The 56,818-nt window shown below is 51.5% G+C and carries 57 protein-coding genes, 10 tRNA genes, 1 rRNA gene, 1 riboswitch and 1 other annotated feature (1 of these 70 cut by a window edge); of the genes, 21 read left to right on the forward strand and 47 right to left on the reverse strand.

All coding sequences use genetic code 11. From position 1 onward, the window contains the following. The 19 genes from KNP80_RS11620 to acpS all read right to left on the reverse strand — a co-directional run. Positions 1-80: ribosomal RNA gene (locus KNP80_RS11620) — 16S ribosomal RNA — on the reverse strand; the annotation flags it as partial. Between the two features lie 101 nt (positions 81-181). Then, positions 182-258: transfer RNA gene (locus KNP80_RS11625), tRNA-Ile, on the reverse strand. A gap of 10 nt (positions 259-268) precedes the next feature. Continuing rightward, positions 269-345, reverse strand: a tRNA-Arg gene (locus tag KNP80_RS11630). A gap of 4 nt (positions 346-349) precedes the next feature. Then, positions 350-437 (reverse strand) — tRNA-Leu (locus tag KNP80_RS11635). A gap of 31 nt (positions 438-468) precedes the next feature. Then, a tRNA-Lys gene (locus tag KNP80_RS11640) sits at positions 469-544 on the reverse strand. 10 nt (positions 545-554) lie between these two features. Then, a tRNA-Gln gene (locus KNP80_RS11645) sits at positions 555-626 on the reverse strand. Positions 627-633: 7 nt separating this feature from the next. Next, positions 634-709: transfer RNA gene (locus KNP80_RS11650), tRNA-Asp, on the reverse strand. A gap of 23 nt (positions 710-732) precedes the next feature. Then, positions 733-808, reverse strand: a tRNA-Val gene (locus KNP80_RS11655). A gap of 6 nt (positions 809-814) precedes the next feature. Beyond that, positions 815-889: transfer RNA gene (locus KNP80_RS11660), tRNA-Glu, on the reverse strand. A 27-nt stretch (positions 890-916) separates the two neighbouring features. After that, positions 917-1,008: transfer RNA gene (locus KNP80_RS11665), tRNA-Ser, on the reverse strand. A 9-nt stretch (positions 1,009-1,017) separates the two neighbouring features. Further along, positions 1,018-1,092: transfer RNA gene (locus tag KNP80_RS11670), tRNA-Asn, on the reverse strand. A 208-nt stretch (positions 1,093-1,300) separates the two neighbouring features. Beyond that, positions 1,301-3,427 (reverse strand): Tex family protein, encoded by a 2,127-nt coding sequence (locus tag KNP80_RS11675; RefSeq protein WP_214718827.1) that lies wholly within the window; start codon positions 3,425-3,427, stop codon positions 1,301-1,303. Between the two features lie 75 nt (positions 3,428-3,502). After that, on the reverse strand, positions 3,503-4,303 hold the full coding sequence (gene sigB / locus KNP80_RS11680; protein WP_021068185.1) for an RNA polymerase sigma factor SigB: 801 nt from the start codon (positions 4,301-4,303) through the stop codon (positions 3,503-3,505). Further along, positions 4,269-4,745, reverse strand: a complete 477-nt coding sequence (gene rsbW, locus KNP80_RS11685) for an anti-sigma B factor RsbW (protein WP_021068184.1) — start codon at positions 4,743-4,745, stop codon at positions 4,269-4,271. Before rsbW ends, sigB begins: the two co-directional genes overlap by 35 nt. Continuing rightward, a complete protein-coding gene (locus tag KNP80_RS11690; RefSeq protein WP_214834786.1) occupies positions 4,742-5,068 on the reverse strand; it encodes an STAS domain-containing protein in 327 nt (108 codons plus the stop codon). Before KNP80_RS11690 ends, rsbW begins: the two co-directional genes overlap by 4 nt. A 140-nt stretch (positions 5,069-5,208) precedes the next feature. Next, the gene (locus KNP80_RS11695; RefSeq protein WP_029596222.1) at positions 5,209-5,559 is read right to left on the reverse strand and encodes a type II toxin-antitoxin system PemK/MazF family toxin; all 351 of its coding nucleotides are present in this window, start codon (positions 5,557-5,559) and stop codon (positions 5,209-5,211) included. A gap of 5 nt (positions 5,560-5,564) precedes the next feature. After that, the gene (locus tag KNP80_RS11700) at positions 5,565-5,843 is read right to left on the reverse strand and encodes a hypothetical protein (RefSeq protein ID WP_021068181.1); all 279 of its coding nucleotides are present in this window, start codon (positions 5,841-5,843) and stop codon (positions 5,565-5,567) included. Between the two features lie 129 nt (positions 5,844-5,972). Beyond that, the gene (gene alr / locus KNP80_RS11705; RefSeq protein WP_214834246.1) at positions 5,973-7,049 is read right to left on the reverse strand and encodes an alanine racemase; all 1,077 of its coding nucleotides are present in this window, start codon (positions 7,047-7,049) and stop codon (positions 5,973-5,975) included. Continuing rightward, the gene (gene acpS / locus KNP80_RS11710; protein WP_214718376.1) at positions 7,027-7,404 is read right to left on the reverse strand and encodes a holo-ACP synthase; all 378 of its coding nucleotides are present in this window, start codon (positions 7,402-7,404) and stop codon (positions 7,027-7,029) included. The genes alr and acpS overlap by 23 nt, the downstream gene beginning before the upstream one ends. A gap of 63 nt (positions 7,405-7,467) precedes the next feature. Here acpS and KNP80_RS11715 point away from each other — a divergent pair, with 63 nt between their 5' ends. Beyond that, entirely contained in the window at positions 7,468-8,193 is a 726-nt protein-coding gene (locus KNP80_RS11715) for a rhomboid family intramembrane serine protease (protein ID WP_034780868.1), read from the forward strand. A gap of 47 nt (positions 8,194-8,240) precedes the next feature. Here the strand turns inward: KNP80_RS11715 and argF are convergent, their stop codons facing one another. From argF to KNP80_RS11765, 10 genes are all read right to left on the reverse strand, one after another. Further along, the gene (gene argF, locus KNP80_RS11720) at positions 8,241-9,167 is read right to left on the reverse strand and encodes an ornithine carbamoyltransferase (protein ID WP_214834243.1); all 927 of its coding nucleotides are present in this window, start codon (positions 9,165-9,167) and stop codon (positions 8,241-8,243) included. Beyond that, the gene (gene carB / locus KNP80_RS11725) at positions 9,164-12,184 is read right to left on the reverse strand and encodes a carbamoyl-phosphate synthase (glutamine-hydrolyzing) large subunit (protein ID WP_214834787.1); all 3,021 of its coding nucleotides are present in this window, start codon (positions 12,182-12,184) and stop codon (positions 9,164-9,166) included. The genes argF and carB overlap by 4 nt, the downstream gene beginning before the upstream one ends. Next, positions 12,177-13,226: a carbamoyl phosphate synthase small subunit gene (locus KNP80_RS11730; protein ID WP_214834788.1), complete on the reverse strand. Its 1,050-nt coding sequence runs from the start codon at positions 13,224-13,226 to the stop codon at positions 12,177-12,179. The genes carB and KNP80_RS11730 overlap by 8 nt, the downstream gene beginning before the upstream one ends. Next, positions 13,223-14,368 (reverse strand): aspartate aminotransferase family protein, encoded by a 1,146-nt coding sequence (locus tag KNP80_RS11735; protein ID WP_214834789.1) that lies wholly within the window; start codon positions 14,366-14,368, stop codon positions 13,223-13,225. The genes KNP80_RS11730 and KNP80_RS11735 overlap by 4 nt, the downstream gene beginning before the upstream one ends. Then, the gene (gene argB / locus KNP80_RS11740) at positions 14,328-15,107 is read right to left on the reverse strand and encodes an acetylglutamate kinase (RefSeq protein ID WP_214834232.1); all 780 of its coding nucleotides are present in this window, start codon (positions 15,105-15,107) and stop codon (positions 14,328-14,330) included. The genes KNP80_RS11735 and argB overlap by 41 nt, the downstream gene beginning before the upstream one ends. After that, positions 15,104-16,321 (reverse strand): bifunctional glutamate N-acetyltransferase/amino-acid acetyltransferase ArgJ, encoded by a 1,218-nt coding sequence (gene argJ / locus KNP80_RS11745; protein ID WP_214834790.1) that lies wholly within the window; start codon positions 16,319-16,321, stop codon positions 15,104-15,106. The genes argB and argJ overlap by 4 nt, the downstream gene beginning before the upstream one ends. A gap of 13 nt (positions 16,322-16,334) precedes the next feature. Then, the gene (gene argC, locus KNP80_RS11750; protein ID WP_214834791.1) at positions 16,335-17,360 is read right to left on the reverse strand and encodes an N-acetyl-gamma-glutamyl-phosphate reductase; all 1,026 of its coding nucleotides are present in this window, start codon (positions 17,358-17,360) and stop codon (positions 16,335-16,337) included. Between the two features lie 147 nt (positions 17,361-17,507). Beyond that, positions 17,508-17,825: a hypothetical protein gene (locus tag KNP80_RS11755; protein WP_021068170.1), complete on the reverse strand. Its 318-nt coding sequence runs from the start codon at positions 17,823-17,825 to the stop codon at positions 17,508-17,510. 33 nt (positions 17,826-17,858) lie between these two features. After that, a complete protein-coding gene (locus KNP80_RS11760; protein ID WP_214718833.1) occupies positions 17,859-18,326 on the reverse strand; it encodes a hypothetical protein in 468 nt (155 codons plus the stop codon). 7 nt (positions 18,327-18,333) lie between these two features. Beyond that, positions 18,334-18,609 (reverse strand): 4a-hydroxytetrahydrobiopterin dehydratase, encoded by a 276-nt coding sequence (locus tag KNP80_RS11765; protein ID WP_021068168.1) that lies wholly within the window; start codon positions 18,607-18,609, stop codon positions 18,334-18,336. Positions 18,610-18,751: 142 nt separating this feature from the next. On the opposite strand from KNP80_RS11765, the gene KNP80_RS11770 reads away from it, so the two are divergent. Continuing rightward, a complete protein-coding gene (locus KNP80_RS11770) occupies positions 18,752-19,285 on the forward strand; it encodes a cysteine hydrolase family protein (RefSeq protein ID WP_021068167.1) in 534 nt (177 codons plus the stop codon). A 22-nt stretch (positions 19,286-19,307) separates the two neighbouring features. Next, on the forward strand, positions 19,308-20,753 hold the full coding sequence (locus KNP80_RS11775; protein WP_214834792.1) for a nicotinate phosphoribosyltransferase: 1,446 nt from the start codon (positions 19,308-19,310) through the stop codon (positions 20,751-20,753). 39 nt (positions 20,754-20,792) lie between these two features. Here KNP80_RS11775 and KNP80_RS11780 read toward each other — a convergent pair whose 3' ends face one another. Next, positions 20,793-21,095: a hypothetical protein gene (locus KNP80_RS11780; protein ID WP_131471580.1), complete on the reverse strand. Its 303-nt coding sequence runs from the start codon at positions 21,093-21,095 to the stop codon at positions 20,793-20,795. Between the two features lie 72 nt (positions 21,096-21,167). On the opposite strand from KNP80_RS11780, the gene KNP80_RS11785 reads away from it, so the two are divergent. Continuing rightward, positions 21,168-21,683 carry a YwpF-like family protein gene (locus KNP80_RS11785; protein WP_251132388.1) on the forward strand — a complete coding sequence of 172 codons (516 nt, stop codon included), beginning with the start codon at positions 21,168-21,170 and terminating at the stop codon, positions 21,681-21,683. Positions 21,684-21,757: 74 nt separating this feature from the next. On the opposite strand, the gene KNP80_RS11790 is transcribed toward KNP80_RS11785, so the two are convergent. The 3 genes from KNP80_RS11790 to KNP80_RS11800 all read right to left on the reverse strand — a co-directional run bounded on the left by KNP80_RS11790 (position 21,758) and on the right by KNP80_RS11800 (position 23,846). Beyond that, complete coding sequence (locus KNP80_RS11790; RefSeq protein ID WP_214709337.1) at positions 21,758-22,234, reverse strand: DUF456 domain-containing protein; 477 nt, start codon at positions 22,232-22,234, stop codon at positions 21,758-21,760. Positions 22,235-22,244: 10 nt separating this feature from the next. Then, a complete protein-coding gene (locus KNP80_RS11795) occupies positions 22,245-22,844 on the reverse strand; it encodes a histidine phosphatase family protein (protein ID WP_214718406.1) in 600 nt (199 codons plus the stop codon). Positions 22,845-22,910: 66 nt separating this feature from the next. Next, positions 22,911-23,846 (reverse strand): alpha/beta hydrolase, encoded by a 936-nt coding sequence (locus tag KNP80_RS11800; protein ID WP_214718410.1) that lies wholly within the window; start codon positions 23,844-23,846, stop codon positions 22,911-22,913. A 172-nt stretch (positions 23,847-24,018) separates the two neighbouring features. On the opposite strand from KNP80_RS11800, the gene KNP80_RS11805 reads away from it, so the two are divergent. Next, on the forward strand, positions 24,019-25,011 hold the full coding sequence (locus tag KNP80_RS11805) for a metal ABC transporter solute-binding protein, Zn/Mn family (protein WP_214834793.1): 993 nt from the start codon (positions 24,019-24,021) through the stop codon (positions 25,009-25,011). Positions 25,012-25,433: 422 nt separating this feature from the next. On the opposite strand, the gene KNP80_RS11810 is transcribed toward KNP80_RS11805, so the two are convergent. The 5 genes from KNP80_RS11810 to KNP80_RS11830 form a co-directional block, all read right to left on the reverse strand. Then, positions 25,434-25,787, reverse strand: coding sequence for a hypothetical protein (locus tag KNP80_RS11810; RefSeq protein WP_214718414.1), 354 nt, complete (start codon positions 25,785-25,787; stop codon positions 25,434-25,436). Between the two features lie 140 nt (positions 25,788-25,927). Beyond that, positions 25,928-26,386 carry a DUF1877 family protein gene (locus KNP80_RS11815; RefSeq protein WP_251130261.1) on the reverse strand — a complete coding sequence of 153 codons (459 nt, stop codon included), beginning with the start codon at positions 26,384-26,386 and terminating at the stop codon, positions 25,928-25,930. 81 nt (positions 26,387-26,467) lie between these two features. Next, positions 26,468-27,910 carry an alanine/glycine:cation symporter family protein gene (locus tag KNP80_RS11820; RefSeq protein ID WP_214718416.1) on the reverse strand — a complete coding sequence of 481 codons (1,443 nt, stop codon included), beginning with the start codon at positions 27,908-27,910 and terminating at the stop codon, positions 26,468-26,470. A gap of 181 nt (positions 27,911-28,091) precedes the next feature. Then, positions 28,092-30,560 (reverse strand): CoA-disulfide reductase, encoded by a 2,469-nt coding sequence (locus KNP80_RS11825; RefSeq protein ID WP_214834794.1) that lies wholly within the window; start codon positions 30,558-30,560, stop codon positions 28,092-28,094. Then, complete coding sequence (locus KNP80_RS11830) at positions 30,557-30,862, reverse strand: rhodanese-like domain-containing protein (RefSeq protein ID WP_214718419.1); 306 nt, start codon at positions 30,860-30,862, stop codon at positions 30,557-30,559. Before KNP80_RS11830 ends, KNP80_RS11825 begins: the two co-directional genes overlap by 4 nt. A gap of 286 nt (positions 30,863-31,148) precedes the next feature. Between KNP80_RS11830 and KNP80_RS11835 the strand changes: the two genes are divergently transcribed. The 5 genes from KNP80_RS11835 (at position 31,149) to KNP80_RS16015 (ending at position 33,324) form a co-directional block, all read left to right on the forward strand. Continuing rightward, positions 31,149-31,415: a metal-sensitive transcriptional regulator gene (locus KNP80_RS11835; RefSeq protein ID WP_016509666.1), complete on the forward strand. Its 267-nt coding sequence runs from the start codon at positions 31,149-31,151 to the stop codon at positions 31,413-31,415. A 66-nt stretch (positions 31,416-31,481) separates the two neighbouring features. After that, entirely contained in the window at positions 31,482-31,913 is a 432-nt protein-coding gene (locus KNP80_RS11840; protein ID WP_016509669.1) for a type III secretion system chaperone family protein, read from the forward strand. 91 nt (positions 31,914-32,004) lie between these two features. Next, on the forward strand, positions 32,005-32,682 hold the full coding sequence (locus KNP80_RS11845) for a helix-turn-helix domain-containing protein (RefSeq protein WP_214718420.1): 678 nt from the start codon (positions 32,005-32,007) through the stop codon (positions 32,680-32,682). Positions 32,683-32,801: 119 nt separating this feature from the next. Continuing rightward, entirely contained in the window at positions 32,802-33,092 is a 291-nt protein-coding gene (locus KNP80_RS11850) for an IS3 family transposase (protein ID WP_214718422.1), read from the forward strand. A 58-nt stretch (positions 33,093-33,150) separates the two neighbouring features. After that, positions 33,151-33,324 (forward strand): IS3 family transposase, encoded by a 174-nt coding sequence (locus KNP80_RS16015; protein WP_418508257.1) that lies wholly within the window; start codon positions 33,151-33,153, stop codon positions 33,322-33,324. Positions 33,325-33,397: 73 nt separating this feature from the next. On the opposite strand, the gene KNP80_RS11860 is transcribed toward KNP80_RS16015, so the two are convergent. Further along, on the reverse strand, positions 33,398-34,720 hold the full coding sequence (locus KNP80_RS11860) for a hemolysin family protein (RefSeq protein WP_214718426.1): 1,323 nt from the start codon (positions 34,718-34,720) through the stop codon (positions 33,398-33,400). A 225-nt stretch (positions 34,721-34,945) separates the two neighbouring features. Here KNP80_RS11860 and KNP80_RS11865 point away from each other — a divergent pair, with 225 nt between their 5' ends. Next, positions 34,946-35,863, forward strand: a complete 918-nt coding sequence (locus tag KNP80_RS11865) for a TerC family protein (RefSeq protein ID WP_214832870.1) — start codon at positions 34,946-34,948, stop codon at positions 35,861-35,863. A gap of 90 nt (positions 35,864-35,953) precedes the next feature. After that, positions 35,954-36,127 (forward strand): hypothetical protein, encoded by a 174-nt coding sequence (locus KNP80_RS11870; RefSeq protein ID WP_214718428.1) that lies wholly within the window; start codon positions 35,954-35,956, stop codon positions 36,125-36,127. A 515-nt stretch (positions 36,128-36,642) separates the two neighbouring features. Here the strand turns inward: KNP80_RS11870 and KNP80_RS11875 are convergent. Beyond that, on the reverse strand, positions 36,643-36,828 hold the full coding sequence (locus tag KNP80_RS11875; RefSeq protein WP_214834796.1) for a hypothetical protein: 186 nt from the start codon (positions 36,826-36,828) through the stop codon (positions 36,643-36,645). 269 nt (positions 36,829-37,097) lie between these two features. Here KNP80_RS11875 and KNP80_RS11880 point away from each other — a divergent pair, with 269 nt between their 5' ends. Continuing rightward, positions 37,098-39,818, forward strand: a complete 2,721-nt coding sequence (locus KNP80_RS11880; protein ID WP_214834797.1) for an ATP-dependent Clp protease ATP-binding subunit — start codon at positions 37,098-37,100, stop codon at positions 39,816-39,818. Between the two features lie 421 nt (positions 39,819-40,239). Further along, positions 40,240-41,184, forward strand: coding sequence for a DUF4003 family protein (locus KNP80_RS11885; RefSeq protein ID WP_251128945.1), 945 nt, complete (start codon positions 40,240-40,242; stop codon positions 41,182-41,184). Positions 41,185-41,204: 20 nt separating this feature from the next. Here the strand turns inward: KNP80_RS11885 and KNP80_RS11890 are convergent, their stop codons facing one another. The 4 genes from KNP80_RS11890 to KNP80_RS11905 all read right to left on the reverse strand — a co-directional run bounded on the left by KNP80_RS11890 (position 41,205) and on the right by KNP80_RS11905 (position 45,914). Beyond that, a complete protein-coding gene (locus KNP80_RS11890) occupies positions 41,205-41,927 on the reverse strand; it encodes a YwiC-like family protein (RefSeq protein WP_214834798.1) in 723 nt (240 codons plus the stop codon). An 80-nt stretch (positions 41,928-42,007) separates the two neighbouring features. Next, positions 42,008-42,643: a YitT family protein gene (locus tag KNP80_RS11895; RefSeq protein ID WP_214832877.1), complete on the reverse strand. Its 636-nt coding sequence runs from the start codon at positions 42,641-42,643 to the stop codon at positions 42,008-42,010. Between the two features lie 253 nt (positions 42,644-42,896). Further along, positions 42,897-45,020, reverse strand: a complete 2,124-nt coding sequence (locus tag KNP80_RS11900) for an MMPL family transporter (RefSeq protein WP_214834799.1) — start codon at positions 45,018-45,020, stop codon at positions 42,897-42,899. A 102-nt stretch (positions 45,021-45,122) separates the two neighbouring features. After that, positions 45,123-45,914 (reverse strand): hypothetical protein, encoded by a 792-nt coding sequence (locus KNP80_RS11905; protein ID WP_214834800.1) that lies wholly within the window; start codon positions 45,912-45,914, stop codon positions 45,123-45,125. A 139-nt stretch (positions 45,915-46,053) separates the two neighbouring features. Between KNP80_RS11905 and KNP80_RS11910 the strand changes: the two genes are divergently transcribed. Further along, the gene (locus tag KNP80_RS11910; RefSeq protein ID WP_021068148.1) at positions 46,054-46,218 is read left to right on the forward strand and encodes a YycC family protein; all 165 of its coding nucleotides are present in this window, start codon (positions 46,054-46,056) and stop codon (positions 46,216-46,218) included. Positions 46,219-46,236: 18 nt separating this feature from the next. Here KNP80_RS11910 and pulA read toward each other — a convergent pair whose 3' ends face one another. Further along, the gene (gene pulA, locus KNP80_RS11915) at positions 46,237-48,231 is read right to left on the reverse strand and encodes a type I pullulanase (RefSeq protein WP_214834801.1); all 1,995 of its coding nucleotides are present in this window, start codon (positions 48,229-48,231) and stop codon (positions 46,237-46,239) included. Positions 48,232-48,301: 70 nt separating this feature from the next. Here pulA and KNP80_RS11920 point away from each other — a divergent pair, with 70 nt between their 5' ends. Further along, positions 48,302-48,793 carry a YajQ family cyclic di-GMP-binding protein gene (locus KNP80_RS11920; RefSeq protein WP_021068146.1) on the forward strand — a complete coding sequence of 164 codons (492 nt, stop codon included), beginning with the start codon at positions 48,302-48,304 and terminating at the stop codon, positions 48,791-48,793. Then, positions 48,790-49,368 carry a metallophosphoesterase family protein gene (locus KNP80_RS11925; protein WP_214718437.1) on the forward strand — a complete coding sequence of 193 codons (579 nt, stop codon included), beginning with the start codon at positions 48,790-48,792 and terminating at the stop codon, positions 49,366-49,368. Before KNP80_RS11920 ends, KNP80_RS11925 begins: the two co-directional genes overlap by 4 nt. A gap of 37 nt (positions 49,369-49,405) precedes the next feature. On the opposite strand, the gene argS is transcribed toward KNP80_RS11925, so the two are convergent. Beyond that, complete coding sequence (gene argS, locus KNP80_RS11930; RefSeq protein WP_214718439.1) at positions 49,406-51,088, reverse strand: arginine--tRNA ligase; 1,683 nt, start codon at positions 51,086-51,088, stop codon at positions 49,406-49,408. Positions 51,089-51,140: 52 nt separating this feature from the next. Then, positions 51,141-51,353 (reverse strand) — a binding site (T-box leader). Between the two features lie 154 nt (positions 51,354-51,507). Here argS and KNP80_RS11935 point away from each other — a divergent pair. Beyond that, entirely contained in the window at positions 51,508-53,187 is a 1,680-nt protein-coding gene (locus KNP80_RS11935; RefSeq protein ID WP_251132389.1) for a GGDEF domain-containing protein, read from the forward strand. A 96-nt stretch (positions 53,188-53,283) separates the two neighbouring features. Next, positions 53,284-53,379: riboswitch (SAM riboswitch) on the forward strand. 52 nt (positions 53,380-53,431) lie between these two features. Then, positions 53,432-54,733 carry a Na+/H+ antiporter NhaC family protein gene (locus KNP80_RS11940; RefSeq protein WP_034804307.1) on the forward strand — a complete coding sequence of 434 codons (1,302 nt, stop codon included), beginning with the start codon at positions 53,432-53,434 and terminating at the stop codon, positions 54,731-54,733. A 27-nt stretch (positions 54,734-54,760) separates the two neighbouring features. On the opposite strand, the gene KNP80_RS11945 is transcribed toward KNP80_RS11940, so the two are convergent. Beyond that, the gene (locus KNP80_RS11945; protein WP_214834802.1) at positions 54,761-55,405 is read right to left on the reverse strand and encodes a TVP38/TMEM64 family protein; all 645 of its coding nucleotides are present in this window, start codon (positions 55,403-55,405) and stop codon (positions 54,761-54,763) included. Positions 55,406-55,629: 224 nt separating this feature from the next. Here KNP80_RS11945 and trhO point away from each other — a divergent pair, with 224 nt between their 5' ends. Both trhO and KNP80_RS11955 read left to right on the forward strand, forming a co-directional pair. Continuing rightward, complete coding sequence (gene trhO, locus KNP80_RS11950; protein WP_034804313.1) at positions 55,630-56,571, forward strand: oxygen-dependent tRNA uridine(34) hydroxylase TrhO; 942 nt, start codon at positions 55,630-55,632, stop codon at positions 56,569-56,571. Between the two features lie 116 nt (positions 56,572-56,687). Beyond that, positions 56,688-56,818 carry the 5' end (the start) of a divergent PAP2 family protein gene (locus KNP80_RS11955; protein WP_029596250.1) on the forward strand. 295 nt of this gene lie beyond the right edge of the window, so 131 of the gene's 426 nt are visible here — the first part of the coding sequence; the start codon lies at positions 56,688-56,690; the stop codon falls past the right edge of the window.

Raw genomic sequence — 56,818 nt, forward strand, 5'->3', positions numbered from 1 at the left:
GTCGATTTCCTGCGCTCGACTTGCATGTATTAGGCACGCCGCCAGCGTTCGTCCTGAGCCAGGATCAAACTCTCCAAAGAATTTGATATAGCTCTTTAAAAATGACGAAGCTTGCGCTTCATTCAAAAATTGTAAAACATTTTTGCCTCATCGTTCAGTTTTCAAAGTTCGTCAGTTTAAATGGTGGGCCTAAGTGGACTCGAACCACCGACCTCACGCTTATCAGGCGTGCGCTCTAACCGGCTGAGCTATAGGCCCATAATAAAAATGGTGCACCCTGAGAGATTCGAACTCCCGGCCTTTAGATTCGTAGTCTAACGCTCTATCCAGCTGAGCTAAGGGTGCATATTGGTGCGGTCGAGAGGACTTGAACCTCCACGGTGTTAACCACCACTAGGCCCTCAACCTAGCGCGTCTACCGATTCCGCCACGACCGCAGCGTATTAAGGTGTTACGAGGGATAAAAAATGGTGAGTCATGCAGGGCTCGAACCTGCGACCCTCTGATTAAAAGTCAGATGCTCTACCAACTGAGCTAATGACTCAAATTATAAGCTGGGCCGGAAGGGATCGAACCTTCGCATGTCGGAATCAAAATCCGATGCCTTACCACTTGGCTACGGCCCAACGTAAATGGCGGTCTTGACGGGATTTGAACCCGCGATCTCCTGCGTGACAGGCAGGCATGTTAACCCCTACACCACAAGACCGTTATACGTGCTTAAATTTGAAATGGTGGAGGATGACGGGATCGAACCGCCGACCCCCTGCTTGTAAGGCAGGTGCTCTCCCAGCTGAGCTAATCCTCCGTATGATGGTGACCCGTACGGGATTCGAACCCGTGTTACCGCCGTGAAAGGGCGGTGTCTTAACCGCTTGACCAACGGGCCAGATGTATGTGTTTTCTAAAAAATAAGTGGCGGAGACGGAGGGATTCGAACCCTCGCACCGGTTTCCCAGCCTACTCCCTTAGCAGGGGAGCCCCTTATAGCCTCTTGGGTACGTCTCCAAAATAAAATGGCTCCGCAAGTAGGATTTGAACCTACGACCTACCGGTTAACAGCCGGTTGCTCTACCACTGAGCTATTGCGGAACGTTGCTTGAATTTATCGAAGTAACGATTTAAATTGTAACCGCAAACCAGAAACCTGTCAATCACTTTTTTAGAAAAGCTTTAATATTCCATGTCGTCTCTCGGCGACTTCTATAAGATAGCACGGGCAGAAAAGACCGTCAACACTTTTTCATAAAAAAACCGAGCAAAATGAAAAACATTTTACTCGGTGCTAGTTCCTTCTTATTTAACGTTTCGGCTCCAACATCGTGAGACTGATCCGTCCCCGATTGGCGTCCACTTGTTCGATCCATACGGTGACGATATCACCGACCGCAACGACATCAAGTGGATGCTTGACGTAGCGATTCGACAATTTCGAAATATGGACGAGTCCATCTTGCTTCACCCCGATGTCCACGAACGCCCCAAAGTCGATGACGTTGCGTACCGTCCCTTGGAACTCCATCCCCACTTGGAGGTCCTCTAAGTTCATTACGTCGGTCCGAAGCAATGGTTTCTGAATATCTTCGCGCGGGTCACGCCCAGGCTTCGCGAGCGACTTCAAGATATCCTCGACTGTCGGTAATCCGGCATCTAGCTTCTCACTTAGCACTTTGGCATCGACCGTCTTTAATCGTTCCCGCAGTTCGGCCGTGCCTACCGCTTGCTTCGAAACACCGAGTTCCTTCAATAGAGAGAGTGTCAGTTTATAGCTCTCTGGATGAATCTCTGTCTGGTCGAGCACATCGCTCCCGTTCGTGATTCGTAAAAAGCCGGCTGCTTGTTCATACGCCTTCGCTCCAAGACGTGGTACTTTCTTGATTTCTTTCCGTGTATCAAAGCGGCCGAACTCATCCCGATACGCGACAATATTTTTAGCCGTCGTCTTATTCAATCCGGATACATACGTGAGCAATGACTCCGAAGCCCGGTTCACATCGACGCCGACCATGTTGACGACACTCTCGACAACGAACTCGAGCGATCCTTTCAACTTGTTCTGACTGACGTCATGCTGATATTGCCCGACCCCGACAGACTGCGGATCGACTTTGACGAGTTCCGCCATCGCGTCTTGAATACGCCGAGCAATCGAGACGGCCGAACGTTCTTCCACTTTCAATTCTGGGAATTCTGATCGGGCAATTTCTGAAGCCGAATAGACACTCGCTCCCGCTTCGTTGACGATGGCATAGGCTATCTCGCGTTCCGCCTTCTTCAGCCAGGTCGATACGAACTGCTCCGTCTCACGGGAGGCGGTCCCATTCCCAATGACGATGACCGAGATTGGATAACGCTTCACGAGCGACGTCAACACTTTCTCTGAACCGGCGACATCATGTTTCGGTGCCGTCGGATAGAAGACACCGACCTCTTCGACTTTTCCAATTTCATTGACGACAGCCCATTTACAACCCGTTCGATAGGCTGGGTCAATCCCTAGGACGACGACCTCACGAAGCGGTGGTTGCATGTAGAGCTGTTTCAAGTTTTTTGAGAACACATCGATTGCCTGTTCTTCAGCCGTCTCGGTCAACTCACTCCGGACTTCGCGTTCGATGGCCGGGAACACCGACTTCTTGAAGGCATCCTTCACGGCGAGCGTAACGAGTTCGCGTTTCTCCGTCGGCAAGCGGTCAAACTTACCGAGCGCTTGTCGTATGAAACCCGTCTCATCGAAGACGACCTTCACTTGCAACACATCAGTGCGCTCTCCACGGTTCAAGGCGAGGATTCGGTGTGGGACGATTCCTGCGATTTTCTCTTCATATTCATAATACTGGGCGAACACTTCTTTCTCATCTTCCGCCTGTTTTTTCTTCTGTGAACGAAGAAGCGCCTCTTTCCGGACTCGTGTACGGAGTGATTGTCGAAGCGTCGCCACTTCGCCCCACTCCTCCCCGATAATCGATTGGACGAACGGAAGTGCTTCTTCAAGCGAGAGGTCCCCCGCTAACGACTGTGCTTCGGTCACCGAATATGGCGTTGGTTGACGATACCAGTCAGCGAGCGGTTGGAGCCCTTTCTCCCGTCCTTGCTCGGCTTTCGTCCGTCGCTTCGGACGATAAGGAAGGTAGATGTCATCGACTTGTTGCAGGCTCGTCGCAGCTTCAAGCGCACGGATCAACTCTGGTGTCGCCTTCTCGAGTTCCTCGAGTTTGGCGAGGACGTCCGTCTTACGTTTGTGCAAACTCTCTTCATATTGTAAGGCATCGAGAATGGCTTTGATTTCCACTTCATCGAGATTACCGGTCATTTCTTTACGGTACCGGGCCATGAACGGAATCGTCGCTCCGTCCGCGGCGAGTTGTTGCACCGTCTCGACTTGACTCGTCTTCAACTTCAAATCTTTTGCGATTTTCGTAATCAATCGAATCACTTCCTTTTCTCTTCTCTCTTGAAGTGTAGCAAACTCACGCGTGGACGACAAAAAAACGATGACCGTTTAGTCATCGTTTGAGAATACTTCATTGAGCGGGACTTTGATGGCCTCGCGTAATTTTTCGAGCGCACGACGCTGTAAGCGCGATACGTGCATCTGTGAAATCCCAAGGAGCTCACCCGTCTCTTTTTGGCTCATGTTTTTATAATAAGCACATTCCAGAATCGCCTGTTCCCGTTCATTCAACACGCTGAACGCTTTTTCAAGGATGAGGCGCTGGTCAACCGATTCGTAACCACGTTCTTGACTCCCGACGAGGTCGAGGAGCGTGACGGTCGAACCTTCGTTGTCCGCTTCGATTGAGCTGTCGACGGAAAGGGCTTGGTAGCTCTTACCCATCTCGAGCGTTTCGAGAATCTCTTCATCTGAAACACCGAGGTGATCAGCAATCTCATCGATGCGCGGTGAACGTTGCAGTTCGGTAGTCAATTCTTCGACCGTCTTCTTAATTTTCGGCCCAAGCTCTTTAATCCGACGCGGAACGTGGACGCTCCACGTCTTGTCACGGATGAAACGCTTGATTTCACCGATAATCGTCGGAACGGCAAACGACTCGAAACTGCGTCCAAACTCAGGGTCGAAACGACGAAGGGCAGCGAGAAGTCCGATCATGCCGACTTGAACGAGGTCGTCATGAATGGCCCGGCCTCGCGAAAACTTTCGTGCAAGCGCCTCAACGAGGTCCGAGTATCGGTTGATGAGGAGCATTTGGACTTCTTCGTTTTGATCGTCCTGTTGATAACGCTCGATCCACTCTAATACTTCATCATCACTGTGATGGCGTTGTTGAGATTTTGCTGGCACTCTGATCCACCTCGTCCCTGTTAAGGAGTTTCGTCATCGTCACCTTGACACCATTGTCCTTGTTGATCGAGACGTCATCCATTAAGGCTTCAATGAGGAAAAGACCGAGTCCTCCTTCGTGAAGCGATTCGATTTCAGCCGTCTCTTCGACTGGCGCCGCTTGGCGTTTCACGTCGTCGGCAAATGTTTTGCCCGAGTCCTCGATCGTCATTTCGAGACGATCTTGATGAACGCCACACGTAAGCTTCACTTCACCTTCTTGATCTTCATAGGCATGTTGAACAGCATTGCCACAGGCTTCCGAGACCGCGATTTTAATATCCTCGATCTCGTCGTACGTATATCCCATACGGTTAGCGATTCCTGAGACGACTAAACGGACCACACCGACATACTCCGGTTTGGCCGGGAACGTCATCACCGTCTGTTCGATGTTACTCATTGCGTGCCACCTCTTACGTTTGTATTGATCGAGAGCAACTTGTGCAGTCCTGTCAATTCAAAGAGACGGTTGACGCGGTCGGTGACGCCGACGAGCGACAACTCTTTCTCGTTACGTTTGGCTATTTTAAGGGCACCGACAAATACGCCAAGACCAGTTGAATCCATATAATCCACTTCATCCAAATGAACGGTAACATCCTGCTCCGTAATAGCCGAGTGCAAGACTTCCTTCAATTTTGGTGCGGTATATGTATCCACTTCTCCGGATACGTAAAGGTGTAATTGTTCTCCAATGACTTGCTCGCGAATCGCTAAATCCATCGTATATTCCCTCCTAATGTGCGTACAGAAAAATTGAGTACGATTAAACTAAATTCCCGTTTTACAGAATTCTAAACTATTTTTTGAAGATTTTTTTGAAAAAAAACCGATACCCATGTATCGGTTTCTTTATATGTAAGCTAGAGAGGGATTAATCCCAGACTAATCTCTAGCGCTCGGTCAACTTTGTGCATCGTCTCATCATCGAGATGAGTGACTTTATCTGTCAGACGACGCTTATCAATCGTTCGAATCTGTTCAAGCAAAATCACGGAATCTCGTTCGAGACCATGTTTGACTTGATACACCTCTACATGAGTCGGCAGTTTTGCTTTCTGGATCTGAGCCGTAATCGCAGCGACAATGACGGTCGGGCTAAAGCGATTGCCGATATCGTTTTGAATGACGAGAACCGGACGAACTCCACCTTGCTCTGAACCGACTACGGGCGACAGATTCGCATAAAACACGTCACCACGCTTTACGATCACTCCGCTCACACCCCGCTTACTTGACGTAAGAGAGCATGTTCGGCTTCCGTCTCAATCATCAGCATCTCTTCTGCCATATTCAAATTAAACGCGGCCATCTCTTGATAGCCTCTCGCCAATTCTTCGCGCAGTGTTTGTTGTCGATCAGCAATTTCTTTGGACAAGTACGTCACTACATCGTTCAATGACAATGATTCACGATCTTTCATCGAAATCGGACCCACATGTTGCGAGAACCGATCTGGAACGGACGCTAAAGCACCCGCAGTTCGCTGTTTCAACATCTTACACCTCCAGAATCGTTTCAATGACTGGCGGAAATCTTCCCGCGTTCTTTACCAATATAACACGCGAGTTTGGGAAAATATAGAGGATTCCCGAAAGAATTCAGATAATTTCACACGTTTTCCGCTTTACACATAACGTCGTGGGAGGCGGCTCGTCAATTGACAGACGACCTCGTAATTGATTGTCTCGAGATGCGTGGCCAGTTCATCAATCGCGACCGGTCCGCCGATGAGCGTGACGACCGTCCCGACCGGAACTGACTCGGGAAGCCTTACCATGAAGCGGTCCATACAGACACGACCGACAATCGGACAACGGTGTCCGTTTACACCGACTTCGAATCCGCTCGCTTTACGAATCCAGCCGTCGGCATATCCGACCGGCACGGTACCGATCCACTCATCTGCAGTCGTCGTATACGTCGCTCCGTAGCTGATCGTCTGTCCAGCTTCGAGTTGCTTCACTTGCATGAGCTTGCTCTTCAACGTGAAGGCCGGACGTAAAAATGAATAGAAGGAAGCCATCTCAGCCGACGGATACAATCCATAGAGCGCGATGCCGACCCGGACCAAGTTATACGGCACATCTTGTCCGGCCATGCGGATCGCCCCGGCCGAGTTCGATGTATGGATGTAACGGAATCGCGAGTGGAGTCCATCCATCAATTGAGCGAACCGCTCCTGCTGCTCATAGTAAAGCTCACTGTCCGGCTCATCCGCCGTCGCGAAATGCGTATAGATCCCTTCAATGACGAAACGGTCATCTGCCGCTTCTAAAAGGGCATCAAGTTCGGCGCGGGTCCGCAAACCGAGACGACCCATCCCCGTGTCGACTTTCACATGAACGGTCAGCGGACGGTCAGATAGATGTGTGCACGCCTCACGCAACCAGTCGGCCGAAAAGACGGACAACGTCACATCGTGTTCGGCTGCGACGCCCGCAGTTTCTGGGAACTGGGCCTCCATGACGAGAATCGGCGCTTTAATCCCGGCCTCTCGGAGCTCGATTGCCTCCTCGAGTAAGGCCACACCGAGCATCGTCGCCCCGTTCTCGAGTGCAATTTTCGCGACTTCGACGGCTCCATGTCCGTAAGCGTTCGCTTTGACGACGGCCATGAGCGCTTGCGGGATCCGTTTTTTGATTTCGATTACGTTATGCTTGATCGCCGCCCGATCAATTTCAATCCAACTTGGACGAAACATCGTGATCCCCCTCTTCAATGATGACTTGTGCCACGGCGTATTGCTCGCTGTGGCTGATACTCATATGAATCCGGCCTGAGTACGGCGCCGTCATATGTGGTCGCCCGGCCTCGTCCGGTAAAATTTCGATTTGTTGCCACGACAGGCCCCGGGCAATCCCGGTCCCGACCGCTTTGGCATACGCTTCTTTCGCCGCGAACCGTCCAGCGACGAATTCGATGCGGCGTTGTTCTGGATAGGCGTCGGCGAGCGCCCGCTCAGCTTCGGTCAACAGACGCGCGACGAAACGGTCATTCTTGATCGAGCGAGCAATCCGCTCGAGCTCGACGATATCGATTCCGATTCCCACAATCACAGGACACTCGCTCCTTTCCTTTTTCACTCGTTTCCTTATACAATTAAGGAAAGAGGTGATGCTATGTTTAGTCGTACTGAGAATGTCCAAACGTTCGTCCGAGCGTATCCGCTCGTAACGCTGTTCATTGTAATCCAACTGCTCGTGTTTGTCATCGATTCTTTGGTACCCGATCTCCGAATCGTCGCACTCGGTGGGTCGTTCCATCTCGCGCTCGCCCAAGGGGAATGGTACCGTCTCTTGACGGCCAACTTCATCCACTTAGGGCTCGGTCATTTGCTGTTCAACTCGTTCGCTTTGATTATCTTTGGACCTGCCATGGAACGTATGGTCGGCCATATCAAATTCGCCGTGTTCTATATCGTCGCTGGTGTGCTTGCCAACCTGCTCACGTTTTTCACGGTGAGTGAACTGTTCTACCTGCAAGCCGGTGCGTCAGGTGCGATTTTAGCGATTCTCGGTTTCTACGTGTACATCGGTCGGTTCCGTCGGACGCTCATCTATAGCCAGGACGCGCGACTTGTCTATATCTTCGTCGCCATCAGCGCCGTGTTCACGCTCATCGGTGCGAACGTATCACTCTGGGGGCATGTGTATGGCTTCCTGGCTGGGTTCTTGCTCGCAATCCCGCTCTCCCGGTTCGCGGTCCCATACTCGCGCCCGCTCCGCTACGGAAAGTACAAGCCGCGCAAATATTCACCTCCAATCATTCATACGGGTGAAGGCAAATGGATTTTCTACGTCATCGTCGGACTGGCCGTGTTCGGTTTGTTCGCCCGCTTCTTATGACAGTAATAAAGAGAGGATTCGCCCGAGCGGCGAATCCTCTCTTTTGTTTAGGCGAGCAAAGTGAGCATGAGCGCCTTTTGCGCGTGTAAGCGATTCTCGGCTTGATCGAACACGACCGACTGCGGACCATCGATGACGTCGGCCGTCACTTCTTCGCCACGATGGGCCGGGAGGCAGTGCAGGAAAATCGCCTCTGACTTCGCTTGCTGCATGAGCGAAGCATCGACTTGGAACGTCGCAAACTGCGTCAACCGTTCCGCCGCTTCCGCTTCTTGCCCCATGCTCGCGAACACATCCGTGTAAATGACATCCGTACCCGTGGCGGCAGCAACCGGGTCTTGCCAAAGCGTGATGCTACCCCCTGTCGTTGCCGCGAGTTCATTCGCTCGTTCGAAAATGTCGGTCTCGACCGTATATGCTTCTGGCGAGGCGATGCGGACGTGCATCCCACTGAGCGCGCCCCCGATCATGAGCGAGTGGGCCATATTGTTCCCGTCGCCGATGTACGTCAACGTCTTCCCTGTTCTCGTGCCGAACACTTCCTCGACCGTCAACAAGTCGGCGAGTACTTGGCACGGGTGATGGGAATCGGTCAATCCGTTGATGATTGGAATCGAACCTGCCGAAGCGAGCGTCTCGACCGTCGCGTGGGCGTACGTCCGAATCATGAGCGCATCGACATAACGACTCATGACTTGTATCGTATCCGTCAGCGGTTCCCCACGCCCGATTTGTAAATCACTGCTGCTCAAGAACAGCGGATAACCGCCGAGTTCGACGACACCGACCTCGAACGACATCCGGGTCCGGGTCGAGGCCTTCTCGAACAAGAGCGCCACTTTCTTGCCGGCGAGCGCCGACTGGAACGCTTCCGGCTGTCGTTTCACTTCGGCCGCGAGTCCAAGCAAGTCGTCGAGGGCGGACGGAGTCAGTTCCTCGAGTGTCAGTAGATGATTGATGGTTTTCGTCGTCATAATGGTAGTCCCTCTCCTGTCTGCATCGTTTGAAGTGAACGGACCGGCATCGGTTCCGCTTGCATCGCTTGTTGATAGTATTCGGCAAGATGTGTCTCCGAGATGACGTGGACGCCATTTCGGACCGCCGTCTCACGTGCCGCTTGCTCTTCTGGTGCGTTCGAGAATAGGACCGACACGTTTTGGAACTCGGTCGTCTCATCAAGCGTTTGATCACTATATGACGACCAGCCTTGGCCGGCTACGGTCTCAGTCCGATTCATGACGCGCGTCGTCGTCGCATCGTAACAGAACCGTTCGGACACGTAAGGGGTCATGCTGAATTGGAGCGTCTCTCCAGTCGAGCGCATGACGGGTCCGGTGAGCGGGTCGACGCCCGGCAATTTCAAACTCGAGAACACCGGTGTCTTGATGGCATAGCCGCTCCATACCGGACGTGCCTCTGGGACGACGGTTGCCAACTCATGGCCGAACGCCGCGAGCGTCGCCCATTCGATGAGTGGTTCCCCGGTCACTTTACTGACGATTGGGACCGTCCGAGATGCACGCGGATTGATTTCGAGCACGTAAATGACGTCGTCCTTCAACACGAATTGGATATTGAGCGCGCCACGGTACGTGAGTGCTCGCCCGATTGTTTGAACGATGGCTTCAATCTCGGCTTGTTGCGCGAGTGACGTCTTGACCGGCGGCAGAATCATCGTCGAATCGCCCGAATGGACACCGGCTGCCTCAATCTGTTCGAGCAAAGCCGGGACGTAGACGCTTTTCCCATCAGTGACACAGTCGACTTCGAGTTCACGTCCATCGACATACGCATCGACGAGGAGCGGATAGGTCAAGTGTGGTTCGACTTGGTGCAAATCCGCCGCGGTCCGGATAATATACATCCCTTTCCCACCGATGACATAAGACGGACGGACGACACATGGATAGCCGAGACGATCGATTGCGGACGTCAACTCGTTTACTGATCCGACCTCTTCTCCAGGGATGTGGGCCACCCCGATCTCGTCGAGGAATTGATAGAACCGATCCCGGTCCTCCATTTGATCGATGACGTCTGCCGGCGCCCCGAGCAAGTGGTAGCCTTTGGTTTCCAGCGCATGGGCGAGTGAGATGCCGGTCTGGCCGCCGAACTGGATGAGGACGTCCTGACAGCCTTCTGCCTCCAATACGTGGACGACATCTTCAATCGTCAACGGTTCGACGTACAGTTTGTCGGCGACTGTGAAGTCGGTCGACACCGTCTCCGGGTTGTTGTTGATCATAATCGTCTCGACCCCGAGCTTTTGAAGCGCCCAGACCGCATGCACCGAACTGTAATCGAACTCGATGCCTTGCCCGATTCGAATCGGACCAGACCCGATGATGGCGACTTTCTGGCGCTCGCTCGGCACGACTTCAGACGTCCCGTGCCACGACCCGTAAAAGTACGGCGTGCGGCTCTCGAATTCGGCGGCACACGTGTCAATCATCTGGTAGACCGGATGGATGTCGTGTTCGAGCCGTATTGCTGCGATTGTGTCGGCCGTGACATTCATCTGTTGCGCAATCTGAGCGTCGGTGAAACCGAACCGTTTCGCCTGTAACAGGTTCGCTGGCGTGGACAGATTCAGACGGATTATCGTCACGAGTCGCTCGAACGTCATCATGAAGTGCGGGACGATGCCCGTCAGCGCTTCAAGTTGTGACGTCGTGGCGATTCCTCGGTCGAGTAGCGCGAGGCACGCCAGGAGACGACGATCGGTCGGCGCCGAAATTTCATCGTATAGCACGTCGGCATCAGCTGTCGCCATCCAACTCGGATAGAGCGGATTCTGCTCGACACCGGCACCGCGCCACGCTTTCTGTAGCGCTTCTTCGAGTGTTTTGCCCATCGCCATGCTCTCCCCGGTCGCTTTCATCTGCGGTCCGAGCGTCCGGTCCGTCCCATTGAACAAATCGAACGGGAACGTCGGCACTTTCGCCGTCACATAATCGAGGGCCGGCTCGAAGCTCGCCATCGTCCCGTTCGTGACGGGATTGATGCAATCGTCGAGTCGTTCCCCGAGGGCAAGACGGGTCGCAATCTTCGCAATCGGATAACCGGTCGCCTTCGAGGCGAGCGCCGAGCTACGTGAGACACGCGGGTTCACTTCAATCACGTAATAGGCGTCTTCCGTCGGATGAACGGCGAACTGGATGTTACACCCGCCGACGACACCAAGTGCCGAGACGATTCGGAACGCGGCGCTCCGTAACGTCTGATGCATGACATCCGATAGCGTCTGGGCCGGGGCGAACACGACCGAATCGCCCGTATGGACGCCGACCGGGTCGATGTTTTCCATGTTGCAGACGATGATGCACGTCCCGTTGGCGTCGCGCATGACCTCATATTCGAACTCTTTATAACCGGCGATACTCTGCTCGATTAAACACTGTGAAATCGGACTCGCCTCGAGACCACGTTGCGCGAGCGTGTAGGCGGCATCGATCGTCTCTGCAATCCCACCGCCGGTACCGCCGAGCGTGAACGCCGGACGGACGATGAGCGGGACGCCCGTCTCGGCGATAAAGCCGTTAAGGGCTTCGATCGATTCGATGGTCGTGCTGACGGGGAGCGGTTCCCCAAGTTCGTTCATCTTCTGTTTGAACCGTTCGCGGTCCTCCCCGTCGCGAATCGTCTCGAGCGACGTCCCAAGGAGGGCGATCCCGTATTGTTCGAGCACACCGGCCTCGTCCAAGGCGAGCGCCAAATTGAGGGCGGTCTGCCCGCCGACCGTGGCAAGCAAGTGGGTCGGACGTTCTGTCTCGATAATCAACTCGGCCTTCTCTAACGTCATCGCCTCGATGTATGTATGATCGGCCAAACCGGGATCGGTCATGATCGTGGCCGGGTTCGAGTTGAAGAGCACGACCTCACAGCCTGCTTCCCGAAGCGCTTGGCACGCCTGTGTGCCCGAGTAATCAAACTCGGCCGCCTGTCCAATGATAATCGGACCTGAACCGATGACGAGTACTTTTTTATGCATAGACGTTCACCCCTTGCTGAATCATTTCGTCGAAGCGGTCAAAGATGGCTTGTGCTTCCTTTGGTCCCGGACTAGCCTCCGGATGGAACTGGGCCGTTAGAATCGGGGCCGTTCGGTGCAACGTCCCTTCGACCGAAAAATCGTTCACGTTCTCAAATAACAGCTCGAGCGGCGTCGCTTCCAAACTGTCCTGTTTGACGACGTACCCGTGATTTTGCGACGTCATCCACACTTCACCCGTCTGGACATTTCGGACCGGATGATTGGATCCGCGGTGTCCGTACGTCTGTTTTTCAATCTCACACCCGAAGGCGAGCGCGAGCAGTTGATGGCCCATACAAATGCCGAGTGTCGGATACGCCAGTGACACTTCACGCACATCATCGAGGTAGTCGATTAAATCACGTGGGTCTCCCGGACCGTTCGACACGAGAATCCCGGTCGGCGCGAGCGCATGGACTTGGGCGGCCGTCGTATCGAACGGAACGACTGTCACCGCGTACCCTCGCTCCACCATCGCTTGAACCATCGATGCCTTCACGCCGAAATCAAGACAGACGATATGTCCGTTCACCCCGTCACCGTGACGCACATGACTTGGCGTCGAAACGGTCTCCGTAATCTGATGTAAGTCCCCATCGAACGACACATCTGATTCAGACGTCATCACACCCCACTGATCGCCGTGTTCACGAAGGGCATGGACGAGCGAGCGCGTGTCGACGTCAGACAGTACCGGCACCCCGGACTGCTCCAGCCAATCCTTCAAGTCGGTCGCCGCCCCGTTCCCGGCTAACGTCTGGACGAGTACGCCCGCCACTTGAATGTCCGCACTTTCAGATGCTGTGTCGGTCAACCCATATTGTCCGATGAGCGGATAAGTGAACGCGACGATTTGACCGGCGTACGATGGATCGGTCAACACTTCTTGATAACCGGTCATCCCTGTGAAGAAGACGAACTCCCCTTTCGCCGAGCGTGCACTCGTTTCCCACGTCCCGTTGAACTGTTGACCGCTTTGTAACGTCACTGTCCCCGTCATGACACCATCTCCTTTGTAATCACATGTTCAATGATTGCGAGCGCCTCATCCACTTCAGCTTCTGTAAGCAGCAAAGACGGCAAGAAGCGAATCACGTCCGGACCTGCCGCGACGACCAAGAGGCCAGCGTCTCGCAACTGTTCAATCCATGTCGCGACCGGTTGCGTCGCGACGAGCCCGAGCATCAAGCCGAGTCCACGCACCTCGGTGAACGTCTCTCCGTCGACAAATTGTTCCAAGCCCGCTCGTAATCGCGCGCCCACCGCATGGACGTGAGCAAGTGCGTCCGCCTCGAACAAGATGTCGAGCGTCGCTTCCGCCGCGGCCATCGCGAGCGGATTGCCGCCGAACGTCGAACCGTGACTGCCAGCCGTGAAGACGTGTTCCGCACCTGCTGCTGTCAAAATCGCTCCGACGGGGAACCCACTGCCGAGCCCTTTCGCGAGCGTGACGACGTCCGGTTTGAGCGGGGTCTGTTCGAACGCGAAACGGGTACCTGTGCGGGCAATCCCGGTCTGCACCTCATCGACGACGATTTTGACTCCATACTCGGTCGCTTTCGCTTGAAGCGCTTCGAGCCAGGCCGTGTCAGCGACGACGACCCCGCCCTCGCCTTGGACGATTTCGAGCCAGACCGCAGCCGTCTCGTCATCGATCATGTCGAGTGCGTCCATATCACTGAACGGTGCGTGCACGAAATCAGCCACCATCGGGCCGAATCCGGCTTTGACCTTGTCTTGTCCAGTGGCCCCAAGCATGGCAAACGAGCGACCGTGGAACGATTTCGTGAACGTCACGATTTTCGTCTTGTTCGTCCATTTCCGAATCAATTTGAACGCCCCTTCGTTCGCCTCGGTCCCGCTGTTACAGAAGAACACATGCGTCAAGTGCGTCTCCGACACGAGTTTTTCAGCGACACGCGCCTGCCCGCTGATGTTATATAAATTCGAGGTGTGCCACACTTTTTGCAGCTGCGCCTCGAGCGCTTGGCTCACGTGTGGATGACGATGACCCGTCCCGCAGACGGCGATGCCCATGACGAAATCGAGATACCGCTTCCCCGCCGTATCGGTCACGTAGGACCCGCCCGCCTGCTCAATCTCAATATGTCGTTGTCCGTATGTCGGTAGTAGTGAATGCATGGTGCACCTCCTGTAGTGTTGTCCCGGGATGAACCGGGTCCTTGCCGTCACGGATGACGGCGACATCAATCCCTCCTGTTAGAGCAGCCAACAGCGCCTCGGTCTTCGGGATCATCCCCCCATAGATATCCCCTGTGGCGATGGCCGTCTGGATGTCCTTACGTGTCAATGTTTGACGGAACGTCCCATCAATCCGGATACCTGGGACGTCAGTGATCATTTCGAAGCAGTCGGCCTGGAGAGCGACCGCGACGGCAATCGCACAATCGTCCCCATTACAGTTCAACGTGCCTTCCGTACCGTGTAATAATGATGTCACGAGAGGCACGTAGCGACCCGCGAGCAACAGCTCGAACAAGTCTGTCTCGACCCGGTCGACTTCACCGACCGCCCCGAGTTCCACCAATTGCTTTCCTGTCAGCGTCTGTCCGTCCACACCCGAGAGACCGACCGCTTGAATATGATGACGACCGAGGGCAGCGACGATTTCGGTCTGCATCTCCCCCGCGAGCACGCGCTCGGCACCGGTCAACACGTCCGCTGTCGTGACACGACGTCCGTCTTGAAACACCGGTTCGATTTGTTGGTGCTCGCAATAAGCGGACAACGCAGGTCCACCCCCATGAACGATCACAAGTTCATGCCCTGCGTCGAGCCACGTCCGCCACTCGTTGAAATAGTCCGGATGGAGCGTGTCCCAAACGCTCCCGCCGAGTTTGACGATTTTCCGTTGTTTCATGTCCGGTAACTCGCGTTGATTTTGACGTAATCGTAAGTCAAATCGCAGCCGTACGCCTGACCTTGTCCGGCGCCGTCCTGCAATCGGATTTGGATTGAGACGACGTCTTGTCCCATCTCTTCTGTCGCGAGCGCCTCATCGAACCAGACCGGCGCACTTTCCATCAGCACATGCTGTGACCCGATGCGGATGTCGACGTGGTTCACGTTAATCGGTTGCTCCGATGCACCGATGGCGGCGATGATGCGTCCCCAGTTCGCATCTTGTCCATAGACGGCCGTCTTCACGAGCGACGAGCCGACGACTTGTTTCGCAATCATCCGAGCCGCCTCATCTGTCTTCGCCCCGACGACCTCGACTTCAATCAATTTCGTCGCCCCTTCCCCGTCACGAGCAATCGCCTTGGCGAGATCTGTGCACACGTCAGTCAACTCTTGGCAGAAGCGGTCATAGGCTGGTGTCCCTTCGATGATTTCATCCATCTCGGTCAGTCCGCTCGCCAAAGCGAGCACCATATCGTTCGTCGAACTGTCCCCGTCGACGGTGATGCTGTTAAACGAGGCGTCCACGCTCTGTTTCAGCGCCCGTTGCAACACGTCGGGCGCGATTACGGCATCGGTCGTGATGAAGCCGAGCATTGTCGCCATGTTCGGATGAATCATCCCCGAACCTTTGGCCACACCTGCGATCGTCACGGTAGCATCGCCTTCGGCATACGCGACGCCTGTGCATTTCGTTCCCGTATCGGTCGTCAAAATCGCTTCCGCGAACGACTCCGCCCCCGTCTCCTCATGAATCGGTTCAAGCAAATCGATGCCGCTCAAGAGCGTCTCCATTGGCAACAGTTGACCGATGACACCTGTCGAGGCAATCGCCACTTCCTCTGGTTTGACCCCGATATGATCGGCCGCCTTGTCGCGCATCACATACGCGTCCTCGATCCCTTGCGGACCGGTGCAGGCGTTGGCGTTCGCACTGTTGATTAGGACGGCACGAAGCTTCCCGCTCGTCGCAAGGAGCGATTCTTTCGTCACTTGAATCGGCGCCGCTTGGAACTGGTTCGTCGTATACACCGCGGCGGCACTGGCCAGCTGTTCGCAGACGAGCAACGCCAAATCTTTACGTTTTCGTTTTAATCCGGCGTGAACTCCGCACGCTTGAAACCCTTTCGGCGTGACGACGTGGACGACAGGGCTAATCGTTGTTTCAATCATCCGTTTGACCTCCTTATATGTATTGGGGTTGTTCAGTCAACCCGGCTGTTTCGTTTACTCCGAAGCGGACGTTGGCGTTTTGAATCGCTTGTCCGGCCGCACCTTTTTGCATATTGTCGATGACCGAGACGATGGTCAATCGATTCGCCCGTGCATCGGCGTACACCCAGATGTCACAGTAGTTCGAGCCGACGGCCGTCCGAATCTCCGGTTCGCCTTGTTGCACCCGGATGAACGGTTCATCCGCGTAAGCCTGTCGCAATGCGTTCACCCAATCCGCTTCACTCTGCTCAATCGTCGGGACGACGCTCATCGTCGCCATGATGCCCCGATTGATTGGCAACAGATGTGTGGAGAGTGACACGGTCGCTTGCGTCCCGCTCACTGCATAAAGCGTCTGTTCAATCTCTGGGATGTGTTGATGCGCATGGATTTTATACAGTTGCACGTTCTCGTTGGAGCGGGCGTGGTGCGTCTTGGCGCTGAGTCCTTTCCCGGCTCCCGTGATGCCGGAGCACGCCGAGACGATGATTTCGTGCGGGTCGATCCAACCGCCGTTCACGAACGGCAATAAGCCGAGAGCGACCGCCGTGGCGTAACATCCGGGATTGGCAATCCAGTCCGCCGTCTTCACGGCGTCCCGATTCCATTCCGTCAATCCATATACCGCCTGCGCTTGTAACGATGCCGGTAAGGCCGGTTTGCCATACCACGTCTCGTAGCTCGATGCCGGCAGACGTAAGTCTCCGCTCAAATCGATGACTACCCCTTCATATTCCGTCAACTGCGTAACGTATTGCGCCGACACCCCGCTCGGCGTCGCTAAAAAGATGACGTCGATGTCGTCCAATGCGTCCACTTGGAACGGCTCGAGCGTCAAATCTTCAATCTCTAACCATGGATACAGTTGCGCGAGCGTCGACCCGGCGCTCGAGTCGCTCATCGCCCGGACGAGCGTGAACTCGGGATGTTTGCCGATGAGCTTTAACAGCTCCATCCCGGCGTACCCCGTGACGCCGACGATTCCACAAGTGATCATCTGCCGAACCTCCTTAAAAGAATAAATTGATTAAAACATACGTATATTTATACTGTCAATTGTATTTTTATACAAATTGAATAGAGCGATGCTCGCCGGAACATGAAAAAACGGCCCGGTGCAACAGCACCGGACCGTGGACATGAATTAGATTTGATTTTTATGACGAGCGTCTTGAAGCGCATCGACCAAGTCTTTCACGTCTTCGACAAGATTTTGAATCGTATCTTGGTTCTCTTCGTAGAGCGCCTTCAAATCCATGACGCGATCTTTCAAACTCGCTTTCGAAGAGGCTTGAAGGCCGACCGAATGAGCTTGTGTAGACGTATCGTGTGACTTGAGTCGTGATTTCATATGCTTGAGCTGGCTGACTTGTTGCTCGCGCGTCTCTCTGTGGAGAAGCGATGCCCCGGCTCCGATGACGGCACCTGCGGCCATACCTAACCAGAAATAGTTCTTGTTCATAAAAAATCCTCCCCTAACGTGACGTTATGTTTATTATAGGTCATCTGTTGCATCGACGACATAGTGTTTTATGATCGGACCTGCTCCTTTTTGTTCGACGGCTTCTTTCAGCCATTCTTGGAACAAGACGTAGTCGGTCGAATCACGAAAACGATTCCCGCCTTCGGTGAATTGGATGAAAACAACCCCGTGGTTGTCTTCCGGGTCGACACCGAGCCGATAGGCGGCAAAACCGCTATGGCCAGACCCAAGGCGTGATTTGTCTTTCAACAAACGATGGAACAAGAGCGACCGGGCGTTCGAATCGACCGGAATGTTCGCATAGACAATATTCCCTTTCGGGGCGAATTGTCCTTCTGCTTCTTCGATTTGAAACGTCTTTCCGCTCTGGAACGGAGACTTGTCCCCTTCGGCGAGTAAAATCGTTTCCGTCCCGTTTGCGACGAGCACACCCGGTTGTTGACGCAATCGTTCAGCGACCGTACCTGAGGCAAATGTCATGAATAGCTTAGACAAGCTCCTCACAACCTTTCGCGAGCATGATGTCTTTCTCCGTGATTCCACCTTCGTCATGCGTCGACACGGTCAACGTGACGTTCCGATACTCGATTAAGATGTTCGGATGGTGATCGAGCGACTCCGCCAAATCGGCGACGAGATGGACGAATTGAATCGCCTCTGGAAACGTCTCGAGACGATACGTCTTTTGCAATTCCCCTTCCACAACGTCCCAGCCGTTTAAGCGGGACAGTTGCTCTGACAGTTCGGTTGATGACAGCAGCATGTGCTGATTCCCCTTTCGCAAACAGTTCTTCTTACACCTAGTACCCGACCGCAATCAAAAATAATCTTTTTCGCTTTACGCAAAATGATTTAGAATAAAAAGGATAGCCAACTATTCTTCACATGAGAGAGGAGATCTCGCCATGCGAGCATTGATTGTGATCGACTACACGTTTGATTTTATCGCAGATACGGGTCGTTTGACTTGTGGAAAACCAGGGCAAGACATAGAAGAACGAATCGTCCAGTTAATCGAGGAGTTTGCTGACGAGGATTATGTTGTCATCGCGAACGATGTCCACGACGCCGGCGACACGTATCATCCTGAGACGACGCTCTTCCCGCCCCACAACATCCGCGGCACGGAAGGCCGTGAACTGTATGGAACCGTCAAAGCGGCAGCAGCGCGGGCCGACCATTGGATCGATAAGACACGCTACAGTGCCTTCGCCGGGACCGACCTTGATTTGCGTTTACGCGAACGGGCCATCACGGAAATCCATCTCGTCGGTGTGTGCACGGATATTTGTGTACTCCATACGGCAGTCGACGCGTACAACCTCGGCTATACAATCGTCGTCCACGCCGATGCCGTCCAAAGCTTCAACCCAGTCGGACACGATTGGGCGCTCGAACATTTTGTCACGACACTCGGGGCCACTGTGACCGGGAAGTGACGTAAAACAGAAAGGAACGATTATGTTACATCGCAACCTAGCGCTTCACACTGACCTATACCTCCCACGTTGGATGTATATCTATTGGAAACAAGGTCGTCACAACGAACGGGTCGTGTTCGACCTCTACTATCGCTCGAATCCGTTCAGCGGGGGCTACGTCGTCTTCGCCGGCCTGCAAAACATCGTCCACTACTTAGAGAACGTCTCGTTCACGGAAGAGGACATCCATTACTTGAAACAACAACTCGACTTCGAGGACGAGTTTGCGGACGTACTCCGCAACTTCAAGTTCACCGGCTCGCTCTATAGCGTCCGTGAAGGAGAAGTCATCTTCCCGAACGAACAAGTCGTCCGCATCGAATCGACGATTTTTGAGGCGAAACTGTTCCAGACGGCGCTCTTGAATATCGCCAACCATGAATCACTCATCGCGACGAAATACGCGCGTATCCGTCAAGCCGCGCCGAATGAGACGTTGCTCGAAGGCGGGGCCCGTCGCGCCCAAGGTGTCGATGCTGCGTATTACGGGACTCGGGCCGCCTATATCGCCGGTTTCGACGTCACGAGTTTAGTTTCGGCCGGACGCGATTTTGATGTCCCGACCGGCGGAACGATGGAACACGCCGACATCCAGTTCCATGATGAGGAGCTTGAGGCGTTCCGCTCGTTCGCCGAGATGTATCCAGACAACACGAGCCTGTTGATTGACACGTACGACACGCTCAAGTCCGGTCTTCCGAACGCGATCACGGTCGCCAAGGAACTCGAGGCGAAAGGCTATCGCTTGAAGTCGGTCCGACTCGACTCAGGTGACTTGGCCTACTTGTCGAAACGGGCTCGGAAAGCACTCGATGCGGCCGGACTCGACTACGTCAAAATCGTCGTCTCGGGCGACCTTGATGAGTACGTCATTCAAGACTTGCGGATGCAGGGCGCTGAAGCCGACACGTTCCTCGTCGGGACGCGCGGCATCACGGCCTACGAACAACCCGCGCTCGGCATGGTGTACAAGCTCGTCGCCCGCGAAGGTGCCGACGGGAAGCTGAAGCCGGTCATCAAAGTCTCGTCTTCGAAAGTGAAGACGACGACACCACACAAGAAAGAATTGTATCGCATCATCGATAACGAGACCGGGAAGTTCAAAGGGGATTATATCGCCCTAGCTGACGAGCCGGTCGAGACGTATAAAGAGATCGACTTGATTGATGTGCGCGACCCAGCGTTCCGCATCAAGACACGCAACTTTAGTGTCAAACGTTTGCTCGTCCCGATTTTCCAAGACGGCGAACGTGTCTATGACTTACCGAACGCGACAGAGATTCGCGCATATCATCATGAGCAAATGAACGGTTTATGGGAAGAGTATAAACGTCTCCGCTTGCCTGAAGTATATTCGGTCACCTTCAGCAAACCGCTCTGGGACTTGAAACTCGAGATGATTCGTCAAACACGGATTCCGAAATAAAAACAAGAGGCTGCGGATTTTTTTCCGTAGCCTCTTGTTTTATGCCGTCGTCATCTCGTTCGCATGGATTTTATCTTCTTTTCTCCGAAAGTAAAGTGCGATTGAAAGAGAGATCAAAATCAATATGAAGTAAACGGTCCGTTGCCAAAACGTCGCTTCCGTATCCCCTTGGAACAACGCGATGATATAATCACTCCCGCTCACGAAAAACAATCCCGCGAGCAAGAGAAAGATTCGATATCCGGCCCGACTCCGCTCCTGCTTTACTTTGAAGAAAAGGACACCATAATAACCGATTGCTAGAATCGTGATATACCCGATTATGCCAACAACCCAACTCATCTTGATGCCTCCTTGTCCTCTATTTTTTTACGTCGCTTCCCCGCTATCGTAACACAATCTTCGAAGCAGACTATGTTAAGATGGATTAAAGAAAATGTGGAAGGGACCGATATGATGAAAACGTTCCGCCTAGTCCAAGTTCGCCTCGTCCAAGACGAGTATGGCAACGAGTTGAACCTCCCCGTCGAACTGCTCGATGGGTTGATTATCTCGAAAGAGCATGACAACGAATGGCTCCTCGAGATGCTCGTTCCGACCGAATTTGCCGTCACGCTTCATCACTATTTGAATAAGCGAATCCTGCTCCTTGCCGAAGCCGTCATCACGTCACCGGCGAACCGCCCGGCCGCCCTCGCGTTGACGTTCACGAGCGAACGGTCGCTCAGCGACCATCACACGTTCGTCGCGGAAGGGCTCATGCTGATGCCGAAACAAGATCCGACCAAGCAAGTGCTCGATTCGTTGATTTCCGAAGGCGTGGCGAACGCCGAACTCAAACCGTCCTTCTTCGAAAAACAAGTCGAACAGCAGCAGTCGTTCAGCCGCTCCGCCTTCACCCAGCTCGTCAAGACAGGATCGTTCGAATAAATCGAACGGTCTTGTTTTTCTTTCCCCGTTTTTATAAAATTCTCAACCAAAAAAGGCGAAGAAGTTTCTTCGCCTTAGATGTAGATGAAAAACAAGATGACCATCATCGTCATCCCGACAACTTTAAGCATCGTGCTGCCGAGGAAAGCGAGTACGGTCCCGACACCGATGCTCCACGCTTCCCGCGTCGACTTCCCGAGCGTGAGTTCCGCTAAAAACGCGAAGATGAACGGGAAAATGAGCACTCCGACGAGCGGGAAGATGAACGGCCCTGCAATCAAACCGATGGTCGCTCCCCACTTCGCCCGTTCAGAGCCGCCCCGTTTATCGACCGTAGCCCGGGTGACGATATAGTCGACCACGAACAGGAAGATCAAGAACAAAATCTGCCAGAGCCAAAACGTCCATGTGAGCGGCTCGAATGAGAAACCGAAGCCATAAATCATGTAACCGATGAATAAGAACAAGACGCTCGGGATGACCGGATAAATCAATCCCGCGAACGCGACAACAAATGAAGCGATGATGAATATCCAGAGCAATGTCGTCATGAGCTTCTCCTCACTTTGCGACGATCACATTCGTAATATGGTCGGCGACATTGACCGCCTTGACCACGAACTGACCGTCTTGATGTTCGATATAGTTCGAGCAGGCGTTGCGCATGGCATGACGGAACGTATACGTGTCATCAATCGCCGACAGGGCGGCTTTAATCGCATGTGAATGACAGACGGCGATGACACGCTTCCCGGCATGTGTCTCGACGAGATCGCGCATGCCGCTCAAGACGCGGGCCCGCATCTCATCCTCGGACTCAAGACCGGGGACGCGGTCTTGATCGTCGGCTTGAACGGCCTCATAAATGCCCGGTACCGGTTTTCCCGACGCGGCTCCGAATTCACGCTCGATGAAGCGCTCATCTTGAATGATGTGTGCTGCGTCGATGCCGCACGCCTCCGCGATGTAACGCGCCGTGTCGACGGCCCGTGACAACGGGCTCGCCACGATAACGTCCCAAGATTCTTGACTTAAAAAGGCCGCACTCTCTTCGGCCTGCCGATGTCCGAGTGCGTTGAGCGGGATATCTTCCCGTCCTTGAATGATTTCTTGAAAATTCCAATCGGTCTGACCATGTCGGACCAAACAAAGTTCTGTCACGCGAGTCACTCCTTTTTGATTCCTAAATCCTATCCCATCGTACCATCTTTGCGAAAAAGCGCAACGTCACATCATCGCGTCATCGATGAAACGGTCGATGCGAGCCATGAGCTGCGTTTCTTTGATCGGGTTGTCGGATTGGAGAAAGCTCGCTAACGAGTGTGTGCCGTTCGGGAAGGAAATCAGTTGCACGTTCGCACCGACCTCACTCGCGTGTTCGACGAAGTGAAGCGCCTGTCCGAACGGGACGATCGGGTCTTTCTTTCCGTGCAAGATGAGAATCGGTGGTGCATCGTCATAGAGATGTGTGACCGGCGAGCACTTCACCATCAGCTCGCGCCACGCTTCGCGACTCCCCTCATAAAATTTCAAATGAGCGAGCCACGTCTGGATGAACTTGAACAATAAGAAGTTCGTCGGCGGATAGAGCGCGATCACCCCTTTAATCGGTGGCACGTCATCTCCAAGTTCACCGGTGAACTGTTTGCTTCGATCGAGCGCCGTCGCTAAGACGAGGGCCGCACCTGCCGAGTCACCCCAGACGATCAATCGGTTAATATCCAAGTTGAGCAGACCGTCGTGCTGTTTCAAATAACAGAGCGCATCGGAGACGTCGATGATGTTGTCCGGGAAATAGACCCCATCCTCGAACAGACGATAGTCGATACTGATGACCGCGAACCCTTTGGCGAGAAAATGGTCGAGTAACGGATGGAACAACGTCACCATGCCTCGGTTCCCTCGGACGAACGCCCCCCCATGGGCATATACCGCGACCGGGAACGGTCCATCCCCTGGCGGATAATACACGTCAAACTGGAGCGGGCGGTCATTGACAATCTTGTACGTGTGCGTTCGACGTTTACGGGTGGAGGGTTGCGCCGGCAATTCGGGCTCTTGCCAACGCACGAGCGATCCATACTGGTTCCATACGCTGGCCCCTGCTGCCGTGGCGGCCGCGAGTGCCGCACCTCCGACGAACCAGGCGGTCTCCTTTCTCATATACATCCACTCCTCGTTCTTTTTTTAATCATATTCCCTTTTTCTCGAAAAACCATCCATCTGAAGTCGGACTTGACGTGCACGGATTCGCCACCTATAATATAACTCGCAGTCACAGAACGTAACGGTTACGATTTAAAGGTTCACATAGAGAGGACAGGTGGAAGAGTTCATGAATAAAAAGTTATTAAGTGTCGCCGCTGCCGGCACACTTCTATTAGGTGGATGTGCAAGTAATGAAGAGAGCGGTGCGACGGAGGAGACGAGCGACCAGTTGACCGTCTACGCGTCAACGTTCGCCTTAAAATCATTCGCCGAGGAAATCGGGGGCGTCCGCGTCCGCGTCGAGATGGTCATCCCGCCTGGCGCTGACCCTCATACGTATGAACCGACATCGAAGCAGATGACCGATATCGCCGAAGCCGACTTGTTCTTGACGGTCGGCCACGATCTTGAGCCGTACGTTGAGTCGATGGAAAAGAGCTTGGCCAATGAGAACGTCACGTTCGTGAAGACGGCCGAGGACGTCACACTCCTCTCGGCAGAAGACACGGTCCACGTCCATGGCGAGGACGAGCACGGACACGAGGAAGATGACCATGCCGAGGAAGAGGCCGGTCATAGCGAAGATGATGGCCATAACCACGGCCAGTACGACCCACACGTCTGGCTCGATCCAATGAATGCCGTCTCGATGGCTGAAGCGGTCGAAGCGGCATTCAGCGAACAGGCGCCGGACTATAAAGATGAGTTCGCAGATCGTTTGAGCGCCTTCAAAGAAGAGGCCGACACGCTCGACGCCGAGCTCAAAGCAACAGTCGACGGCGGCTCGAAGTCTGAGCTCCTCGTGACGCATGCAGCTTACGGTTACTTGGCGGAACGGTACGGCTTTGACCAACTTCCAATCACGGGTCTCACACCTTCTGAAGAACCGTCACAGCAAGCGTTGAAGCGCGTCATCGAAGAGGCACAACTTCACGACTTGAAATATATCGCTTTCGAGGATACGGTGACACCGAAAGTCGCACAGGTCGTTCAAAACGAGATCGGTGCGGAGACGGTGACGATTTACAACTTAGAATCGGTCACGAAAGAGCAGATGGACAAGAGTTACTTCGATCTCATGCGCGAGAATGTCAAAGCGCTTGAGACGGCATTAAAATAAGACAAAAACTCGGCGCTGCGGCGTCGAGTTTTTGTTTGTCTGGAATGGCATTACACTCGTCTCACTTACTAGCGTTTGTCGTGATTGGCTTTGTCCTGTAGAAGTCGTTCCGCGACCAGGACATAGACTAGAGAAACTAAAACTCCCACGGTACCTGGTAAAACGGCCACGATCGGGTCGGCTAAATATGAGGCTGGGATTAGGTAAGTGAATAAGGACTTCACGCTATAAAGTGCTAGTAGAGCCGTAAGGAGAATGATGATTCTAGTTTTTTTCTTCACATTTCCGAAAAACTGACGTTCAGTTTGATCTGTATTCGTTATGCCTAACCAAGATAACATTCAGTGGACCTCCATCGAATTATAGATACATTACTAGTTAATCAGGTCACAGCACCGCTCGACGCTATGTCGTCGAACTTTTCACTTGTCCGGCTGCCAATCGATTTGTCGCAACCGAATCCAGATGACACTTGTGACAAACAGTACGACTGTCATCATACTCGCTTGTAGCATCATCTCCCATAGCCCATCACGTGAATCGAGACGATACGCGACTACTAAGCTTCCTAAAAGGAAACTGGTTGCTACGGCAACGATCCGCATCAAAGAATGGTTAGGCCAACGTTCATATAAAAACATTGCGCTAGTCATCACAGTTAATAAAAGATTCAAGAACAGCAAGATGCCCCAAAGTATCGAGACAGGATGGTCGGAAAGCGTCCCCGCGCCAAGGACATATCCCCAGCTTACGATATAAAACAAAATCGTCATCATATTCAGCTTCGCAAAGCGTTTTCTACCGATTCGATATGCAAACACAGGGCTAACTATCATATACAATAAAGCCAAATTAACAAGGAAATTACCCACTTATCCCACCGCCATTTTTTCAATATTATACCATTTAGGCGATATCATTCATAATAAATCAACACGAGCTCATCCCGCTCCATCGCTTCTTCACAGAATCGTTTCAACAGCGTCCATTTGAGCCAGACGTCATCGAGGCCTTCATGGTCGACGAACGCCATATCGGCCACATCTTCTTTCGTGAATGCGTTCATCGCATCTTTGACGATATGGAGCAGCTGCGGCGTCAAAATCCCGACGACGACCGCCTGCTTCTCGTTGACGATTAACTCCTCCCCGATGACGGCCATCTCTAAGTTATACGTGTCATCCCCATCGATATAAATCTCGATTTGTCCGAGAATCTTTTGGAAGCGCTCGATACTCGGGAGCGTCAATGTCTCATACGTGTCACGTTGTTGACTATGCACGTGCAGCAGCCAATCTAAAATCATTTCCGGATCTTGTCCGAATGAGACCCATACTTCCGGGGAAATGCGTATATAGTGTGTCGTCTCCATCATTGAACGCCCCCCTTTTCTTCAGTTTACCCATCTTGCGGGCGCAAAAAAACCGTCTACGTGCTTTCGTAGACGGTTTGTCGTTTATGAACGGATTGTACCTGTTTTGACTTCTTCTTCCGATTCCCAAGCCTCGATGTACTCGCGGCCTGGCAGATCTTCAATCGAATCGGCGTAGAAGACCGGATCTTCACCTTGACGGCGTTGCTCCAAGTAATCGTCGAGGACGAGACGGGCAACTTTCGCGAGGCGGAAAATCGCATACAAGTTGACGAGTGCCATGAGACCCATGAACACGTCCGCGATTGACCAGACGAGACCGGCCGAACGGACCGCTCCGAAGAGGACCATACCGACGACACCGATGCGGTAGAGCGTGACGTAAATCTTTTTATCCGAAATGAACTGGATGTTCGTCTCACCATAGTAGTAGTTTCCGAGAATCGAGCTGAACGCGAACAAGAAAATCGCGATTGTGAGGAAAGATGTCGCCATCGGACCAATCTCGGCAGTGAGCGCGGCCTGTGTCAACTCGACACCAGCGAACGACTCTGAACCGGCGACGCCTGACAATAAGATGATCATCGCTGTCGATGTACAAACGAGAAGTGTATCGACGAACACACTGAGTGATTGAATCAACCCTTGTTTAACCGGGTGTGATACTTCAGCTGTAGCTGCCGCGTTCGGGGCTGAACCCATTCCCGCTTCGTTCGAGAAGAGACCACGACGGATCCCTTGAAGTACCATTGCTCCAATGGCACCACCGAACAGTTGCTGAAGACCGAGTACGCCTTCCGAGAAAATCAAGCCGAACACTTCAGGCAATAGTGAAGCGTTCGTAATCATAATCCAAGTGGCAAGTAGAATGTAGCCACCCGCCATGACCGGAACGATGATACTCGAAAGAACGGCAATCGATTGAATCCCACCGAAGATGATGACTGCAGTGACGAGCGCCAAAATGATACCGACTGTTGTCGTGCTAATCCCGAACTGGTTGCTGACTGACAACGAAATTGTGTTCGACTGAACCGAGTTGAAGGCGAAACCGAACGAGAACGTGATCAAGATGGCGAACAAAATCCCGAGCCAGCGCTGACCGAGCGCACGTTCCATGTAGTAAGCTGGACCACCGCGCCATGTGCGACCGTCGCGGATTTTATATACTTGCGCGAGCGTACTTTCGACGAATGCCGAAGCCGATCCGATGAGGGCGATGAGCCACATCCAGAAGACGGCTCCCGGGCCTCCGAGCGCGATGGCCGTCGCGACACCGGCGATGTTCCCGGTCCCGACGCGCGCCGCCGTCCCGATGGCGAATGCCTGGAACGACGAAACTTGGCCTTTTTCACGCTTCATGCCATCTTTGAATAAGAGACGAACCATCTCTGGAAACATCCGGAACTGGACGAACCCCATGCGAACGGTGAAATACAAACCTAAGGCGACAAGGACAACGATTAGCACTGACGACCAGAGCAGGTCGTTGGCTGATGAAACGAGATCTTCTACGAATTTCTCCATCTTTCAATCCTCCGTGTATGTGTGAGTTATAAGAAAAAGTTATGTCAACTTTCTTTACATGAGTAGAATTATAGGAAAAACGTTTAAAAAATGCAATCTTTTTCGACAATTTTCATTTCGGGTGTCGAACAACAAAAAGGCGACCGGTCAAGTGACCGGCCGCCTAGATTATCTCAGTTGGTTAGATAAAGAGGTTCAAGTTACCGCCTTCGGCTGCCCCGAGGTATGCTGCCACACCACCGAGGTCGATGCCGTCGATTAACTCTTCTTCTTTAATGCCCATGACGTCCATCGACATCGTACAAGCGACCATTTTAACGCCTGCCTCTTGAGCCGATTTAATCATTTGATCAAGTGATGGCACGTTTTTGTCGCTCATCACTTTCTTCATCATCTTCTGACCAACGCCACCGAAGTTCATGTTCGAGAGCGGAAGCTCACCCGCATGAGATGGCATCATCATGCCGAACATCTTCTCGAGGCCTTGCTTCTTCACTTCTGGCGCATCTGGTTTACGGATGACGTTGAGTCCCCAGAATGTGAAGAACATCGTGACGTCTTTACCCATTGCTGCTGCACCTTGCGCGATGATGAATGAAGCGAGTGCACGGTCGAGGTCCCCACTGAACACGACCATCGACGCGCCGTCGCCTGCTGGTGCGCCCGCTTGGACGGCTGCAGGGCCTTGACCTTTTTGGAGGACCGCTTCGACGCGACCGTTCACAAATTGTTTTGAGACGAGCTTGTTGCCCGTTTTCTTCGCCCATGCTTCGATGTCCGCAAAGAAGCCAGGATCACTTGCGAGGACGCGGAGCGTCTCGCCTTCGCCAAGTTCGGCTACTTTTTTGTTGACTTCTAAGATTGGTCCTGGGCATTGCAGACCGCACGTATCTAGGAAAATCGGTTCCCCGATCGGTTCATTCATCATTACTGGTGGTGCCTCCTCCGTTGCTGTTGCGGCAGTCTCATTCGCTGCCTTCGTTCCTGCTTCAATCGCATCAAAATCACGTCTCACTTGTGACCACGTCTTGTAGCCACCGCTCAAGTTTTTAACCTTGAATCCATTTTGACGCAAGATGCGGGATGCGAGATATCCGCGAAGCCCGACTTGGCATGTCACATAAATCGTTTCGTCTTTGCTGTAGTTGTCCAAGTGATCGCGTAGCGAGTTGAGCGGAACGTTGATTGAGCCTGGGATTTTACCGAGCTCGTGCTCTGATTCGTCACGGACGTCGAGTAATGTCGCACCGTTTTGGACCAAGTCGTCAATCTCGTTCCAATGTACGACTTCGTTATCGCCGAGGACGACGTTCGACGCCACGTAACCGATCATGTTGACCGGATCTTTCGCCGAGCTGAACGGTGGGGCATAGCTGAGTTCGAGGTCTGGAAGGTCAAGGACCGTCAAGCTACCTTTCATCGCTGTCGCAATGACGTCAATCCGTTTATCGACACCGTTCATCCCGACGCCTTGCGCGCCATAGATTTCACCGGTCATCGGATGGAACAACAGTTTGAGCGACACGGGTGTCGATCCTGGGTAATAGCCCGCATGTGAACCCGGGTGCACGTGAACGGCTTCGAACTCTTTACCAGCTGCTGTCAAACGTTTCTCGTTCCAACCTGTCGAAGCAACGGTCATATCGAATACTTTGGCGATCCCAGTCCCCATCGTTCCGTTGTATTTAACGTCACGACCGTTGATGATATCGGCGACGAGACGACCTTGGCGGTTGGCCGGCCATGCAAGCGGAACGACCGTCGGCTCTTTGAAGATATAATCGAGCACTTCGACGGCGTCACCGATGGCGTAGATATTCGGGTCTGACGTGAGCATCTTCTCGTTGACACGGATGGCGCCGCGGATGCCTGTTTCAAGTCCTGCTTCCGTTGCGATCGAAGATTCGGGCACAACACCGATTGACAAGACGACCATATCGGTCTCGATGACGCGACCGCTCTTCAAGTGGACACGTTTCCCTTTCTCAGAGAAGGAGTCGACACCGTCAGAAAGCTGAAGGTCGACGCCGTGCAAACGCATATGCTCGTGAACCGGTGCGACCATCTCACGGTCGAGCGGCGTCATGACTTGGTCGGCCATCTCGACGAGCGTGACATCGACGCCACGTTCCCGTAAGTTTTCAGCCATTTCAATCCCTATGAAACCGCCACCGATGACTGTCGCGTGTTTCGGCGCTTTGTCATCGACGTAGCTACGGATTTTATCCGTGTCCGGAATGTTGCGGAGCGTGAAGATGTCTTCTGCCTCTTCAATCCCTGGGATGTTCGGACGAATTGGTTTCGCACCTGGTGACAAGACGAGGACGTCGTACGACTCTTCGTACGTCTCACCTGTCTGGACGTGTTTCACCGACACCGTCTTCTCGGCACGGTTGATTTTCGTCACTTCCGTCAAGTTACGGATGTCGAGTTGGAAACGCTTGTTCATCCCTTCGACGGTTTGAATGAGCAATTTTTGACGGTCTTGAATCACATCACCGATGTAATAAGGAAGTCCACAGTTCGCGAACGAGATATACTCGCCCCGGTCGAACATGACGATTCGGTTCTCTTCATTTAAGCGACGAAGACGGGCGGCTGCCGAAGCACCACCAGCGACCCCACCGACGATTACGATTTTTTTACTCATTGCGCATTTCCTCCTTTGACGACTTCACCTGGCCAGCTCATCAAGCCATCTTCTATATTGACCACTTTATAACCTTTCGCTTCCATTTGCCAAGTTGCTTGCGTGCTGCGAGCCCCTGAACGACAAAGGACGATGTATTCTTCTTCAGGGTCGAGTGTCTCAATCCATTCCGAAATTTCAGATAGCGGATAATTTCTCGCACCAGCAATGTGCGCTTCCTGGAACTCGTCACGTTCACGAACGTCGACGATGTTCACTGGTACTTCGAAATCCATTTGACGTTTCAAGGCAGATGCTTTCATGTTTGTTTACCCATCCTTTTGATCTATGATATTTCACTTATTTATTCGTCAGCTTGGTAGCGGGCGTTCGACGAAAATTTGTGATTCGTTGAACATATCGCTTTCACGTCATTAATATACCCCCTGTGGTATTTGATTGCAAGGGATTTGTTTGTCGAATCGGTAAACGTTTGAAAAAATTTCACATCAAACGTTGTTGCTCGACACATACTCCCCCACGTATTAAGATGAGACTACACAATAAATAGTTGGGTTACTGAACGATTTGAATATAGAGGTGAATCTAATGGAACAGTATCAATACGATACAAAAGTGTTGAACCGGATGAAACGGGTCGAAGGACAAATCCGGGCCATCATCCGCATGATGGAAGAAGGGAAAGAGTGCCGTGACGTCGTGACACAGTTGAGTGCGGCTCGATCAGCGCTTGACCGCGCCTCGACCATCATCGTCGCGAAGAACTTGGAGCAGTGCATCATCACCGCCCAACAAGATGGCGAAGATACGTCAGAAACCGTCGAAGAAGCCATCAAAATGTTGATGAAACGCTAGTTCCACTTGCTTTCCCTCCGCAAATGGGCGAAAGTTAGAGTAACGACTTTTAAGGGGGACTTGTTTGTGAACTTCGAAGAAAAAGTAGAATCATTTAAAGCGCTCGTCGCTGAACGCAATATGACGTTCAAAGAGAGCGAGACTGAAACGCATGTCACATTTTTGACGCGTGAAACGACTAAATCCGGGGCTCAGCCCGTTATGATTATCGCCTTCAATAAAAAGACGACAGATGCGGAACTGTATGCCGCGACGGTCACCCACGTGCCGGATTACGTCGAAGACCTACCGATTCTGAACGCCTTGAACGAGTTCAACCAAGAGTTCAAATACTTCCGCTGCGTACTCGACAGCGACCGTGATGTTACGCTCGCCTCGACGCTCGACCTCGACCTCGGCTTCTCGCCAGAGATCATCTTGCAACATTCATTCATGATGTTCCAAGCGGCCGATGAAGTGAACGAGTATATGCAGAAGTTGTATACGCAAGTCCAATAACAAGCAGCCGCCCCGGACGAATTGATACGCTCCCTAAAAAGTAGACAGGTTAAAAAATAAAACCTGTTTCCTTTTGAAGGGAGTTTTTTGTATGGCTCAAAAAAAGTATCCTCCAGAGTTAAAAGTTGAAGCTGTCACAGCCTACGAAACAGGTCAAATGGCTTTCTCTCAGGTATTACGACAGTACGACATACCCCAAAAGACGTTCCAAGATTGGATTAGGCTCTATCGAGCCGATGGGATTGACGCTTTCCTAAAACCGCGTACTTGGAAGAACTATTCGAAAGAACTCAAAACCAACGTAGTTCTAGATTGTGTTAACGGCAAACTCTCACCTAATGAGATTGTCAGGAAATACGGATTGTCATGTCGGAGTGTTCTTCAGGGATGGATAAATCAGTATACTGGTCATAAAGAACTCAAAGCCACCTCGAGGGGAAGAGACACGATGACCAAGGGGAGAGAGACGACGTTCGAAGAGAGACTTGACGCAGTGATTGACTGTTTGAGCCACAGAAGGGACTATCGCAAAATTGCGGAGACCCATCGGGTATCTTATCAACAGATCTATTCATGGGTGAAGAAGTACGACCAGGGTGGCCCTGACGCCCTGCTTGATCGACGTGGGCACAAGAAGGATAAAGCTGCCTTGACACCTGATGAACGTGTCCAAATAGAGCTAAAACGTTTAGCGAAAGAGAACGAGCTCCTCCGCATGGAGAATGACTACCTAAAAAAATTGAAGGAAATCGGAAGGGGGCAAAGCTGAACCAAATTTGGTATGCGCATGAATATGAGTCCATCCGCCGTCTACATTCCACGTGTGGTCACCCGGTGGCTCGCCTCTGTGAAATCGCTGTCGTCTCAAGAGCAGGATATTATAAATGGTTGAAACACGAACCCTCGGCACGTGAAATCGAGAACAGACAAATCCTCGAAGAACTGCGAAGCGTCCACCTTGAGGTCAAGGGTATCTACGGGTATCGTCGCATGGGCATGAATCTTCGGAGACGGTTCGACCGACATATCAATCACAAGCGTGTGTACCGACTCATGGAGGCCGGTGGCCTGCGTTGTGTCATCCGTAGACGAAAGAAGAAATACGTCTATTCGACTCCTCAACAGACAGCTGAGAATCTTTTGAACCGGGAGTTCCGTGCCGATCGGCCGAATGACTAAGGAGGCCGGTATCACCCAGAGTATGTCACGTGTGGGTCGATGTATTGACAATGGCCCGATGGAAGCCTTTTTCGGTGCGCTCAAATGTGAGAGCTATCGCCTTCGAAAGTATCGTACCTATGACGATCTCAGTGAGTCCGTGGCAGAGTACATTCGTTTTTACAACCAAGACCGTTACCAAGAACGACTAAACGGCCTCAGCCCTTTAGAATTCAGGGCTGAAGCCGTCTAAACGATTTTTATTATTTCCACTGTCTACTTGACAGGGGGCGGTTCACTATTCGGTGACAGGAGAGGTTTCTTGTTTATTGAGGCTCGATAGACGGTTCCGAATCGATTGGTCGAACTAAGACTTGATCGATTCGACGACCATCCATATCGACAATCTCAAAACGCAGACCGTACGCCTCGATTACGTCTCCCTTTTGAGGGACTTTACCGAGCTGCGTGATCAAAAAGCCGGCCAATGTGTGATAGGCGGCCCGTTCTTGTCCTTCTAAAAAATCTGGAAGTCCAAACAACTGTTTGGCCTCGTCGATATTGAGCATGCCATCGGCGAGATATGAGCCGTCCTCGCGCCGGACGACCGATGGCTCTTCCTCCTCGATGATGACTTCCCCGACGATTTCTTCTAATATATCGAATAAGGTGACGATCCCAAGGAATCCGCCATACTCATCCAACACGAACGCCATCCCGACACCACTCTGTTGCATAGCTTGTAAGACGAGGCTCGCTTCTCGCTGGCGCGGCACAACGAGCGCTTGTTTGACCCGCTTCAAAATCTGCGACTCGTGTTTCAGTGACGGGAGCGTCAAAAGATCGCGCACTTCGACGAAACCGATGAACTGATCAAGACTTCCGCGACCGACCGGCAGCTTGCTATGTTGACTCTTATAAATTCTCTCTTGGATCCCTTCAATTGAGTCGTCGAGATCAATCCATTCGACAGTCGTACGTGGTTGCATCAATTGATAGATGTAGCGGTCATGGAAGGCAAACAATCGCTCGACTTGTTTGACTTCGTCATGGGCAAAATCACCTTGTGCCATCCCTTCGCTCAACAACTGTTTGATTTCAAGTTCCGTTTCTCCGCTTGATTGCTCAGATTTTAACCCGAGTAACTTGTATACGATGAGTGTCGATTTCGACAATACCCACACGAACGGCTTCATCACTTTACTGAAAAAGTCGAGCGCAGGGATGATTGTCATCGTCACCCGCTCCGGTGTCACGAGGGCGATCCGTTTCGGGACAAGTTCCCCGATGATAAGCGACAAGTACGTGATGATCGTGACGACGATGATGTATCCGAGTGTGCCAGCAAGCTCGCTCCCGATACCGAGCGCAATCAACTGTTGCGCCAATGGCTCCGAGAACCGCGCTCCACCGAACGCCCCGTTGATGATTCCAATCAACGTGATTCCGACTTGGACGGTCGACAACAAGTCGGTCGGATCTTTCGAATGTCGTAAGGCAATCTCCGCGCTTCGGCTACCTCTTGACGCAGCCGCCTCGAGTCGGCTCGGTTTAGAAGAGATGAGCGCAATCTCCGACATCGCAAAAATACCGTTCAATACAATGAGAAACCAAATAATCGATAAATCAATCAGCCAGGATGAATCCAAGGCTTATTCCACCTCTTTCAAGTTTGTTACTTCACATTATACGAGAGCCTGTCCTTCATTCTCAACTTCGCAGGTGCTCGACAGTATTTTCACACAGTTCCCTCGCCAAAATTCCTCAACCTGCTTTTAATTCGAACAATCTGTATTTAAATGCTTTACTTTAAGTTCTTACGACCTCAAATTGATTATATAGAGTTCATATGACCTTAAAATGAGGAATTATTGTTGACCCTACTCATCGCCTTTTTGGCACTCGTCATCTTCATGCTCGCACTTGACCTCGGGGTGTTCCACCGCAAGGCACACGAAGTCTCGCTCCGCGAGGCATGGACACGGACGTTCGTCTGGATCGGGATCGCCATCGCGTTCGGCGGTTGGTTGTTCTACTCGCAAGGCAGCACCGTCGCGACAGAATATGCGAGCGTCTACTTCATCGAGAAGGCGCTCGCCATCGATAACGTGTTCGTCTTCTCGCTCGTGTTCGCCTACTTCGCGATTCCGCTCAAGTATCAGCACAAGGTGTTGTTCTGGGGCATTCTCGGGGCAATCTTCTTCCGGGCCGTCTTCATCGTCGCCGGTGTGTCACTCTTGGAAAACTTCGGTTGGGTCTATTACGTGTTCGGTGCCTTCCTCATCTATACAGGATGGATGATGTTCAAGAACATCGGCAAGGACGAGTCGCTCGAGGAGAACAAGACGATCCGTTGGCTCGAACGCCGCTTGCCGATCACGCAAGACATCTCGTCTGGTAAGTTCACGAAACGCATCAACGGCAAGCTGTTTTTCACGCCGCTCTTCATCGCGCTCATCTTCATCGAGCTGTCGGATATCGTCTTCGCCGTCGACTCGGTCGCGGCTAGCTTCGCCTACTCGCGTGACCCGTATATCATCTTCTATGCGAACATCATGGCGATTCTTGGACTCCGTAGCCTCTACTTCGTCCTCGCCAACTTGATTGACCGCTTCTACTATTTGAAGCACGGGCTCAGTTTCATGCTCGTCTTCATCGGGGCGAAGATGGTGTTGGGCGACGTCTACAAGATGCCGATTTGGATGTCACTTGGCGCCATCATCCTCGTCATCTTGATCAGCGTCGTCTATAGTTTCTATAAAACGAAACCTGGTCAGAAAAATCACGTATAACAAAAGGGAGATGTGCTAGCCTCCCAGGTGGTTCACTTCTCATTGGTGGGTAAACCTTTAGCCTAGCGAACACAGAAAAGGTGGTTACGAATGTTTGACCGTATGGGTGATGTGAGTATTGGACTCGTCTTCGGGATCGTGTTGATGCTTCTGTTCAACAGTCTTTGGGGACTTGGGGTCGGCGTGATGTTAGGAATCTTCTTCCTCGTCGCACCACGCTCGACAAACTGCCGTACTAGAAAATATATACCGCAGACCCGCTAAGCCTGGGTGAACTGCTCCCCGATTAGGTAGACAGATGAAATAACAAATCTGTTTATCTAATTCGGGGAGTATTTTTTATGGCAAGAAATCGACATTCAATCGAACAAAAACTGAGTGCACTACATACGATGGAAGAACAAACATATATATAGGGATTCATCTGGAGCTAGGGATGTCCATACGGTTTATTGTGAGATAGCTGAACGCACACAGGAGCGCTAAATACGAAGCTTGACGAAACTACGCTCCTGACGATCATCCGGAAGCTACCGGCAACCTGGTCCCCAGAACAGATCGTCGCTCACCTCTACATGGGAAAAATCGCCTTCTCGACGATTTATCGCTGGGTCTATGGGGGTAATCTACGTGCCCATGACCTTGCTCCGGCAGAAGGACAAGCACCGGAAACGAGTGCAGACCTGCGGGCTTATCAACGTCGGTTTGACCATCCCGGACCGCCCGTGGGAGGTGCGCACACGCGAGACGTTCGGGCACTAGAAGCTAAACACGGTGGTTTAAATACGAGGGAAGGCGAAGGCCTGCATCGCGGCGAAAGAGCCCACACTGCCGATCAAGGGCCGCACCGAGGCCTCGATAAAGGGAACGATTCGTGCATTGATTGGCGTGCCGATGAATTTCGCCGACCCGTACTTGTCATGGCAACATGAACTCCAAGAGAATCCTTCGCGAAAATCACGCATGACGCGCTCGCCAAGAGCAACGGGAGGCCGAGAAAGTGTCTGAACCGGAAAACGGCACAGCGGACCTTTACGAGGAAGTATTGCGCTTAATTTGACAAACCGCCCATCTAAAGGACGAATGTATCTTATGCACAGGTAAGTTAAAGTCAGCATTTCTTTTAAGAGTGATCCAAAACAATTATTTATTATAAATATCATGTTTTACATTAACTTAGATCGGGGAAATATACATGAACCAAACTATTAGATTGATTAAGGGGGCAAGGAAGATGTCGACGAACAGCTGTGATATTTGTGGAAAGCCAGCATCAGTCAGAGTCCAGGCAAACTTGAATGGTCAGTTACGAAATATGGAGTTATGTGAAGGTCATTATCAAGAATTTTTACAACGCAATGGATTAAACATTTCTCCAATCGAATCGTTATTTGGAATACGTGGCACTATGCTCGATAACTTTTTTTCGAGCAAACTACCTTTTTTTAATGTAGATGAAGAAGTTAGTAAAGAAAATGTTTATGATGAAACCTCGAGCGAAGTGGCACGGCGCAAGCGTGGTAGTGCTTTAACTAGCCGATTGAGTGAAAACGCGGAAGAGATGCTTCAAAAAGCGGGACAATATGCATCTGAATTTAACAGACCCGAAATAGATACAGAGCACTTATTGTTGGCGTTGACAGACAGTGAGGTTGTTCAAAGTATATTTAATCAATTCAAAATTAAAGTGGAAGATTTGAAAAGACAAATTCAAGCTGAGGCGAAGCATGGAGAGACAATGCATGAAGGTGAGATTAGCGTTTCACCGCGAGTAAAAGACGCCTTAAGTCGTTCTTTTATTGCTTCAAATGATTTAGGACACACTTATGTTGGTCCCGAACATTTTTTGATTGGTTTATCTGAAGAGGGAGAGGGACTGGCTGCAAACATCCTTCGCAAATATGGTTTGACGCCTCAATCTATAAGACAGCAAGTGAGTAAGGTTGTCGGGAACGGTGAAAACAAAGGAGGTCTATCCAATTTGAGTAACACCCCTGAACTGGAGAAATTTTCGCGCGATCTTACTAAGATGGCTAAAGAAGGGAAGCTAGATCCGGTCATAGGTCGTGCCGAAGAAGTGGAAACCACAATAGAGATATTAGCTCGACGTAGAAAAAATAATCCAGTACTGATTGGTGATCCAGGGGTTGGAAAAACTGCTATTGTAGAAGGCTTAGCACAACGAATTGTTGACGGTGAAGTACCTGAAGGTTTAAAGGATAAGCGATTAATGGAGTTAGATATTAACGCAATGGTTGCTGGATCAAAATACAGAGGAGAGTTTGAAGAACGTGTTCAAAAAGTGTTGAAGGAAATATCGGAAAATAAAGATGATTTAATTATGTTCATTGATGAGGTCCATACGATTGTAGGCGCTGGACAAGGTGGGGAAGAAGGCGGTCTAGATATAGCTAACGTTTTCAAACCAATGCTTGCTAGAGGAGAGTTGAATCTCATTGGCGCGACTACTCTGAATGAATACCAAAAGTACATTGAAAAAGACGCGGCTTTAGAAAGAAGATTTCAACCGGTTATTATTCACGAGACGACTCCAGAGCAAACGATTATGATTTTAAGAGGTTTGCGCGATACTTTTGAAGCGTATCATAAGGTGACTATAACCGAAGAAGCTATTATTTCTGCAGTAGAGTTATCAGATCGATATATTCCTTCTCGTTTTTTACCTGATAAAGCCATTGACCTTCTTGATCAAGCGGCAGCTAGAGTTAAACTAGTTGCCACTTCACGTCCTGCCGGAATTCAAGAAATCGAAGCTGAATTGCAGCACCTTCTAAGAGAGCGAGATTACGTTGCAAATAGAAAGCAGTACGATAAAGCAAGCGAACTTACAAAAGTTATTGAAGAAAAAGAAAGTGAGTTAAAAAAATTAACAGAAGAATGGGAAGCCGAAAAAGGATCAGGGAGTACAGAAGTAAAACCTGAACATATTGCTCATGTGGTTTCGCAATTGACTGGCATTCCAGTGAACGAACTAACAACAGAAGAAAAAGACAAACTTTTACGCATGGAAGAACAACTACATCAGCGCTTAGTAGGTCAAGAAGAGGCAGTAAAAGCTGTTTCAGATGCAGTTCGTTTGTCTCGTTCAGGATTACGCGAAGAAAATAAGCCTGTCGCTACTTTTCTTTTCTTAGGACCTACCGGGGTAGGTAAGACCGAGCTTGCAAAGGCTTTATCAGAAGTTATTTATGGAGATGAAAATGCATTATTACGAATTGATATGTCAGAATATGGAGAGCGGCATGCAGTAGCACGTCTTGTAGGTGCTCCTCCTGGGTATGTGGGTTATGATGAAGGCGGTCAGCTCACCGAAAAAGTACGACGTTCACCTTACAGCGTGATATTGTTAGACGAAATTGAAAAGGCTCATCCTGACGTGTACAATATCTTACTTCAAGTTTTCGATGATGGACGACTTACTGATGGAAAAGGAAGAGTTGTAGATTTCACCAACACGATAATTATAGCTACGTCAAATTTAGGGTCGGATATTATTCGTACTAGATTAAACAGCGATAGTTCTTCTAAAGAAGATTATGAAGGCGTAAAAAAAGAAGTTATGACTGTCTTGGCAAGTCATTTCCGTCCTGAGTTTTTAAACAGGATTGATGAAATTATTGTATTTAGTGCTTTAAATAAGGATCAAATACACGAAATTGTATCACTTCAACTACAACGTGTCGCGAAGAATGTGTCGAAACAGGGTATTACTATTTCTTTCGATCAAACTTTAGCTCGCCACTTTTCAGAAGAAGGGTACAAACCTGAATTTGGTGCCCGAGAACTCAAACGTGTAATCCGTAGTGAGCTAGAAACGAAATTAGCTCGTGAAATTTTAGGAGGGGCTATTGAGAAAGGGGATAAAATATTAGCTAAATGGGACGAACAATCACAACAGATTGTTTTTGAACGCACGGAGACTAATGAGGATTAACCCAATTTTGGGAGTATAGCCTATATTTCAGAGAAGGTGTCAACAGCGTTTTTTCATTTTTCTCTGATAACTGTGTAGTTCAAAATAAGAGTGATTATTATGCGATGTTGGCTAACGATGACGAGCGACCGCCTTTGGGTGGTTGCTCGTTTTTTTCAATATCAGTGGGCGCAGCTCAGGTCAGAATTTCGACAAAGTATCTGAAACCTGAGCAAATCAAAATTTCCCCTTCTATAATCATGATTGTCTCCAGAAATGACAAAATAACTCGAGGCCTGTCTAATACAGGTCTCAAGCCGCCTAATCTGATTTTCATTATTTTCCCTGTCTACTTGACGGGGAGCAGTTCAAATCCAGGGCGGCTTTTTTTGAATCATTCTTTCGATTAAGCTCGTATAAGGAGAAAAAGGAGGAATTGCTGATGATGACACGCTATACGCATTACCTCGAAGCACTCGAGGCAATCAGAGGAGCGACAAAGTGGTTCACCGATGATTTCCGACGCTTGATGGCCATCAATTATGCCATACACGACACCCCGTTCGATGAAGCGCGGTTCGAGCAGGCTCAAGCGGCCGTCAAACGGAAAACAAAAGCCTTCTCCAAGTTTCGCGGCAGCAATAATTTCGTCTGGCTGTCGTTTCTCGATGCCAAGTATGAAGACATCGAATCCGCCATCGACGAGGCACTCCGGCTTGATACGCTACTCGACCGGAAGCACTTCCGTTTCAGTATGTTGCGGCCCTTCATCGCGAGCCAACTGATCAACGTCGATGAACCCGAGCGCCGGCTTGACGAGGCGAGCGCACTCTATCAGACGTTCAAACGAAACCATCCTTGGCTGACGAGCGAAGAAGACCTTCTGTCTGCTCTCGTCCTCGTTCAAGCGTTCGATGACCACGATGCGTTGAGCCAACGGATTGAGACGTATTACGAAGCGTTGAAAGCCGAGTTGCCCCGCTCAAACGAGCTCCAACTCGTCTCCCATCTGCTTGCTTTTAGCGACTTGCCTTCAGACGAGGTCATCAATCGCCTGCTCGAGTGGCGCACGCGACTCCAAGGACAAGCAATCGCCGTCAAAAACGAGCATCTGCCAGCGCTCGCCCTCTTGGCCATCGTCGCGGCCCCGAACGACAACGACGAGCGCGACCTGATCGACATCACGAACGCCGAGAAGGAAAAGCATCGCTGGTTCCACACCCATGCGTTGACGGTCGCCTTGCAACTCGTCGCGGCAAACAACATCAAGGAAGACGCGAGCGATTTACTGTTGCACGGGACGTTCGCCCATCTGCTCGCCATGCAACAGGCGGCAACGGCAGCGGCGACCGTGGCTATCATTTCGAGTACATCTTCGAGCGACTAAAAAAGAAGGGTTTCCCCTTCTTAACTAAATAAATACCAACTGAGACAACCGAGCACGAACACCGAGTTGGCGATTTCGACAATCCCGATCTTCATGATGGGGATCTTTTTGCCGTAGAACGCGACCGCCCGGACGAGACTCGGCACGTAAGCGAGTGCCAAGACCGGATAGCCAAACGCGATGAAGATGGCGACGAGCAAAAAGTGATACCCCCATGATACGTTCCGATAAAACAAGCTCTTCTTCTCCCGAATCATCGTTTTGACGAAAAAGATACTTCCGAGGAAATATAAGTACGGCAAAGCGAACATCCACACTATCGTCCCATCCAAGATGCGCGCCCCGAGATAATAGCTCGCCATCCCGCCGATACAAAATGAGGTGACGGCGCTGACGTCGTTCCAGACGTTGCGCTCATCCTTAATTTTGGCAAAATAGGCGTTGATGAGACCGAATGGAATCATAGCAAGGACAAACCAGACAAGACGCCACTCGGACAAAAACACCGGGATGGTAGCTACAATCGCAACCGTCAAATACGTCACGACCGTACGCAACAGCTCTTGTGACTTCTTCCGTTGCTTAATGTATTGGAACAAGAAAAATGTACCCATATAAACGAACAACCAGGCGATGGCGAACGGGATGTGCGCGAGCGTCCACCCTCCGACAATGCCGCCGAGTAAGAACGGTAAAATCAGCATCGACCAAGCGCCGTGCTGTTTTGGAATCATCCATTTCATGTGACTCCCTCCTTCTATGTGTAGTGTAGAAGAAAGATGACTGTAAAACTGTGATAAATTTTACAAAACAAAAAACGATCTCACGCGAGATCGTTTTTTGTTTTTAGTTTGGTCACACTTGGTACGGCTACTTCGACCACGTCTTCCGTCAACATCTTCGTGACGACACGACCCGCGATTGAGACCGCGAGAAGCGTATAAAGCGCGTTCGACAGCGGCAAATAGATGAGCGAAATCGCCAAGACGATGACATCAAATATGATGAGAATCGTCCCGACCGATACGCCGGTCCATTTCGATAGGCCGAGTGCGAATAAATCGTCGCCCCCGGTCGCCCCGCCCGATTTCAAGACGAGACCGAGACCGTAACCAGTCACAATCCCGCTCGCGATGGCGGCGAACAACGTCGCCGGCCACACTTGGATATCGAACGTGAGTAAATCCAACCGATCCCACATGGCGTAGCTGAGCGACAGTGACGCCGCGGCAAGCACGGCTTGCCCGACGAAGCGCCAGCCTTTCCACCAAAGGGCGATTAAAAAGAAGGGGATATCGAGTACGATCATCGAGATCGCCGGATCGATATCAAATAAATAGCGGCCGAGCAATGCTAGCCCGACGAAGCCCCCTTCTGCCAAACCAAACTGTTCATTCAAATAATAATAACCGAACGCCATGATCAGCGTTCCGAGCACTATGGTAGCAACTCGTTTCATTCCGATTGTCCTCCCCGTTTTCAACGGAGAGGAGGATCCTCAGTCGTAGCCGCGGTTCCATCTGTTCCATCTCCGATCTTCCGTTTGTTGATTTTTACATTGATGTCGCTTGTAAAAACTCAACGCTAGAAGTCCGGTAATTGAAACAGAGGCCATGTCCTCTCGGTATCCATAAAGACCTTCCTTTCCCAAATTGCGCGTAATCATGAAACTATTTTAACACATTTTCACGACTATTTCATTAAATGTATATTTAGTGTAGATTACGTTTCGGTAAATCTTTCTTACCGAACCACCACCAGTTCCAGTCCCCAAGCAGTTTCATCAAGGACGGGACAAGTAAAATACGGATGATTGTCGCATCGATAAAAATCGCGAGCGCGATGCCGACACCGAGCTGTTTGATCGGACTAACACCGGTAAAAGCGAACGCCCCCGTGACGACAATCATGATGACTGCGGCCGACGTGATGATTTTACTCGTCTTGGCGAGTCCCATCTCCGTCGCGTAATCGTTATCCCCGGTCTCCCGATAATATTCCTCAATCCGCGAGACGAGAAACACCTCGTAGTCCATCGATAGGCCGAACACGAGCGAGAAGATGAACACCGGGGTCAAGATACTGATCGTCTCGGCATCGTACACGTAGCCTGATTCGAAGATGATGACGAGCAGACCGAACGTCGCCCCGAGACCGAGCACGTTCATGATGATCGCCTTAATTGGAATCAAGACTGAGCGGAACGCCCACATGAGAATGACCATCGTCGCCAAGATGACAGTCACGACCGCATACGGGATGCTGTCATAAATCTCTTCATAAATTTCTTCGTTGAACGCGGCTGGTCCCCCGACGTCAAAACCGCTCTCGCGCCAATCTCGGACGAACGCTTGCGCGTCTTTATCACTCGGCGGGACGTTGAAACTAACGTTGACGAGGGCAAGGTCTGTATTCCCTTCAAGCGTGACGAGACGTTCGAACGCCTCGAGTTGCTCTGGTGCCGCTTCAGCGAGTTGTTGGAATTCGGCTGGTTCGAGACCGGATGCCGTCAAGAACGTCGTGACGTTGTCGACAATCGGATCCTCGGATAGCTCATCGGTGAGTGCGGTCAATTCATCGAGAATCATCGAATCGGTCAAGTCATTCGTCTCAAACAAGAGCACCGCATCGGTCGACGTCTCCCCGAACACGTCGTCCCACCGCTCAAGGGCGGCCCGCGACTCGTACGAGGTCGGGAGTGCATCGGCGTCCGGGATGTTCAATTCGAGGTCACGGACGAACCAGAGACTCGGTAGTAACAGCAAGAGCGCGACGAGTGTCATCGTGACGGGACGTCTCATGACGAAACGGGCCAACTTCTGCCACCGTACTTCAGAACGCGTCTCATTCGTTTTGATAAGACGCCCTTTATTGATCGCATCTCCGACGATATATAAGGCGGACGGCAACAGCGTGAGCGCCGATAAGACCGCGCCCGCCACCGCAATCAGCGCACCGAGCGCGATGGCTTGGAACACGTCGACTTGGATGAATAGCAACCCGGCCAGTCCGACGAACACACAAAGCCCTGAGAACAGAATCGAACGTCCGGCCGTCGCGACCGTTCGGACGATGGCTGCCTCTCGCGACTTCCCATGTGCGAGCTCTTCCCGGTAACGGTTGACGAGCAATAGGGAAAAATCGATGCCGAGCGCGATGGCGATCATCGCGACCGCATTCAAGACGAAAATGGATAGTTCCATCGTCTGGGCAAAGAAGAACAACGAGCCGGCAGCCACGATGAATGTAATCAATCCAACGAATAATGGCATGACCGCGGCGAGCGGCGTCCCGAAGACGAGCAAGAGGACGAGCAACGCGACCGGGATTCCAATCAACTCGGCCCGAATCAAGTCATTCTTCGACGCTTCATTCAAGTCATCCGCGAAGACCGGCTCTCCGGTCAATCGCACGTCTGTATCCGTATCTCGAATCAAGGCGTTGCGAACGTCATCGATTGACGCCTCGGCCGTATCGTAATCCTCGAACTCGAGCAATAAGTAAGCTGCGTCCCCTGAGCGGGCATCGGGATTCTCGGCTGGCGTGATCACGCCGTCGATTCCATCGACGTCAATCAGTCGATCCCGTTGCTGCTCGATGACCGTATCAAGGTCCCCACCTTCCAACAAGACGATCATCGAGGCCCCGGCCCGGTCGAACCGGTCGTTCAACGTATCTTCCACTTGGGCGAAGCGCCCGTCTTGAATCGCAAATCCATTGCCGCGCAGTTCACTTGGCAACTGTAATCCGAAATATACCGATACCGCGAGCAATACCGTCCAAATCAACACGACAGCGTAGCGCCATCGGACTAACGCTTGTCCTAATCGTTCCATCCCTGTCCACTCCTCTCCATCTAAGAAGACTGTTCCCGTTTTTAGACGAGATTCTGTAAGCCTTCGTAAAAAAATCCTGAACCATGCCCTGGTCCAGGATTGTCAACGCTCGAACACTTGCAGCCAACTATGGCAGAAGCGACGCGGCGTCGATAGGACGACAAGTCTGTCGCCCGGCTCGTCCAATAAGACGACTTTCAACAATTCGGTCTCGGCACATACTTCTGATGAGAACACTTCACAATCGCGCTCAAACAGTTGGAACGATGTCATCGAGGTGATAGCAGTCGTCACACCCATTTGATCGACGATGACCAAGTCACGGTCACCCCCGTATGAAATCTTCCAACGCGCGCCCGCTTCGACGTCCTCGACCATGAACTGTTGATTCCGTTCATCGTACAAGGTCACGAGGCCAGGTGCCGTGAATCGTTCGAAATCATAGGTCGATTGATATGCGAGTTCGATGATGTTCCCGAACTCCGGGATTTCCTCGTAACGGCTATACCGAAACGTGTGATCGTTCAAGTTCAAGGCGACGATATCTGATTCGGCCGAGTACAAATACAAATCGTCCCCTGACCAGTAATGCAGGTTACTGAACCAATCGTCATGGAACGTCCGTGGAATTGGGTGACGTTCCATCGTCCCGTTCGTCAAATCCATGACTCCGTATGTCTGCAAATCTCGAAATAGCGCGACGGCTCTTCTACCATGTGGTTCAATATATAGTGCGCAAGGTGCCCATTTCCACTCGAGTTCCCATCGGATTTGGAATGTCTCGTCAAAAAACAGAAACCCGGTTTGCGCCAAATACAACATCCATCCTCCACCAACGCGCTCTAACCATTCAACCGTTTCATGAAATTGATAGTCTGCTACTTGTTTGTACATTTGATCACTTCCTAGTTTCAGCTTAGCAACGCACGACGCATTTTTCGATTTTGAATGTGTTCACAGAACACATTCTCCATCTGTCCGCTTTTCCTGTATACTGGCAGTAGCGTACCGTAATCGGAAAGGAGGAACCCTCATGCGCCCACTTCAACTCTCTCCCGAGACGGCGGTTGAGCTTGCCAAAAAGCTAAACGTCCCACTCGAGGAACTCATGCATATGCCAAAACACATCATCGTCAAAAAGATGATGGAGCTCGAGGCAGCCAAAACTGAAACGAACGAGGAAAAGGAGACGGAATGACGTCTCCTTTTTTCGCGCTTACTTTTGTTTCGGTTTCCGTTTTTTCGCAACATACCAGAGACCGAGGATAGCCAAGGCAGCTCCACCGGCGACCGCATATTTGCTGTAATCCGGACGGCGTTCCGTCACGACGAGTGTCGATAACGGCGCGACCGTGACATGCCGCTCCTCGAGGAGACGTGGTGCCGTCAAATTGACGGTGTGATCTTCGACATGGACCTCGAACTTGCCGGACGGTAGTTTCACCTCGACCGCTTCTTCGAGTCCGTTATGGTATACGAGATGGCGTTCGACGTAACCTTCGACGTGGCGACTCAGTTCAAAGGCGATGACGCCCTCGTCTTCATCGAAGAAACGTAAATGTTTACGAATCTGTTCCGCGTTCTCAAGACGGAACAACGGATATTGTTTGCGCAGGCTGATCAAGCCCTTCACGTATTCGACGCTCGGCGTCTCTTGCTCGGCTCGCGTCCAATCGAGACGGTTGACGACCTCACCCGAATTGAAACTGTTCTCGTCCCCGTCTTTCGTGCGGAAGAACTCTTGACCGCTATGCAGGAACGGGATGCCTTGACTGAGCAACACAATCGATGTCGCGAGACGATGCCGGCGGCGGCGTGTCGTCTCATCGTCGTCCGGATTCGTTACGGCCAGTTTGTCCCAAAGCGTCAAGTTGTCATGGCACTCGACATAGTTCACGACTTGGTTCGGTTCGTCAGCAAAGCTTTGGCTCGTGACTGCACCGGCAATCCCACGTTTGACGTCCGCCGTCATATCCGCGTTGCCGCTGATCCAACCTGGCAAGTCTTCGATGAACACATCCCCACGGACACCGTCACGAATCGCGTCGTTGAACTGGGCGATGCGCGGCATCTTGTGGGCGTTATGTTGGTTCGCTTTTTTACGGAACGGAAGCGGTGTGTCGAGATCCCAGCCTTCTCCGGTCACGAGAATCGATGGGTCGACGCGATCGAGCGCCCTGCGGACCTGGTTCATCGTCTTGACGTCATGAAGTCCCATCAAATCGAAGCGGAAGCCATCAATCATGAACTCTTTCGCCCAATACGACACACATTCGACGATCAATTTGCGCATCATCGCCCGTTCGGACGCCGTATCGTTCCCGCACGCCGAACCGTCGGCGAGCGTACCGTCCTCGTTCAAGCGGTAATAGTAGTCCGGTACGAACTGTCCGAGCGGCGTCGTCAATGCATCATACGTATGGTTGAACACGACGTCCATGATGACACGGATGCCACGATCGTGAAGTGCTTGAATCATCGCTTTCAACTCGATGATGCGAGCGGCCGGATCATCCGCTGAGGAAGCGTATGAGCCTTCGACGGCAAAATAGTGGACCGGGTCATAGCCCCAATTATAATTCGCCTCACTCTCGCGTGACTCATTCACTGAACCGTAATCGAAGAACGGCATGAGTTGGAGATGCGTGACGCCAAGCCCGGTAATATAGTCGAGACCCGTCGGATAACCCGTCGGTGTCTTCGTTCCGACTTCGGTCATCCCGAGGAATTTCCCGCGATGCATGACACCACTGTCCGGATGACTCGTCAAATCACGGACGTGCGCTTCATAGATGACCGCTTCTTGTGACGAGTGGAAGAGCGGACGTTCTTTGACCCAATGGTCTGGGTTGAGCGTAGATGGGTCGAGCAGACACCCGCGCTTCCCATTGATCCCGACGACTTTTGCATACGGGTCGAGCGATTCGATACGTTTCCCAGCTACGACCGCCTCGAACACATAAAACTGACCTTCAAACAAAGCACGATCGAGTTCGATGACCCACGTCCCTTTCTCGGCCCGTTCTAACGACAACCGTTCGAACTTCCGCGCTCGCGGTGTCCGGTATAGTTTTACCGTCATCTCTTCGGCAACCGGTGACCAGACCCGCAACCGGATGAGGTCACTTTTAAACGTCACCCCGAGGTCTTTGCCGTGATATGCCATATGGTCTAAATCTACATTTGTCTGTTGATCGATAGTATGTTCCATCTCTTTCACTCCTTCACTACTTCAAATCTGCTATCATTATAACAAAACCCTTGTAAAGGATGGATGAAACATGGCAAAAGACAATTCTTTTGATATTGTGTCAGAAATGAACCTCGAAGAAGTGAAGAACGCGATTCAAATCGCCGAGAAAGAAATTTTGAACCGTTACGACTTTAAAGGTTCGAAGAGTGAGATGTCACTCGATAACGGCGACCTCGTCCTCGTCTCAGATGACGACTACAAACTCGAGCAATTGAAAGACGTCATGATCACGAAATTGATTAAACGTGGCGTACCGACGAAAAACCTTGATTATCAAAAAGTAGAACGTGCGCTCGGCGGCACAGTGCGTCAACGCGTCAAATTGAAGAGCGGCATCGATAAAGACGATGCAAAAAAAATTAACAACGCCATCAAAGAATCAAAACTGAAAGTGAAGTCGCAAATTCAAGACGATCAAATCCGTGTGACAGCCAAGTCGCGCGATGACCTTCAAGCCGTCATGCAGCTCGTCCGTGAGCTCGAATTGTCCGTCGATGCCCAATTCACAAACTACCGATGAAACTCGCCATCATCAGTGACCCACATGGTTCGTTTGATGATTTGAAAGCCGTGCTCGAGTCGGTCCTCCGCGAGACGGAGCACATCCTTTGCCTCGGCGATCTGTACGAGTGTCATATCGGTAAGAAACGGCGCAACGAGCGCTTCCATGAAGTGTCCGATGTCGTGACGTACGACCCTGACTACGAGGCGCTCCTCACCTTCCCTAGCCTGCGCGGCAATCAAGAAGAGCGGATTGACGAAGTGCTCGTGGTGTCGCATCCGGTCAAGACACGAATCGCCTTATTACCGGAGCAGACGACGCTCGATGAGGCGCTATTCTTGCATGGACACCAAGTGAAATGGAGTCCGGACTGGGAACCGCTTGTCGAGAAAGGGAAGTATCCGCTCGTCTTTATCGGACACAGCCATATTCCGGGGATTTACCGGAAAGGTCGCTCGATTCCCTGGGAAATCGGGAAGCCGTTCACCTTGAAGAAAAAACGGTACGTCATCAATGTCGGCGCCGTCATCTTCGACCGGGAATGGTGTCTGTATGATACAAAAGCCCGGACGGTCACACGCATGAAGGCATAGGAAAAGGGACCCCCTCAAAAGGGTCCCTTATTTGTGCTTACATTTCTTCTGGAGCTTGAACACCGATCAAACGGAGTCCTTCCGTCAATACGATCGTCACCGCTTTGACGAGGGCGAGACGTGATTGTTTGCCTGCATCTTCTTCGAGGACACGGACATGACCGTAATACTTGTTGAACGCTTGCGCCAAATCGAGCACGTAACGGCTAATGATTGATGGTTCGCGACGTTCATGGGCACGTGTGATGACGTGTGGGAACGCGTTGAGCATCGTCACGACGCCCCACGTGTGGTCGTCGTTTGCGCCAGTGAACGTCGAGCCGTCGTAGTTACCTTTACGAAGGAGCGAGTTCGCACGCGCGTTCGTGTACTGCACGTACGGGCCCGTCTCGCCTTCGAATTTGAGCATGCTATCGAGGTCGAACTCGATGTTGTTGATGCGTTCATTCTTCAAATCGTGGAAGATGACCGCGCCGACACCGACCATGCGTGCCACGTCGTCCGCGTTCGCAAGTTCCGGATTCTTCTGAGCGATGTTCGCTTGTGCTTTCTCGATTGCTTCTTTGAGCACTTCCTCGAGCAAGACGATGCGACCTTTACGTGTCGACATCTTTTTCCCTTCTTGCAAAATCAAGCCGAACGGCACGTGATGCATGCCATCGACGAAGTCATAGCCGAGCTTGCGCAGGACTGAGAACAGTTGTTTGAAGTGAAGCGCCTGCTCGCCGCCGACGACGTAGTTCGCCTGGACGAAGTTGTACGTCTCATGACGATAGACGGCAGCTGCCAAGTCGCGTGTCGCATAAAGCGTCGCGCCGTCTTTCTTTTTAATCAAACATGGTGGCAAGTTCTCATCTTCAAGCGAGACGACCATCGCCCCTTCACTTTCGACGAGAAGGTTTTTCTCTTCGAGCATGGCGACAACACGATCCATCTTGTCGTTATAGAACGCTTCCCCGCTAAAGCTGTCGAATTCGACACCGAGGAGGTCGTATACTTTTTGGAACTCTTTGAGTGATTCGTCACGGAACCACGTCCACAGCTCAGTCGCTTCCTCGTTGCCGTCTTCAAGTTTCTTGAACCACGCACGGCCCTCATCTTCAAGTTCCGGTCGAGTCTTCGCTTCTTCGTGGAAATGGACGTAGAGCTTCAAGAGCTCAGCAATCGGATGTGCCCGGACCGCTTCCTCGTCGCCCCATTTTTTATAGGCGACCATCAGTTTACCGAACTGTGTGCCCCAATCTCCGAGGTGGTTGATGCCGACGACGTCATAGCCGTTTTTACGGGCGATTTGGTTGATGGCATTCCCGATCACCGTTGAACGAAGGTGTCCCATCGAGAACGGTTTGGCGATGTTCGGTGACGAGAAATCGGTGACGATTGTCTCGTTGCGTGTCGCATGCGTCGCATAGTCCGCTTGTTCATCGAGCACCGTGTTGATGATTTCTTGTGAGACGACGTCACGGCTCAAGAAGACGTTCACATACGGGCCGGCCGCCTCGACTTTCGTGAACAACTCATCGTTCAAGTCGTTTGCGATATCCGTCGCGATCATGACCGGTGCTTTACGATAGGCTTTCGCAAGTTGGAAACACGGGAAAGCAAGGTCCCCGTGTGCCTCATGTTTCGGTTTTTCAATCAATGCTTCAATCTGGTCGAGCGTCAACTCGTCCCCGATGACACGGGACAAGGCTTCCGCATATTTGCGTTCATAACTCATTCTAATTCCTCCTTATCATTTGTTCATAAAAAAAACGCCCTTTGCACAGATGCAAAGAGACGGGATGGCCCGCGGTACCACTCTTCTTGCCTGCTTGACGCAGACCGCTTTATCGGTGATAACGGGGGTCCCCCGGCTACGCCTACTCAAGTTCGGATAGCATCTCAAAAGTGCGTTTCGCGATGTTTGTCAGCCTAGGCTCTCACCAATCCCTAGGTCGCTTTGTTGACGGAACGATCGTTACTCTCTTTTTCATCGACTTTCGTCTATGTGGTTGAAAAGCAATTTCATTATAGAGGATATTTCATATAGACTCAATGCTAGAATTCCGCCATTATGGTGGATAGGCAGGACTCGGGCGTGATTGTGCCGAATCTTCTACCATACATAATTGAATTTTTCCCACATAGGAGGGAACCATGAACCATTTCCGCAAGATGTCCGTCCTCGGTTGGAGTATTTGGAGTATGCTATTCAGTTTGACCCTCATCTTGTTCGCTACAGGCGTATTAAACATGCCGGCCATCGAGCCGTTACCGTTCATCTTGATTGCGTTGCTCGTCATTACTTTTCAAATGGACTCCATTGAACGGAAAGGCGTCTACTTTACCTTTTCAGAAAGTATCGTCTTAATTATTTTTTTATTCTTTGATTTTGAGACAGCGCTGTTCGTCAATCAGATTGGACTACTCGTCTTCCAGTTCGTCAACTTGAAACCGCGCGTCGCGCTTCGACGGTTCCGTTTTACGTATCCGTGGAACGCCATCACGTCGTTTTTGGAAATCGCCATCCCGGCCAGCGTCTACTTGGCACTCGGTGGTGTGACCGGTCTCGGTTTTTATTCCCAAGATTCGTTTCTGCCGCTTGCCGGCTTGATTGTGGCCATCATCTTAAACACGGTCGTACAAAAGTATCAAGTCGATTGGTGGTTCCGTGTCGATATCCCGGTCCGCGACTTTCTAAACATCGCGTTTTACACGTATATCGTCAGTCTCGTCTTCATTTTAGCAGCCTCGCTCTTCCGTGAGACGAACTTGCTTGTCGTCAGCAGTATCGCCGCCGCACTCACCTTCTTTATTAAGCGGCTCATCATCCAGAAAGGTCGGCAAGACGCCTTCAAATCGTTGATTGAACAATATGATGAGGCAAAAGAAGCCGTGTCGTTGTCACAAAGCGAGGCGCAAGCGATTGAGGTGTTCCTCAGTCAATGTGAACGACTCAACGAGTACGACGAAGGGTTCGTCGAGTTCAAACTGTTCGATCGCACACTTTACTTTGATTTAAAGACGCGCCAGCCGATCGATCGCCACGTCGTCTTTGATTTACTCGATGCAACCTATCCGAACGAAGCCTCGGTCGAGTATGAGATGCGCTTTGAATGGGACGCCCCGTTATCGAACGAGTTCGATGAAGACTATCATAGCTTCATCTCGGTCCGTTCCGAGGAAATCGAAGGCATCCGCACGTGGCTCGTCATGACCGGCGAGCACGTCTATGGCTATCCGCCCATCATTCAACGTGAGATTGTCAAACTGCTCAAATCGTTCAATCGAACGATCAGTCGTTGTCATGAACGCGACCGCCTCTATACCGAGAGCCGGACGGACAGCTTGACGTTGCTTGCCAATGCACGGGCTTTTTATGAATACGGGATTCAACAAATCTCGGACGGCTCGATGTACCCGATTTCCGTCGCAATGCTCGATATCGACTTCTTCAAAAAAATCAACGACACGCACGGTCATCAAGTCGGAGACAGCGTGCTCCAAGAGTTTGGTCGCCGCATCCGCCAAGTGCTCCGCACCGATGATTTCGCAGCCCGTTATGGCGGCGAGGAGTTCATCTTGCTTTTGAACCGATGCGATGTCGAAGCCGCCGTCGAGATTGCCGAGCGCATCCGTCAACAAATCGAAACCAAACCATTCCACGTTGACGGAATCGATATCCCAGTGACCGCCTCAATCGGCGTCGATACGATTCAAGCGTTCGGTGACAAACGACTAGACGATACGATTCGCAACGCCGACCGAGCGCTTTACGTCGGCGGGAAGTACGCAGGACGCAACCGCGTCGCCCATTACAATTTTTTGACGTCCTGACTCGCCCCCACGTGCATCGCGTGGGGGTTTGCTATTGACAAGCAGATTTGAAACAGGTACGTTAGGGAACGTGTCTTATAACTAAATATCACAACTTTTTTATCAAGAGAGACTGAGGGACTGGCCCGATGACGTCTCGGCAGCGGGTAACCTGTGCCAAATCCAGCGAGCGGTCTGCTCGAAAGATGAAAAAAGTGTTTCTTGTAGAGAGAGCCTTTTTTCAGAAGGCTCTCTTTTTATTTTTATGAATGAGGTGAATCGATTGGAACAACCAACAGCTAACAAATGGGCGCTCTTGCCCTTACTCGTCTTCCTCGTCTTCTTTATCGGGGCAGGCATCTACTATGACGATTTTTATAAATTTCCCGTCTTGATTGCGGCCTTGATTGCCGTCATCGTCGCGGCGATGATGACGAAAGGAAGCGTCACCCAGACGGTCGAACGTGTCGCCCAAGGCGCCGGCAACCCAAGCATCTTGATCATGGTGTTCATCTTCTTGCTCGCCGGCGCGTTTTCAAGCGTCGCCGAAGCAATCGGGGCGATTGATGCGACCGTCAATGCGGCATTGACGTTATTACCGCCTTCGCTCCTCTTGAGCGGCCTGTTCGTCATCGCGGCCTTCATCTCAATGGCGATGGGCACATCGACCGGGACGATTGCCGCACTGGCGCCGATTGCCCTCGGCATCCATGAGGAGAGCGGCGTCAATATCGCCATCGCAGCAGCGGCCGTCGTTGGCGGTGCCATGTTCGGTGATAACTTGTCGTTCATTTCGGACACGACGATTGCAGCCGTCCGCACCCAACGGACGAACATGCGCGACAAGTTCCGGACTAACTTTTGGATCGTCTTGCCGGCAGCCGTCATCACAACGATTTTGCTCGCCGTCTTATCGAGCGGTGAATCGACCATCGAGCCGGCAGCGTTTGAATGGTATAAGCTGATTCCGTACCTTGCGGTCATCGTGCTCGCCTTGACGGGAATGAACGTCATCCTCGTCTTGCTCGGCGGCATCGCCCTGACCGGCATCATCGGTCTGTTGGACGGCAGTCTAGCCGTCACCACGTACGTCACCGCCATGGCGGACGGCATGATGGGCATGGCCGAGATTTCACTCCTGACATTGCTCATGGGTGGGCTCGTCGGACTCATCTCGCATAACGGCGGACTCACGTACTTGCGTGACGCGCTCACGTCCCGAATTAAAAGACGGGCCGGCGCGGAGTGGAGCATCGCCGGGCTCGTCAGTGCGACAAACGTCGCGACGGCGAACAACACGATTTCGATTCTCGTGGCTGGTCCGCTCGCCGCGAACATCGCCGACGATTATGACATCGAACGTAAAAAGTCAGCGAGTGTACTCGATATCTTCTCGTGTGGGGTCCAAGGTCTGTTGCCTTATGGGGCACAGCTTCTCATTGCGGCCGAACTGACGAACACAGCGTCACCGGCGCTCGTTCCGTATATGTTCTATCCGTTCTTGTTGTTCATTTGCGGAGGATTGGCCATCGCCTTCAACTTCCCGCGTTTCAAAAAACGCGCTTAACGAAAACGACCTTGTGAAGCAGTCGCTTCACAAGGTCGTTTGTCGTTTCGCTTCAAGTTCACGTTTCAGCTGCTCGTTCCGTTTTCTGAAGGCACGCCGTTTAAGCAGTTCTTCGAGTCCACGGCTGATGGCCCATAGGACAATCAGTAATAAGACGAGCATCGATAATCGGAACGGGCTTTGGATAAACTCTTCCCACTGGTCGCCAATGACAGAGAAAATCAAGACGACGAGCAACTTGCCGAACCCGGCCGCCATGATGAACGTACGGAGCGGCATTTGAATGAGCGCGAGTAAGTATGTGATCAAGCTGACCGGAATAAACGGGAGCGAGTACAGAAACCCGAGTGAGACCAGACTCATGTGCTTGATGCGTTCGAGCCAATAGACGCCTTGCTTATGTCTCTCGAGCCACCGCGTCATCGGCTTTCGGAACACGTAGCGAACAGCTACAAACACAAGAATTGTTCCGAGCAAACTCCCGATCCAAGACAGTAACGTCCCAAGCAAAAATCCATATGTCGCTGCGTTCGCCGAGATGATGAGGACGAGTGGGAGAAATGGAAAGATCGCCTCCAGGAACGGTGCCCCGAGTCCTGCCCAAGGTCCGCCCGGAAGTCCTTGTAGCCATTCAATCAAGTTTAAAATATATTGTTGGAGTGATGTCAGCATGTCAGTTTCCACCTTCAACTTTCGTTATTCCTTTTTACCCGATTTCGCTCAGGAAGACGCATCCCCCTGCCCACCGCCGTAAAAAAATAAAAAGTATTTGCGAAATTCAGCTGTGATATCTATCATATAATATGGACTTGTGGTTGCAGGCAAGTCCGTTCGTCGAACGACACAACCCAACGTTCGTTTTCCTGCAAAAAACTGAACACAGGGGAGTAACACACATGGAAACAAAACCAATGCGGGTCTTGCTGTACTATAAGTACGTCAATATCGAAGACCCAGAAACGCTCACACAAGAGCACCTCAAGTATTGCAAGGATCTCGGCATCAAAGGACGCATCTTGATTTCTTCCGAAGGAATCAACGGGACGTGCTCTGGGACTTGGGAACAGACCGAGCAATACATGAACGACTTGAAAGCGAACCCGCTATTCAGCGACATCGAGTTCAAAATCGATGAAGTCGAAGAGCATGCGTTCTCGAAAATTTTTGTCCGTCATAAGAAAGAGCTTGTGACGTGGCGCTTTGATGGTGAGTTCGACGTGCCTAAACAGCACGGTGCATACCTCGAACCGGCAGAATGGAAAGAGATGATGAATCGCGACGATGTCGTCATCCTCGACGTTCGTAACAACTACGAGTACGATCTTGGTCACTTTAAAAACGCGATCAAAATCGATGTAGAGGCTTCTCGTTACATGCCAGATTGGCTCGAAGAGAACAAGGACCTCTACGAAGGGAAAACGTTACTCACGTACTGTACCGGAGGCGTCCGTTGCGAGAAATTTACCGCATATATGCGTGACCAAGGTCACGACAACATTTTCCACCTTAAAGGCGGCGTCGCCATGTACGGCAAAGACGAAGCCACGAAAGGCGAGGACTGGGAAGGTGAGCTTTACGTCTTTGACGAGCGCATCAACGTCCCGGTCAACACGGTCAACCCGTCCGTTGTTTCGGAGTGCATGCACTGCGGAACGAAGACGGTCCGCTACGTTAATTGTGCCAACCCGGTGTGTAATGCCCAACACTTCTGTTGTGAAGAGTGTGAACCAAAACAAATGCGTTCATGCTCGAAAGAGTGCCAGGAGCATCCACGCAACCGCTATATCATCGAGAATATCGCGGACAAACTTCAGGAGACTGAAGGCGTCGTCGGGTAACAAAAATCGACCAGAAAGCACTTCGAGCCTACGCTCGGGGTGCTTTTTTGACAGAAACTTTACGTCTAGCCGATGACAGAATCGGGTATAGTGTAGATACCATTGTCAGACAGGAAGTGAATCGATTGCTCTTTAACGAACCTTTACTCGCCGCCTTGCTTGCTTGGTTCATCGCACAAGCAGCTAAGCTCGTAACCGAACTCATTAAAACACGAGATTTTGAATTAGAAATCATGTTTGCCTCGGG

It is taken from the genome of Exiguobacterium sp. E4787, assembly GCF_018618375.1.
GTDB lineage: Bacteria > Bacillota > Bacilli > Exiguobacteriales > Exiguobacteriaceae > Exiguobacterium > Exiguobacterium chiriqhucha.

Coding starts and splice junctions, on each gene's coding strand:
- rsbW (WP_021068184.1), bottom strand. CDS start 4,745: ATGAGTAACATCGAACAGACGGTGATGACGTTCCCGGCCAAACCGGAG.
- KNP80_RS11690 (WP_214834786.1), bottom strand. CDS start 5,068: ATGGATTTAGCGATTCGCGAGCAAGTCATTGGAGAACAATTACACCTT.
- KNP80_RS11700 (WP_021068181.1), bottom strand. CDS start 5,843: ATGTTGAAACAGCGAACTGCGGGTGCTTTAGCGTCCGTTCCAGATCGG.
- alr (WP_214834246.1), bottom strand. CDS start 7,049: ATGTTTCGTCCAAGTTGGATTGAAATTGATCGGGCGGCGATCAAGCAT.
- KNP80_RS11715 (WP_034780868.1), top strand. CDS start 7,468: ATGTTTAGTCGTACTGAGAATGTCCAAACGTTCGTCCGAGCGTATCCG.
- argF (WP_214834243.1), bottom strand. CDS start 9,167: ATGACGACGAAAACCATCAATCATCTACTGACACTCGAGGAACTGACT.
- carB (WP_214834787.1), bottom strand. CDS start 12,184: ATGCATAAAAAAGTACTCGTCATCGGTTCAGGTCCGATTATCATTGGA.
- KNP80_RS11730 (WP_214834788.1), bottom strand. CDS start 13,226: ATGACGGGGACAGTGACGTTACAAAGCGGTCAACAGTTCAACGGGACG.
- KNP80_RS11735 (WP_214834789.1), bottom strand. CDS start 14,368: ATGCATTCACTACTACCGACATACGGACAACGACATATTGAGATTGAG.
- argB (WP_214834232.1), bottom strand. CDS start 15,107: ATGAAACAACGGAAAATCGTCAAACTCGGCGGGAGCGTTTGGGACACG.
- argJ (WP_214834790.1), bottom strand. CDS start 16,321: ATGATTGAAACAACGATTAGCCCTGTCGTCCACGTCGTCACGCCGAAA.
- argC (WP_214834791.1), bottom strand. CDS start 17,360: ATGATCACTTGTGGAATCGTCGGCGTCACGGGGTACGCCGGGATGGAG.
- KNP80_RS11755 (WP_021068170.1), bottom strand. CDS start 17,825: ATGAACAAGAACTATTTCTGGTTAGGTATGGCCGCAGGTGCCGTCATC.
- KNP80_RS11760 (WP_214718833.1), bottom strand. CDS start 18,326: ATGACATTTGCCTCAGGTACGGTCGCTGAACGATTGCGTCAACAACCG.
- KNP80_RS11765 (WP_021068168.1), bottom strand. CDS start 18,609: ATGCTGCTGTCATCAACCGAACTGTCAGAGCAACTGTCCCGCTTAAAC.
- KNP80_RS11770 (WP_021068167.1), top strand. CDS start 18,752: ATGCGAGCATTGATTGTGATCGACTACACGTTTGATTTTATCGCAGAT.
- KNP80_RS11775 (WP_214834792.1), top strand. CDS start 19,308: ATGTTACATCGCAACCTAGCGCTTCACACTGACCTATACCTCCCACGT.
- KNP80_RS11780 (WP_131471580.1), bottom strand. CDS start 21,095: ATGAGTTGGGTTGTTGGCATAATCGGGTATATCACGATTCTAGCAATC.
- KNP80_RS11785 (WP_251132388.1), top strand. CDS start 21,168: ATGTTAAGATGGATTAAAGAAAATGTGGAAGGGACCGATATGATGAAA.
- KNP80_RS11790 (WP_214709337.1), bottom strand. CDS start 22,234: ATGACGACATTGCTCTGGATATTCATCATCGCTTCATTTGTTGTCGCG.
- KNP80_RS11800 (WP_214718410.1), bottom strand. CDS start 23,846: ATGAGAAAGGAGACCGCCTGGTTCGTCGGAGGTGCGGCACTCGCGGCC.
- KNP80_RS11805 (WP_214834793.1), top strand. CDS start 24,019: ATGAATAAAAAGTTATTAAGTGTCGCCGCTGCCGGCACACTTCTATTA.
- KNP80_RS11810 (WP_214718414.1), bottom strand. CDS start 25,787: ATGATGACGATTTTGTTTTATATCGTAAGCTGGGGATATGTCCTTGGC.
- KNP80_RS11815 (WP_251130261.1), bottom strand. CDS start 26,386: ATGATGGAGACGACACACTATATACGCATTTCCCCGGAAGTATGGGTC.
- KNP80_RS11820 (WP_214718416.1), bottom strand. CDS start 27,910: ATGGAGAAATTCGTAGAAGATCTCGTTTCATCAGCCAACGACCTGCTC.
- KNP80_RS11825 (WP_214834794.1), bottom strand. CDS start 30,560: ATGAGTAAAAAAATCGTAATCGTCGGTGGGGTCGCTGGTGGTGCTTCG.
- KNP80_RS11830 (WP_214718419.1), bottom strand. CDS start 30,862: ATGAAAGCATCTGCCTTGAAACGTCAAATGGATTTCGAAGTACCAGTG.
- KNP80_RS11835 (WP_016509666.1), top strand. CDS start 31,149: ATGGAACAGTATCAATACGATACAAAAGTGTTGAACCGGATGAAACGG.
- KNP80_RS11845 (WP_214718420.1), top strand. CDS start 32,005: ATGGCTCAAAAAAAGTATCCTCCAGAGTTAAAAGTTGAAGCTGTCACA.
- KNP80_RS16015 (WP_418508257.1), top strand. CDS start 33,151: ATGGAAGCCTTTTTCGGTGCGCTCAAATGTGAGAGCTATCGCCTTCGA.
- KNP80_RS11870 (WP_214718428.1), top strand. CDS start 35,954: ATGTTTGACCGTATGGGTGATGTGAGTATTGGACTCGTCTTCGGGATC.
- KNP80_RS11875 (WP_214834796.1), bottom strand. CDS start 36,828: ATGCGTGATTTTCGCGAAGGATTCTCTTGGAGTTCATGTTGCCATGAC.
- KNP80_RS11880 (WP_214834797.1), top strand. CDS start 37,098: ATGTCGACGAACAGCTGTGATATTTGTGGAAAGCCAGCATCAGTCAGA.
- KNP80_RS11885 (WP_251128945.1), top strand. CDS start 40,240: ATGATGACACGCTATACGCATTACCTCGAAGCACTCGAGGCAATCAGA.
- KNP80_RS11890 (WP_214834798.1), bottom strand. CDS start 41,927: ATGAAATGGATGATTCCAAAACAGCACGGCGCTTGGTCGATGCTGATT.
- KNP80_RS11895 (WP_214832877.1), bottom strand. CDS start 42,643: ATGAAACGAGTTGCTACCATAGTGCTCGGAACGCTGATCATGGCGTTC.
- KNP80_RS11900 (WP_214834799.1), bottom strand. CDS start 45,020: ATGGAACGATTAGGACAAGCGTTAGTCCGATGGCGCTACGCTGTCGTG.
- KNP80_RS11905 (WP_214834800.1), bottom strand. CDS start 45,914: ATGTACAAACAAGTAGCAGACTATCAATTTCATGAAACGGTTGAATGG.
- KNP80_RS11910 (WP_021068148.1), top strand. CDS start 46,054: ATGCGCCCACTTCAACTCTCTCCCGAGACGGCGGTTGAGCTTGCCAAA.
- pulA (WP_214834801.1), bottom strand. CDS start 48,231: ATGGAACATACTATCGATCAACAGACAAATGTAGATTTAGACCATATG.
- KNP80_RS11920 (WP_021068146.1), top strand. CDS start 48,302: ATGGCAAAAGACAATTCTTTTGATATTGTGTCAGAAATGAACCTCGAA.
- KNP80_RS11925 (WP_214718437.1), top strand. CDS start 48,790: ATGAAACTCGCCATCATCAGTGACCCACATGGTTCGTTTGATGATTTG.
- argS (WP_214718439.1), bottom strand. CDS start 51,088: ATGAGTTATGAACGCAAATATGCGGAAGCCTTGTCCCGTGTCATCGGG.
- KNP80_RS11935 (WP_251132389.1), top strand. CDS start 51,508: ATGAACCATTTCCGCAAGATGTCCGTCCTCGGTTGGAGTATTTGGAGT.
- KNP80_RS11940 (WP_034804307.1), top strand. CDS start 53,432: ATGAATGAGGTGAATCGATTGGAACAACCAACAGCTAACAAATGGGCG.
- KNP80_RS11945 (WP_214834802.1), bottom strand. CDS start 55,405: ATGCTGACATCACTCCAACAATATATTTTAAACTTGATTGAATGGCTA.
- trhO (WP_034804313.1), top strand. CDS start 55,630: ATGGAAACAAAACCAATGCGGGTCTTGCTGTACTATAAGTACGTCAAT.